Source organism: Marilutibacter chinensis (genome assembly GCF_021725675.1).
GTDB classification, from domain to species: Bacteria; Pseudomonadota; Gammaproteobacteria; order Xanthomonadales; family Xanthomonadaceae; genus Marilutibacter; species Marilutibacter chinensis.
On the sequence record NZ_JAKJPO010000020.1, the window covers coordinates 1 to 57,671 of the forward strand.

45 protein-coding genes and 1 pseudogene (1 of these 46 running past the window's edge) are annotated in these 57,671 nt (G+C 68.9%); 31 read left to right on the plus strand and 15 right to left on the minus strand.

Annotated elements, in window-relative coordinates:
* The first annotated feature begins 30 nt into the window (after positions 1-30).
* From L3V18_RS18190 to L3V18_RS18205, 4 genes are read left to right on the plus strand one after another with little or no spacing between them, the layout of a single operon-like run.
* Positions 31-660, plus strand: coding sequence for a hypothetical protein (locus L3V18_RS18190; RefSeq protein ID WP_237054175.1), 630 nt, complete (start codon positions 31-33; stop codon positions 658-660).
* Positions 660-1,166, plus strand: coding sequence for a hypothetical protein (locus tag L3V18_RS18195; protein ID WP_237054176.1), 507 nt, complete (start codon positions 660-662; stop codon positions 1,164-1,166). The genes L3V18_RS18190 and L3V18_RS18195 overlap by 1 nt, the downstream gene beginning before the upstream one ends.
* Complete coding sequence (locus L3V18_RS18200; protein WP_237054177.1) at positions 1,166-1,963, plus strand: COG1470 family protein; 798 nt, start codon at positions 1,166-1,168, stop codon at positions 1,961-1,963. The genes L3V18_RS18195 and L3V18_RS18200 overlap by 1 nt, the downstream gene beginning before the upstream one ends.
* Positions 1,960-4,050 (plus strand): carboxypeptidase-like regulatory domain-containing protein, encoded by a 2,091-nt coding sequence (locus L3V18_RS18205; protein WP_237054178.1) that lies wholly within the window; start codon positions 1,960-1,962, stop codon positions 4,048-4,050. Before L3V18_RS18200 ends, L3V18_RS18205 begins: the two co-directional genes overlap by 4 nt.
* 193 nt (positions 4,051-4,243) lie before the next feature.
* Here the strand turns inward: L3V18_RS18205 and L3V18_RS18210 are convergent, their stop codons facing one another.
* Positions 4,244-5,161, minus strand: a complete 918-nt coding sequence (locus L3V18_RS18210; protein WP_237054179.1) for a 5'-nucleotidase, lipoprotein e(P4) family — start codon at positions 5,159-5,161, stop codon at positions 4,244-4,246.
* Positions 5,162-5,328: 167 nt separating this feature from the next.
* Here L3V18_RS18210 and L3V18_RS18215 point away from each other — a divergent pair, with 167 nt between their 5' ends.
* Positions 5,329-5,802 carry a hypothetical protein gene (locus L3V18_RS18215; protein ID WP_237054180.1) on the plus strand — a complete coding sequence of 158 codons (474 nt, stop codon included), beginning with the start codon at positions 5,329-5,331 and terminating at the stop codon, positions 5,800-5,802.
* 116 nt (positions 5,803-5,918) lie between these two features.
* Here the strand turns inward: L3V18_RS18215 and L3V18_RS18220 are convergent, their stop codons facing one another.
* A complete protein-coding gene (locus L3V18_RS18220) occupies positions 5,919-7,901 on the minus strand; it encodes a UvrD-helicase domain-containing protein (RefSeq protein ID WP_237054181.1) in 1,983 nt (660 codons plus the stop codon).
* A 182-nt stretch (positions 7,902-8,083) separates the two neighbouring features.
* Between L3V18_RS18220 and L3V18_RS18225 the strand changes: the two genes are divergently transcribed.
* From L3V18_RS18225 to L3V18_RS18240, 4 genes are all read left to right on the plus strand, one after another.
* A complete protein-coding gene (locus L3V18_RS18225; protein ID WP_237054182.1) occupies positions 8,084-8,854 on the plus strand; it encodes an SEL1-like repeat protein in 771 nt (256 codons plus the stop codon).
* A 99-nt stretch (positions 8,855-8,953) separates the two neighbouring features.
* The gene (locus L3V18_RS18230; protein ID WP_237054183.1) at positions 8,954-9,847 is read left to right on the plus strand and encodes a methylglyoxal synthase; all 894 of its coding nucleotides are present in this window, start codon (positions 8,954-8,956) and stop codon (positions 9,845-9,847) included.
* A gap of 228 nt (positions 9,848-10,075) precedes the next feature.
* Complete coding sequence (locus L3V18_RS18235; protein ID WP_237054184.1) at positions 10,076-10,699, plus strand: thymidine kinase; 624 nt, start codon at positions 10,076-10,078, stop codon at positions 10,697-10,699.
* A 155-nt stretch (positions 10,700-10,854) separates the two neighbouring features.
* The gene (locus L3V18_RS18240) at positions 10,855-11,661 is read left to right on the plus strand and encodes an SEL1-like repeat protein (protein WP_237054185.1); all 807 of its coding nucleotides are present in this window, start codon (positions 10,855-10,857) and stop codon (positions 11,659-11,661) included.
* A gap of 48 nt (positions 11,662-11,709) precedes the next feature.
* Here L3V18_RS18240 and L3V18_RS18245 read toward each other — a convergent pair whose 3' ends face one another.
* The 4 genes from L3V18_RS18245 to L3V18_RS18260 all read right to left on the minus strand — a co-directional run bounded on the left by L3V18_RS18245 (position 11,710) and on the right by L3V18_RS18260 (position 16,927).
* A complete protein-coding gene (locus L3V18_RS18245) occupies positions 11,710-14,514 on the minus strand; it encodes a serine/threonine-protein kinase (RefSeq protein WP_237054186.1) in 2,805 nt (934 codons plus the stop codon).
* Between the two features lie 103 nt (positions 14,515-14,617).
* The gene (locus L3V18_RS18250; RefSeq protein ID WP_237054187.1) at positions 14,618-15,199 is read right to left on the minus strand and encodes an ECF-type sigma factor; all 582 of its coding nucleotides are present in this window, start codon (positions 15,197-15,199) and stop codon (positions 14,618-14,620) included.
* A gap of 176 nt (positions 15,200-15,375) precedes the next feature.
* Positions 15,376-16,203 (minus strand): bifunctional DNA-formamidopyrimidine glycosylase/DNA-(apurinic or apyrimidinic site) lyase, encoded by an 828-nt coding sequence (gene mutM / locus L3V18_RS18255; RefSeq protein ID WP_237054188.1) that lies wholly within the window; start codon positions 16,201-16,203, stop codon positions 15,376-15,378.
* A gap of 85 nt (positions 16,204-16,288) precedes the next feature.
* Positions 16,289-16,927 carry an NAD(P)-dependent oxidoreductase gene (locus tag L3V18_RS18260; protein ID WP_237054189.1) on the minus strand — a complete coding sequence of 213 codons (639 nt, stop codon included), beginning with the start codon at positions 16,925-16,927 and terminating at the stop codon, positions 16,289-16,291.
* A gap of 83 nt (positions 16,928-17,010) precedes the next feature.
* Between L3V18_RS18260 and L3V18_RS18265 the strand changes: the two genes are divergently transcribed.
* From L3V18_RS18265 to L3V18_RS18280, 4 genes are all read left to right on the plus strand, one after another.
* On the plus strand, positions 17,011-17,925 hold the full coding sequence (locus L3V18_RS18265; protein ID WP_237054190.1) for a LysR family transcriptional regulator: 915 nt from the start codon (positions 17,011-17,013) through the stop codon (positions 17,923-17,925).
* 101 nt (positions 17,926-18,026) lie between these two features.
* Positions 18,027-18,902 (plus strand): CHAD domain-containing protein, encoded by an 876-nt coding sequence (locus L3V18_RS18270; RefSeq protein ID WP_237054191.1) that lies wholly within the window; start codon positions 18,027-18,029, stop codon positions 18,900-18,902.
* A 223-nt stretch (positions 18,903-19,125) separates the two neighbouring features.
* On the plus strand, positions 19,126-20,334 hold the full coding sequence (locus tag L3V18_RS18275; protein ID WP_237054192.1) for a DesA family fatty acid desaturase: 1,209 nt from the start codon (positions 19,126-19,128) through the stop codon (positions 20,332-20,334).
* A 116-nt stretch (positions 20,335-20,450) separates the two neighbouring features.
* Entirely contained in the window at positions 20,451-20,828 is a 378-nt protein-coding gene (locus L3V18_RS18280; RefSeq protein ID WP_237054193.1) for a CREC-EF hand family protein, read from the plus strand.
* Positions 20,829-21,306: 478 nt separating this feature from the next.
* Here the strand turns inward: L3V18_RS18280 and L3V18_RS18285 are convergent, their stop codons facing one another.
* Genes L3V18_RS18285 through L3V18_RS18295 form a run of 3 tightly spaced genes read right to left on the minus strand, consistent with a single transcriptional unit; the run spans position 21,307 to position 24,677 of the window.
* Complete coding sequence (locus tag L3V18_RS18285) at positions 21,307-23,022, minus strand: sodium:solute symporter family protein (RefSeq protein WP_237054194.1); 1,716 nt, start codon at positions 23,020-23,022, stop codon at positions 21,307-21,309.
* 12 nt (positions 23,023-23,034) lie between these two features.
* Positions 23,035-23,301 carry a DUF4212 domain-containing protein gene (locus L3V18_RS18290; RefSeq protein WP_237054195.1) on the minus strand — a complete coding sequence of 89 codons (267 nt, stop codon included), beginning with the start codon at positions 23,299-23,301 and terminating at the stop codon, positions 23,035-23,037.
* 17 nt (positions 23,302-23,318) lie between these two features.
* Positions 23,319-24,677 (minus strand): DcaP family trimeric outer membrane transporter, encoded by a 1,359-nt coding sequence (locus tag L3V18_RS18295; protein WP_237054196.1) that lies wholly within the window; start codon positions 24,675-24,677, stop codon positions 23,319-23,321.
* A 321-nt stretch (positions 24,678-24,998) separates the two neighbouring features.
* Here L3V18_RS18295 and acs point away from each other — a divergent pair, with 321 nt between their 5' ends.
* From acs to L3V18_RS18330, 7 genes are all read left to right on the plus strand, one after another.
* The gene (gene acs / locus L3V18_RS18300; protein ID WP_237054197.1) at positions 24,999-26,951 is read left to right on the plus strand and encodes an acetate--CoA ligase; all 1,953 of its coding nucleotides are present in this window, start codon (positions 24,999-25,001) and stop codon (positions 26,949-26,951) included.
* A gap of 160 nt (positions 26,952-27,111) precedes the next feature.
* On the plus strand, positions 27,112-27,795 hold the full coding sequence (locus L3V18_RS18305; protein ID WP_237054198.1) for a response regulator transcription factor: 684 nt from the start codon (positions 27,112-27,114) through the stop codon (positions 27,793-27,795).
* Positions 27,796-27,849: 54 nt separating this feature from the next.
* Positions 27,850-29,136, plus strand: a complete 1,287-nt coding sequence (locus L3V18_RS18310; RefSeq protein ID WP_237054199.1) for a pepsin-like aspartic protease — start codon at positions 27,850-27,852, stop codon at positions 29,134-29,136.
* A gap of 7 nt (positions 29,137-29,143) precedes the next feature.
* On the plus strand, positions 29,144-29,689 hold the full coding sequence (locus L3V18_RS18315) for a GNAT family N-acetyltransferase (protein ID WP_237054200.1): 546 nt from the start codon (positions 29,144-29,146) through the stop codon (positions 29,687-29,689).
* Positions 29,690-29,765: 76 nt separating this feature from the next.
* Positions 29,766-30,620, plus strand: a complete 855-nt coding sequence (locus tag L3V18_RS18320; protein WP_255783845.1) for an SAM-dependent methyltransferase — start codon at positions 29,766-29,768, stop codon at positions 30,618-30,620.
* Complete coding sequence (locus L3V18_RS18325) at positions 30,620-30,892, plus strand: hypothetical protein (protein WP_237054202.1); 273 nt, start codon at positions 30,620-30,622, stop codon at positions 30,890-30,892. The genes L3V18_RS18320 and L3V18_RS18325 overlap by 1 nt, the downstream gene beginning before the upstream one ends.
* A gap of 57 nt (positions 30,893-30,949) precedes the next feature.
* Positions 30,950-32,746, plus strand: coding sequence for a GGDEF domain-containing protein (locus L3V18_RS18330; protein WP_237054203.1), 1,797 nt, complete (start codon positions 30,950-30,952; stop codon positions 32,744-32,746).
* Between the two features lie 27 nt (positions 32,747-32,773).
* Here L3V18_RS18330 and L3V18_RS18335 read toward each other — a convergent pair whose 3' ends face one another.
* Positions 32,774-36,277, minus strand: a complete 3,504-nt coding sequence (locus L3V18_RS18335; RefSeq protein ID WP_237054204.1) for a PAS domain-containing hybrid sensor histidine kinase/response regulator — start codon at positions 36,275-36,277, stop codon at positions 32,774-32,776.
* A 376-nt stretch (positions 36,278-36,653) separates the two neighbouring features.
* Here L3V18_RS18335 and L3V18_RS18340 point away from each other — a divergent pair, with 376 nt between their 5' ends.
* The 7 genes and pseudogenes from L3V18_RS18340 to L3V18_RS18375 all read left to right on the plus strand — a co-directional run bounded on the left by L3V18_RS18340 (position 36,654) and on the right by L3V18_RS18375 (position 49,991).
* Positions 36,654-38,519, plus strand: a complete 1,866-nt coding sequence (locus L3V18_RS18340) for a DUF294 nucleotidyltransferase-like domain-containing protein (RefSeq protein WP_237054205.1) — start codon at positions 36,654-36,656, stop codon at positions 38,517-38,519.
* Between the two features lie 2 nt (positions 38,520-38,521).
* Positions 38,522-39,157 (plus strand): exonuclease domain-containing protein, encoded by a 636-nt coding sequence (locus tag L3V18_RS18345; RefSeq protein WP_237054206.1) that lies wholly within the window; start codon positions 38,522-38,524, stop codon positions 39,155-39,157.
* A gap of 428 nt (positions 39,158-39,585) precedes the next feature.
* Positions 39,586-41,523, plus strand: coding sequence for a proprotein convertase P-domain-containing protein (locus L3V18_RS18350; RefSeq protein WP_237054207.1), 1,938 nt, complete (start codon positions 39,586-39,588; stop codon positions 41,521-41,523).
* Between the two features lie 298 nt (positions 41,524-41,821).
* Positions 41,822-44,065, plus strand: coding sequence for a M4 family metallopeptidase (locus L3V18_RS18355; RefSeq protein WP_305068989.1), 2,244 nt, complete (start codon positions 41,822-41,824; stop codon positions 44,063-44,065).
* A 200-nt stretch (positions 44,066-44,265) separates the two neighbouring features.
* Positions 44,266-46,233 (plus strand): M20/M25/M40 family metallo-hydrolase, encoded by a 1,968-nt coding sequence (locus L3V18_RS18365; RefSeq protein ID WP_237056868.1) that lies wholly within the window; start codon positions 44,266-44,268, stop codon positions 46,231-46,233.
* A gap of 139 nt (positions 46,234-46,372) precedes the next feature.
* Positions 46,373-48,703 (plus strand): proprotein convertase P-domain-containing protein, encoded by a 2,331-nt coding sequence (locus tag L3V18_RS18370; RefSeq protein WP_237056591.1) that lies wholly within the window; start codon positions 46,373-46,375, stop codon positions 48,701-48,703.
* Positions 48,704-48,874: 171 nt separating this feature from the next.
* A pseudogene (locus L3V18_RS18375) lies at positions 48,875-49,991 on the plus strand (IS3 family transposase).
* A 232-nt stretch (positions 49,992-50,223) separates the two neighbouring features.
* Here L3V18_RS18375 and L3V18_RS18380 read toward each other — a convergent pair.
* The 5 genes from L3V18_RS18380 to L3V18_RS18400 all read right to left on the minus strand — a co-directional run bounded on the left by L3V18_RS18380 (position 50,224) and on the right by L3V18_RS18400 (position 53,566).
* Entirely contained in the window at positions 50,224-50,781 is a 558-nt protein-coding gene (locus tag L3V18_RS18380; RefSeq protein WP_237056593.1) for a thioredoxin family protein, read from the minus strand.
* A 4-nt stretch (positions 50,782-50,785) separates the two neighbouring features.
* Entirely contained in the window at positions 50,786-51,490 is a 705-nt protein-coding gene (locus L3V18_RS18385) for a cytochrome c biogenesis CcdA family protein (protein ID WP_237056595.1), read from the minus strand.
* A gap of 133 nt (positions 51,491-51,623) precedes the next feature.
* Complete coding sequence (locus tag L3V18_RS18390) at positions 51,624-52,040, minus strand: organic hydroperoxide resistance protein (RefSeq protein ID WP_237056597.1); 417 nt, start codon at positions 52,038-52,040, stop codon at positions 51,624-51,626.
* Between the two features lie 40 nt (positions 52,041-52,080).
* Positions 52,081-52,590, minus strand: coding sequence for a cytochrome P460 family protein (locus tag L3V18_RS18395; RefSeq protein WP_237056599.1), 510 nt, complete (start codon positions 52,588-52,590; stop codon positions 52,081-52,083).
* 19 nt (positions 52,591-52,609) lie between these two features.
* Positions 52,610-53,566, minus strand: a complete 957-nt coding sequence (locus L3V18_RS18400; protein WP_237056601.1) for an alpha/beta fold hydrolase — start codon at positions 53,564-53,566, stop codon at positions 52,610-52,612.
* A 397-nt stretch (positions 53,567-53,963) separates the two neighbouring features.
* Here L3V18_RS18400 and L3V18_RS18405 point away from each other — a divergent pair, with 397 nt between their 5' ends.
* From L3V18_RS18405 to L3V18_RS18420, 4 genes are all read left to right on the plus strand, one after another.
* Positions 53,964-54,758, plus strand: a complete 795-nt coding sequence (locus tag L3V18_RS18405; protein ID WP_237056603.1) for an alpha/beta fold hydrolase — start codon at positions 53,964-53,966, stop codon at positions 54,756-54,758.
* Positions 54,759-54,833: 75 nt separating this feature from the next.
* Positions 54,834-55,577, plus strand: a complete 744-nt coding sequence (locus L3V18_RS18410; RefSeq protein ID WP_237056604.1) for a response regulator — start codon at positions 54,834-54,836, stop codon at positions 55,575-55,577.
* Positions 55,574-56,902 carry a HAMP domain-containing sensor histidine kinase gene (locus L3V18_RS18415; protein WP_237056606.1) on the plus strand — a complete coding sequence of 443 codons (1,329 nt, stop codon included), beginning with the start codon at positions 55,574-55,576 and terminating at the stop codon, positions 56,900-56,902. Before L3V18_RS18410 ends, L3V18_RS18415 begins: the two co-directional genes overlap by 4 nt.
* A gap of 187 nt (positions 56,903-57,089) precedes the next feature.
* On the plus strand, positions 57,090-57,671 hold the 5' end (the start) of the coding sequence (locus tag L3V18_RS18420) for an ABC-F family ATP-binding cassette domain-containing protein (RefSeq protein WP_237056608.1). The gene runs 1,041 nt beyond the window's last position; 582 of the gene's 1,623 nt are visible here — the first part of the coding sequence; it begins with the start codon at positions 57,090-57,092; its stop codon lies beyond the right edge, outside the window.

Below are 57,671 nucleotides of genomic sequence, written 5' to 3' on the forward strand. Positions count from 1 at the left end.
CGCCAGACGAATCCCGCCAGGACACCTCGCATGAACATCAGATTCCTCGCAGCCACGTCGATCCTGCTGCTGGCGACGCTGTGGTCGGCGCAGGCGGAGGCCTTCACGGTCAACATTTCCTCGGGGTCCCGTCAGCTCTACCTGCGTGTCGGCGATGGCGTGTTCACCAACGCGAACTACACCGCCGGCGGCAGTCCGGGCAGCGGCGGACCGATCAACCTGGTCTCGGTCAGCGTGCCCGCGGCCGCGGTCGGCAACGGCATTGCGCAGGCGATGACCGGCAACGCCAGCCAGTACAACAGCAACTACGACGGCTACGCGTTCTGCAACGCCGGCCAGATCTATGTCGGCGGCTACTACCGCGGCAGCTTCTTCGGTGGGGGTACGGCGACGCTCACCGTCAGCACCCCGGCCAACCTGACCAACGCGGCCGGCGACACCCTCCCATTCAACCGGATCAGCTGGACCAGCAGCGGCAACGGCGACAGCGGCGCGCAGCCGGTGCCGTCGGGCACCTTCTCCGGCGGCCAACAGGCGCTGGCGACGTTCAACCGCAACACGTGGAACGAGAGCTGCCTGAGCTTCCGCTACGCCAACACCAACTTCGTCGCCGCCGGCCAGTACAACGGCCGCGCGACCTACACCCTCTCGGCCCCCTGATGCTGCGACGTCTGCCCATCACCGCCCGGCTGGCCGCCGCCACGCTGCTGGCCACCGTCATCTATGTCGCCTGCGCCGCCCATGCGGCACAGGCGCAGGTGCGCGCGTACAAGGTCGACGACAGCGCCAGCCAGGTCCTCGACCGGCTGGTACCGATGCATTGGGACAGCCCGGTACCCGGCCCCGACCCCGCTTCGCACACGGTCAGCGGCATGGTGACCGTGCGGGTCCGGCTCGACGTCGCTCCCTGGCGCGGCCGCCAGGGCCGCATCTACATGACCCTGCCGCCGCAGCCCAGCGGCCCGATCACCGCCACCTGGACCACCCGCGGCCCGCTGCTGCCCGGCAGCCTGCGCGCCGGCGAGCGCCAGATGGTCTACGCGGGCCCGATCGACGCGGCGCTGATCGAGGACACGATGCGCCTGCAGCTGCACGCCGACGGTCGCCGCCTGGGTCGCAACGAACAACTGGACTTCTCGTTCGAAATCGAACCCGGGACCCCGTGATGATCCGAGCACTGCCCCGCCTGGCCGTGGCCCTGGCCGCCCTGCTGCTGTCCGTCGATGCGCTCGCCCAGGGTTTCGCGGTGCTGGCGTCGCCGCCGCGCATCGAAGCTTCGGCCAGGCCCGGCCAGACCTACCGCGACGTCGTCGAGCTGACCAACACCTCCAGTGGCGCCACCGCGCTGACCGTCCGCAGTGCCGACTGGACCCTCGACCCGGCCGGTTCGGCGGCGTTCGACCCGGCGCTCGCCGAGGGCAGCTGCCGGCCATGGGTCGGGATCGAGGCCCACCGCTTCGAGCTGGCACCGGGCGGCAAGCGCCGGTACCGCTTCGAGGTCGCGGTACCGGCGGACGCGCCGCAGGGCGAATGCCGGTTCGCGCTGATGTTCGAGGGCGCGCCGGAAACCGCCCCCGGCGCGATGCCGGTCCCGGTCTCGGGCCGGCTCGGGATCATCGTCTACCTCGCGATCGGCGATGCCGCGTCGCGGCTCTCGCTGACCGGCAGCCACGTCTCCAGCGTGCAGGGGCAAACGCTGCCGGTACTGGAGATCCGCAACGACGGCGATGCCCACGGCCGCCTCGATGGCTATCTCGACGGCGTCGACGCCGACGGCAGGCGCATGACCTTCGCGCCGGCGACGCTGCCGATCCTGCCGGGCGAGACCCGTGCGATCGCGCTCGCTCCGGTTCTCGACGACAGCGGCACGCCGGCGCCGGCGATCCGCTATCCGCTGGTCCTGAAGGGGCACCTGGACGCGGCCGGGCAGCGCATCGGGATCGACGCCACGGTCGCGCCATGACCGCGCGCTGGCGGCCGTCCGCGCCGGGCCCCCTGTCGGCGATGAAGCGCAGCGCGATCACCACCGCCATCGCCCTGTTGCTGGCCTCCGCGCCGGCGCTGGCGAACGGCGGGCAGACCGTCGCCGATGCCGGGAGGATGCCCGGCGCCGCAGCGGCATCCCCCCCGGCCGTCCCGGGCCGATCCGACGAGGCCGGGGCCTACCAGGACCGCCTGATCGATCCCGACGCGTTGCCTGACACCCTGGACGACGACCCGGACGATTACGACGACAGCGGCCTGCCGCGCAGCTTCCATGCCGAGCTGGCCTACAGCCATGGCGAGTTCGGCGGCGACACCTTCCGGGAGTACGGCATCTCCGCCGGCGGCTTCCGCGAGACCGCCCATCACGGCACGCTCTCGCTGCAGGCCAGCCTGTCCCGGCGCGACGACGAGCGTCGTTCCGCCGCGGACGATGACGACTGGCGCGGCGCGGCAACGCTGTGGCAGCGCAACCTGGCGATGCCTGGGCAGTGGCTTGGCGACAACGGCCTGGGCGTGCTGAACACCCCGACCCTGCCGCTGCAACGCAGCCAGTACCGGTTCTTCCTGCCCAGCGTCGCCTTCGCCGGCGCCAGCAGCGAGTGGCGCAATGACGCCTCCGGGCTGCGCCTGATCGCCGGCGGCGGCCGCATCGGCCACTACAGCGGCACCCGCCTGCAGGGCTTCGAGCTCGACGAGGGCCATGTCGGCACCCTCGGCACCGAATGGCGCTGGGCACCGGGATGGACCGGCTCGGCGACCTTGCTCAGCAGCGACGGTCGGCTGGTGCCCGGCAACGATGCCGACGACCAAGGCCAGGCAGTAATAGAACCGGTCACCTCGCACGCGTTCCATGCGGCCACGGCCTGGAGCGGTGCGCGCGACCGGCTCCAGCTGAACCTGCTCGCCAGCGGTGGCGACGCCGGCGCCGCGACCGGCGCCTGGCTGGATGCCAGCGCGGCCCGGGGCGGCTACAGCCACCACTACGGCGTCTTCCATCTCGGCGAGGATCTCGCCTGGGGCAGCTACCCGATCAACAACGACGCCCGCGGCGGCTACTACCGGATCGCCTACCAGTTCGCACGCTGGAGCTGGAACGCCGGCATCGACCGGATCGACTCGATCTCCGGCGACAGTTTCGAAGGCAGCTACGCCAACGCCTACCTCCGCTACCAGGCCAGCCGCCAGCTCGGCTACGGCGCCAGCCTGAGCCTGCGCGACGGCAGCGACGATGCGGTCGGTGCCCAGCTGTTCCTCGATCGCAACAGCGACTGGGGCAGCAGCCGACTGCAACTGGACGTCGCCAACACCGACGGCGCCGGCAGCGACAGCTGGCAGCTGAGCTTCGACCAGGCGTTCCCGGTCAAGCTCGGCCGCCGCCTGTCCGCGGCGCTCTCGCACGGCGAGCTGTCCTACGATGGCCGGCCGGCCACCCGCAGCAGCAGCCTGTCGTTCTACGGCGGCCTGGACCTGACCGACCGGCTGTCGATCGACGGCCAGACCCGCTGGGTCCGTGGCGATGGCCCGGATGCGCTGCGCGGCTTCAATGCCAACCTAGGCGTGAACTGGCGGCTGGACACGCACTGGACGCTGTCGGCGACGCTGTACCAGAACCAGGGCACCCGGCGTTCGCCGTTCCAGCTCGACCCGCTCGCCAACGACCCGCTGTTCATCGCCCTTCCGCGCGAGCGCTCCGCGTTCCTTGTCCTGCGTTACGAGCGCGGAGCCGGGCGACCTCGCAGCGTGCTCGGCGGCGCGCCCGGCACGGCGAGCGGGCGGGTCGCAGGTAGCGTGTTCCTCGACGACAACGGCGACCGCGTGCGCAACGCGGCCGAAGATCCGGCGGCGAACCTGACCGTGATCCTCGACGGACGTTACGCGGTGCGCACCGACAGCGCCGGCCGCTTCGAATTCCCGGACGTCGCGGTCGGCAGCCACACCCTGACCGTGCTGCCGGACAACCTGCCGCTGCCGTGGTATTTCGACGACGGCGAGGCCCTGCGCACGATCGAGGTCGACGTGCGCGACGACCTGCAGGTCGACATTCCCGCCGCACGGCCGCGTTGAAGGCCGCCCTGCCTGCGCGCAGGCCATGAGAAAGGAGGCCGCGGCCTCCTTCAAGTCCGGCGTGCACCGGAGGACTAGCGGGTTGTGGCATGGCTCCGGCAGCGCCGGACGGGGCTTAGCCTACCGATCCGGCAATGCTGATGCAATACTTTAAAATTCCAAGCGGATCTTGTTGATATAAAAAGATTATCTATCAAGGCGCCATGTCGAGCGCGGCACGCTTGCCGGCGCGGCGCACCTCGATCGGCTGGCTCCAGTCGTTGTTGAACGCGGCCGGCTCCCACGATCCGTAGGTCGGGTTGGGCAGCATCCACCAGCGCTCGCCGAACCAGTCGCCGTATTCCTCCATCAGCGCATCGCGACCGGCAGCGGTGTTGTCGACGACCTCGACGAAATCGCCCAGCTGGTCACCGAACTGCATCAGCACCCGGTAACGGCGACCGGCCAGCTGGCGACGGCAGGCCTTTTCGCTGCCGTTCTGCTCGCACCCTTCGACGAAGGTGCCCAGGCCGAGAAACACCTCGTCGTCGGCCACCGGCATGCCGACCGCACGCAGGTTGGCCAGGGTCGCCTCCTGCAGGTGCTCGGCGCGGTTGGACAGGTACAGGATGGTCACGCCCTTGGCGGCGGCCGCCTTCGCGAAGTCGACGACGCCCGGCACCGCCGTGGCCTTCTTCTCGGCAACCCACGCCGCCCAGCTGACCTCGTCGTAGCCCTCGCCGTCGCGGATCAGGCGCGCCTGGTAGGGCGAGTTGTCGAGCACGGTCTCGTCGACGTCCATGATCACCGCCGGCTTGAGCGAGCCGTCGAGGCCGGCGGTGGCGGCGCGCTCGTCCGGAACCAGCGCATCCCAGTTCGCCTCGGCCAGCGCCACGTCCAGATGATCGGCGGCGGCCCTGTAGGTCTGGAAGGTCAGCGCGCGGTATTCCGACGAGGTCTGCACCCACAACACCGCGTTGAGATTGTCGTCGGCGGGCACGTCGGCGGCGGCCGGCGTGGCGGAGGTCCCGGATGCCGGCGCGGAAGCGGCGGCTGGCGGCTCTGCACGCTGGCAGCCGGCGAGGACGAGGGAGCTGACGATGAGGCACGCGGCCAGGGAGCGGTAGCGCATGGCGGATCCGGAATCTTGGGAACCGCCGAGTGTAGCCGCCGCGGCCGCATCGGTCGTGACAGCCGGTGGCAGCGCTGACCTGCCATCGGTCACCCTGACCGGTCGGACAGGCATCGGCGGGCCCACGATGCGACAGTCGGCCCGCCCGCAACCAAGGAAGACCCGCCATGCCCGCGACATCCCGCCCGAGCCCATCGCTGTTCGCCCTGTCGTTCATCGCCTGCACGGCCTGTGCGCTCTTCCCCGCGCAGGCGACGCCTCCGGCGGCGGCGCAGTGCAGCCGCATCGCCGACGTCGATCTCGACTACGAGGTCGCCCACGACGGCGCGCGGCTGCTGTTCACCCGCCGCGGCGAACGCATCGAGGTCGCAGCGGGCGCCGTCGCCAATGCCGACGGCCGCTGGACGACCGCCACGGCGGCCGGCTACCACGCCGACCTGCAGCGCTTCCTCGACACCTCGACCGCGGTCGCCGAGCAGGCGCGGCCGCTGACGAAGCTGCTGCGCGGGCCGACCCCGGAACTGGCACGCGCCGCGCTCGACGTCTGCGGCGCGGTGCTGGCATTGGCGGAAAGCACACAGGCGATCGAAGCCGCCGCACCCGGGTTCCGCTCACCGGTGCGGATCCGGCTGGACGAGTAGTCGCACCGGAACCGCGACGGCCGCACGGGGGCAAGCCGCGATCGGGCCTTCCCATGCAGGCTCCATCGCGGCTTGCGTCGTTCCTGCGACCGCTCCCACAGGGCCATGTGCGCCGCTCAGCCTTCCTCCAGCAGCGCGCGGATCGCGGCCAGGCCGGCCTGGGCGCGCTCCTGCTTGCGCGCCGCGTCGGCCTGGGGGTCGGCACCGTCGCGCTGGATCTCCGCCGCCGGCAGCTCGTCGAAGAAGCGGCTCGGCTGCAGGCGGATGCGGTCGCCCCAGCGCTGGGTCTCGCGGCAGTGCGACAGCCACAGCTGTTCCTTGGCGCGGGTGATGCCGACGTACAGCAGCCGGCGCTCCTCCTCCAGGCTGCCTTCCTCGACCGCGACCTCGTGCGGCAGGGTGCCGTCGTCCATCCCGACGATGAACACGTAACGGAACTCGAGCCCCTTGGCCGCGTGCAGGCTCATCAGCCTGACCTGGTTGCCGGCCTCGCCCTTGTCGGCATGCGACAGCAGCGCAAGCTGCGCGGCGAGCTCGCCGGGACCGCTGCCTTTGCCGCCGTCGAACCAGTCGGCGAGCTCCTCCAGGTTGGCCTTGCGGCGCTGGAACGAGGCCTCGTCCTTGCACTGCGCGCGGATCGACGCCAGCAGACCGCTCTTCTCGGCCAGTACCCGCACCAGCTCGGCCGGCGCCATCCGCTGCGCGTCGGCGCGCAGCCCGCGGACGATGCCGACGAAGCCGTCCAGCGCGTTGCCGGCACGCGGCGCCAGTTGCTTGAGCACACCGACCGACTCCGCCGCTCGCGACATCGGCATCTGCGCCTTCTGGGCCATTTCGGCCAGCTTCGCCAGCGTGGTCGCGCCGACCTCGCGCTTCGGCGCCTGCACCGCGCGCAGGAACGCCGCGTCGTCGTCGGGGTTGGCGACCAGCCGCAGCCACGCCAGCGCGTCCTTGACCTCGCCGCGCTCCAGGAACGCGGTGCCGCCGGTCAGGTGGTAGGGCACTTTCAGCAGCTGCAGCGCCTTCTCCAGCGCGCGGCTCTGGTGGTTGCTGCGGAACAGGATGCAGAACTCGCCCCATTCCGCCCGCCTGGCGGTGGCGATGAAGTGGATCTCGGCGGCGACCTTCTCCGCCTCGTGGGCGCCGTCCCTGCATTCCCAGATGCGGATGCGCTCGCCGTCGGCGTTGTCGCTCCACAATGTTTTCAAATGCTCGTGCGGGTTGTGCGCGATCAGCGCGTTGGCCGCGCGCAGCACCCGGTTCGAGCAGCGGTAGTTCTGCTCGAGCTTGATCACCTTCAGTTCCGGGTAGTCGCTGCCGAGGGTCAGCAGGTTGTCCGGGTTGGCGCCGCGCCAGGCGTAGATCGACTGATCGTCGTCGCCCACGCAGGTGAACAGGCCGCGCGGGCCGGCGATCGCCTTCAGCAGGCGGTACTGGGCGTCGTTGGTGTCCTGGCACTCGTCGACCAGCAGGTAGCCGATCCGTTCGCGCCAGCCCAGGCGCGCATCCTCGTCGTTCTCCAGCAGCTCGACCGGCAGCCGGATCAGGTCGTCGAAATCGACCGCGTTGAAGGTGCCCAGCCGCGCCTGGTAGCGCGCGTAGAGCCGTGCGGCCTCGATCTCGCGCTGGCTGCGCGCGACCGCCAGCGCCTGCTCCGGCGACAGGCCGGCGTTCTTGGCCCGCGAGATCAGGTTGCGCGCGTTGTCGAGTACGTCAGGCTTGCTGCCGGCCGGCAGCAGATCCTTGATCTGGGCGGCGCTGTCGTCGGCGTCGAACACCGAGAAGCCGCGCCGCAGGCCAAGCTTGGCGTGGTCGATCTGCAGCATCTTCAGGCCAAGCGCGTGGAACGTGCAGACGGTCAGGCCCTCGGCCGCGTCGCCGCGGATGCGCTTGCCGACCCGCTCCTTCATCTCCTTCGCCGACTTGTTGGTGAAGGTGATCGCGGCGATGCGTCGCGCCGGCATGCGGCCGGACGCGATCAGGTGGGCGATCTTCTCGACGATCACGCGGGTCTTGCCGCTGCCGGCGCCGGCGAGCACGAGCAGGGGGCCGTCGGTGTGCAGGACGGCGGCGCGCTGGGGGGGGTTGAGGCCGTGCATGCAGTGATCTTTGAAGCGGGCGATCCTCGAAGCGGGCGACAGTGTAGCGGAGCCGTCCCGGGCAGGCCGCGGATGCGGAGCGTTCCGGATTGGCCCCGACCGGCTGTCGACAACCGGTGCGACGCCCGCGGCTGGCGCGACGTATCGTGGAGAAGGTCCCCCACCGAACGGAGGAGCAGGCCATGGAACGTACCCGCAGGATCACATCCGGGCTCGTGCCGGCACTGCTAGCCGGCCTGCTCGCAGGGCTTCCGGCCTTGGCGGGCGAGCCGTCCACGCGGCAACTGCCGCTGACCGACGCCAGTTTCATGGAAATCGATGCGATGCTGGTCTCCGTGCGCGGCCGGCCCAACGAGGAGGCGCGGCTGCGCGGTCTCAAGCATTACGTCGACGATCGCCCGGGGCAGGCGCTGGAGCAGTTCGAACGTGCCGCAGGCTACGCCGACAAGTTCTCCCAGCACTACCTGAGCCTGATGCACTGGCATGGCGTCGGCACACCCGTCGATCGCGTCCGCGCCTACATCTGGAGCGACCTGGCCGCCGAGCGCGGCAATCCCAGACTGCTGGCGATCCGGGAGAAGATGTGGGCGGGCCTTTCGGAGGCCGAGCAGGCGCAGGTACTGACGCACGGCCCGGACTTCTACGCCCGCTATGGCGACGACGTCGCGATGCGGCGCGCGGAGGACGAGATGCGCCGGTTCGCCCGCAACATGACCGGCAGCCGGGTCGGCTACCGCAATCAGAGGATGGAAGCCGGCGGCGGTCCGGCGAACGGCTCGTTCGCCGTCGACACCGGCAACAACGCGGCCGCCTACATGATCTCGGTGGCCGGCTCGCCCGACGAGCTCTATGGCCGCGAGGGCGGCCTGGCGCGGTTGAACGACTATTGGCGGGAACAGGACCGCCTGCTGGAGGGCGACGTCCGCGTCGGACCGGTTTCCAGGTCCGACTGACCGCCCCGCGGTCATCGCGGTCATCGCGCCGGCCCGCCAGCCGGCATAGACTGGCGTCTCCTACCGCACCGCAACATTCCGTTGCCGGAGGGGACGCCGATGCGCATCGGGCTGGCCGCCAACCGCCTGCACCACGCCAGCGAGGACGCGGCGCTGTTCCGCTGGCTGCGCGCCTGCGAGTCGGGCATACGCGAGCTGCAGCTGGAACTCCACGCGGTCGGCCGTACCCACGACGCGATCGCCGCGGCGGGGATGCTGGGTGGCCATCGCGGCCTGCGCCGGTATCCCTACGGCCGCGACGGCGGGCTGATGAAGCTGGTCGCCGAGGTGGTCGGGCTCGACGACGGCGACGGCAACCGCAACCGCACCCTCGACGGCGCGATCTACCTGATCGACCCGGTCGATCCCTCCTCGACCTTTCCCGAGGCGGTCGCGCTCAAACGCCAGTGCGTGATCCACGGCAAGCCGTTCGTGTCGACGGTGGCATCGGCCTGCGCCTGGATCGAGCAGGAGCGGGTACTGGCCGGCTTCGCGCCCGACCCCGGCGCCGACCGCCACTTCGACTATTCCAGCCAGACCCTCGCCCTGATCGCGCACGATGCGATGAAGCCGACGATGCTCGAGTTCGCCGCGACCCACTTCGACCAGCTGTCGTGCTTCGCCCAGCGCATCGGTACCGGCACCACCGGCGAACGCTTGAACGAGCTGGCCTGGAGCCGCGGCTGGCCCGCCGGCTCACCGTGGGTCCATCGTTACCAGAGCGGCCCGCTCGGCGGCGACGCCCAGATCGCCGACCGGGTACTGGAACGGCGCTGCCAGCGGGTGGTGTTCTTCGAGGACCCGCACGTCGCCCGCCAGCACGAGGCCGACATCCAGCTGCTCGAACGCGCGGTCACCACCGTCACCGACGACGCGGTCTGCGCGACCTCGCCGGCGATGGCCACGCGCTGGATGCAGGCGGTGACGAAGCGACGGGCACTACGGGCGTTGTGAGGCTGCGCCGATCGAATCCTTGGCCGCGGATCTGCGCGGATACACGCGGATAGAGCGAGAACCGAAGCGGTCTCCCAAGCGCGGCGAAGAATGGTGATCGAAAAGGCTTTGTCCGCGTTCCTCGGCGCAAATCCGCGGCAAGAAACCCATCCCGGCCGCGACGCGTCAAGAGCGTGACGGCAGATCGCGACCCGCTCCAAGAGCGTGGACAGGCTCTAAACTGCCGCGATGGCCAAGCTCTACTTCTACTACTCGGCGATGAACGCCGGGAAGACCACCACGCTGCTGCAGTCGGCGCACAACTACCGCGAGCGCGGGATGCGGGTGGCGATCCTGACTCCGCGCCTGGACGACCGCGCCGGCACCGGTCAGGTCGCATCGCGGATCGGCCTGCAGGCGACCGCGACCGCGTTCACGCAGGACGACGACCTGCAGCGGCTGGTCGAACGCGACATCGCGGCGCACGGCCCGCTGCACTGCGTCCTGGTCGACGAGGCCCAGTTCCTGGGCAAGTCGCAGGTCTGGCAACTGAGCGAGGTCGTCGATGCGCTCGGCATCCCGGTGCTGTGCTATGGCCTGCGTACCGATTTCCGCGGCGAACTGTTCCAGGGCAGCCAGCACCTGCTGGCCTGGGCCGACGAGCTGACCGAGATCAAGACCATCTGCCATACCGGCCGCAAGGCGACGATGGTGGTGCGGGTCGACGCGCAGGGCCGTGCCGTGCACGAAGGCCCGCAGGTCGAGATCGGCGGCAACGACCGCTACGTTTCGGTGTCGCGCGCCGAGTACAAGCGGGTGATGCGCGGCGAGGGCCTGATAGAGCCGGCGCAACCCTCGCTGCCGCTGGGCTGATCGCCCCCGGCGCGACCTCATCTGCCGGCGTGGGCCGGCACCGCCATCGGCGGCGCTGCGACGCTCCCGCCCACGACGCCGTATTCCCGATCGGTGGCCGCGACGACCGGCAGGTCCGTCGCCGTCGCATCTTCGAACCTGGCCGGGAGAACACGATGGACCACATGATCAGGCGTGCAACGAAACATGCGCTGCTGGCTGTGGCGCTGTGCGCGACGACGGGCATCGCCGTCGCCCAGCCGCTTCTGCCGCGGCACCCGGAGTACGAACGGGTGATCAACCTCGACACCTACGAGGCCGGGCTGCTGGAGGCCTCCGGCCACCCCAACGAGGTCGAGCGCTGGCACGGGATCTGGGCCTACGACAACGGCCGGATGGACGAGGCCCGGCGCCACTTCGAGCGGGCGGCGTACTACGGCGACAAGCTGTCGCAGCACGTCCTGTCGCTGATGTGCTGGAACGGCGACGGCGGCGCGCGCGATCCGGTGCAGGCCTACATCTGGGCCGACCTCGCCGCCGAGCGCGGCAACATTGCCGACCTGCTGCAGGTCCGCGAGCGGATCTGGTCGCAGCTGACGCCATCGCAGCAGGAGCAGGCGCTGGACGACGGGCTCGCGTTCTACAGACGCTACGGCGACGCTGCCGCAATGCCGCGCACCAACCGCGAGCTGCGCCGCTTCCTGCGCAACCGGACCGGCAGCCGGGTCGGGCTGGTGACGTCCCGGGTCAGCATCTCGCTGGGGCGCCCCGATGTGTTCCAGGCCGCCGGAGGGGGCGCCAGGCTGACGCCCGGTCCGCATGGCGCGTCCGGCGACCGGTTCTACGCCGATGCCCGCACCCGCCCGGGCGCGTACTGGGCGGCCGAGGATCTCAGCGTGCGCACGCTGCTGCGGCAGATCGAGCAGGGCCAGGTCGATGTCGGCCCGGTCACGCCGGCCAAGGACTCCCGGCCCGCTGAATGAGCCCTTCCCGCCCGGCCGGCGAGGAAGCGCGGGCCGGATCGGAAATGCCTAGCGTCCGCGGCAGTGCACCCCGATCGCGGCGACCTCTCGCCGCAGTGCGCTGCCGTCCGGCTGCTCGGTGGCCAGCGTCTGCGACAGCCGCTCGAGCGCATCCGCTCCGGCGGCGGCCTGGCCATTGTCGCAGCGGGCCCGGGCGGCGGCGGCCGCCGCCTGCCATGCGATCGCGCGCAGGGAATGGCGGCGGGCCGGATCGCCGTCGAGCGCCAGTTCGTCGAGTCGCGCCAGCGCCTGCGCGTCGCCGGCCAGCGCCCGCGGCCGCAGCGTCGCCAGTTCGCTCCGCACTGTCTCCGCATGGCCGTCGCCTAGGCGACGACGCGCCAGGACCAACCCCTGGTGCAGGCGCGCCTGGCCGGTGACCATGTCGCCGAGGGCGATCTCGACCTCGCCCAGACTGCGCTCGATCGCATCGCCATGCCCGTCGGGCAGCGACTCCCGCAACTGCAACGCCTCGATCAGCAGTGGCCGCGCTTCGCGGTCGCGCCCGGCCTGGTGCAGGACCTCGGCGAGCGCATGCAGGGCATCGGCTGTCAGTGCCGGATCGCGCACGGCGCGGGCGATCCGCAGCGCCTCGTGCAGCCGGCCCAGGGCAGTGGCCAGATCGTTGCGTTCCCACGCGACCTTGCCGAGCCGGATGTGGTCGGCAACCAGGTCGGGATGATCGGGCCCGAGCCGGCCCAGGCGCAGCCGGTGGACCTCGCGCAGCTGTTCGTCGGCGTCGGCGAAACGGCTGGTGTCCAGATCGAGCCGGGCCAGCTGTCCACGGACGGCGAGGGTCGCTTCGTGGCCGGGGCCGTGCACCTCGAGTGCGATCTGCAGCGCCTGCTGCAGGATGCCGCGGGCGTCGTCGAAGCGGCCCTGCGACGCCTCCAGCGCTGCACGCTCGCGTCCGATGTCGATGTTCAGCGCATGCCGCGCGCCGACCCGCTCCCGCAACTGGCGGGCGGCGTCTTCATAGGCGGCCAGCGCGCCGGCGCTGTCGCCTTCCTCGGCGAGCAGGCCGGCGAGGTCCATCTGACTCTCGATCACGCCGACCCGGTCGCCCTCGATGCCGCGCCGCAACGCCAGCGCGCGCTCGAACAGCTGGCGCGCACCGTGGCGCTCGCCCACCGCGCGCCGGCAGCGCCCGAGCTGGGTATAGAAATCGGCCGCCTGGGGCGGCAGCCGCGACTGCTCGCGGCGCGCCAGCGTCTGCGCCGGCTGCAACAATGCGATGCAGTCCGCCGGCTTCCCGAGCAGGCGCAGCACCCGGCCGCGCTGGTTCAGCGACTCCAGCTGCAGGCTGTTGGGAATGCCGGGCGTCACCTCGATGATCGCCGCCTGCTGCTCCAGCAGGGTCCGCGCCTGTTCGAGGTCGCCGAGGCTGGCACGCAGGCGCGCGATCACGCCGAGCAGCTCGGCCCGCGCGCGTGGCTCGCGCGCCAGCTGCAGGTTGCCACGTTCGACCGCATCGTCGAGCAGCTGGTCCAGGTTCATCGGCTCGCCGCGGCGCCGGCCGCCGACGTTCTCGAACAGGCCGACCATGAAATCCTGCATTGCCTGCGCACGTGCCGCCTCGGCGACCGCCTGGCGGGCCTGCCAGGCGATCATCGCCAGCGCGGTGGTCAGCACCGCCACGACCAGCGCCGCCGAACCCAGCGCCCAGCGATGACGGGCGACGAACTTGCGCAGCCGGTAGCCGAGGCCCTGCGGCCGCGCCTGCACCGGTCGACCGGCCTGGAAGCGGGCGACGTCCTGCGACAGCGCTTCGACCGACGGATAGCGCTGCTCCGGCCGCTTGGCCATCGTCCTGAGCGTGATGTTGTCCAGATCGCCGGCCAGCAACCGGCTGCGCCGTCGCTGCATCCGGCGGTCGGCCTGCCCTGCGGTGTCGCGCAATACGCTGGCCGATGGCCGCACCGGGTCGGCGCTGAGGATCGCCTCCTCCCACTCGGCGTCGCTGTGGCGCTTGAGCCGGTACGGCTTGTGGTCGGTCAGCAGCTCGTACAGCACCACGCCCAGCGAATAGACGTCGGTCATCGTGGTGACCGGTTCGCCGCGGATCTGTTCCGGCGCCGCATAGTGCAGGGTGAACGCGCGCATCCCGGTGCCGGTCTGCTCGGGGGCCTGGGCCTGGCTGTCGAGCAGCTTGGCGATGCCGAAGTCGAGCAGGCGCACCTCGCCGGCGGGAGTGACCAGGATGTTCGACGGTTTCAGGTCGCGGTGGACGATCAGGTTGGCGTGCGCGTGGCTGACCGCGTCGCAGACCTGGCGGAACATCCGCAGCCGGCGGTCGAGCGGCATCCGGTTCTCGCGGCAATAGTCGGTGATCGGGGTGCCGTCGACGTACTCCAGCGCGAGGTAGGGCAGGCCATCGGCGCTGATCCCGGCATCGAGCAGGCGCGCGATGTTCGGGTGCGCGAGCCGGGCGAGGATCTCGCGCTCGCGGGTGAAGCGCAGGCGCAGGTCATGGCTGGTCAGGCCGGGTCGCAGCAGCTTCAGCGCGACCCGCCGCTGGTACAGGCCGTCCGCGCGCGAGGCCAGCCAGACCTGGCCCATGCCGCCCTCGCCGAGCAGGCTCTCCAGCCGATAGGGACCGACCTCGCTGCCGACGTCCACGCCGCTGGGCGGCGGCACCAGCGGCTCGGACAGGAAGTCGCCATGCGCTTCTTCCAGCGCGATCAGCGCCTCAAGCTCGGCAGCCAGCGACGCGTCCTGTTCGCGCAGCTCCAGCAGCCGGCGATCGCGCGCATCCCGCTCCAGCTCGAGCAGGGCATCGAGCAGCGGAGACAGGCGTTGCCAGCGTTCGGCATCCATTGCAACGGTGCACCGTAGGAGCGGCGTCAGCCGCGATCGGGTCTTCGGGACAGCTTCATCGCGGCTTGCGCCGCTCCTACAACAACAGCAACACGGCGAGGAACTAGTCCTCTTTCAGCGATGCCAGCAGGAACAGCCGTGCCTTCTGCCAGTCGCGACGGATGCTGCGTTCGGAACGATCGAGCAGGCCGGCGATCTCCAGCTCGGACAAGCCGCCGAAATAGCGCAGTTCGACAACCTGGGCCAGACGCTTGTCGACGTCGGCGAGACGGGTCAACGCGGCATCCAGGCCGAGGGTGTCCTCGTCCAGGCGCAGTCCGCCCTCCAGGTCCTCAGGCAGGTCGGTGACCCGGTGCAGGTCGCCGCCGCGTTTCTGCGCGAGCCGCTGGCGGGCATAGTCGACGACCACGCTGCGCATCGCCGAGGCGGCGTAGGCGAAGAAATGCGCACGGTCGTCGAACTGGGCCTCGCGGCGGCCGACCAGCTTCAGGTAGGCCTCGTGCACCAGCGCGGTGGCGTCGAGCGTGTGCCCGTGCTGACCGGCGAGCTGGCGACGGGCCATCGTGTGGAGTTCCCGGTACAGCGTCGCCAGCACCGAATCCAGCGCACGGCGGTCGCCATCGCGCGCGGCCCCCAGCAGCTGCGTGATGTCGGCGGTCTGCACCGATGCGTCCCCGGTCTCCATGGGCGCGACTATAGCGCGTTCATTCCGCTTCGCACGCCCGAAGAGAGTCCTGCCGGCACGGACCGCCCTCGCGGCCGCAGGAGCGTGTGGACGCACAGGAACGGCCTCGGCCGCGCTTCGGGCCTTCCCATGGAAGCTTCATCGGCGCTGACGCCGCTCCTGCGGACGGGAGGAGGCTAGCGCTGGCAGTGACCGCACCAGACGGTCGCGCGCTGGCCGATGCTGGCCTGCTTCAGCGCGCGGCCGCAGCGCGGGCAGGGTTCGCCACCGCGGCCGTAGGCCGACAGTTCCTGCTCGAAGTAGCCGGGCGCGCCGTCGGGACTGATGAAGTCGCGCAGGGTGGTCCCGCCACGCGCGATCGCGTGGCCGAGGATCGCCTTCACCGCATCGGCCAGCGCCGTGTAGCGCTCGCGCGAGACCCTGCCCGCCGCGCGCAGTGGCGAGATACGGGCGGCGAACAGCGCCTCGGCGGCGTAGATGTTGCCGACCCCGACCACCACCGCCTGGTCCATCAGGAAGGTCTTGACCGGCGCCTTGCGGCCGCGGCTGAGCTCGAACAGGTAATCGCCGTCGAAGCCGTCCGACAGCGGTTCCGGCCCGAGCCCGCGCAGCAGCGCGTGGACCTCGCCGTGCGGCTGCCACAACAGGCAGCCGAACCGTCGCGGATCGTTGAAGCGCAGCACCTGCCGCGGCGAACGGGCATCTTCTTCGAGGATCAGGTCGACGTGGTCGTGCGTGCGCGGCGGCAGTTGCGCCGGCAGCACCCTCAGACTGCCGGACATGCCCAGGTGCAGCAGCGCGCTGCCGGCCGCGGTGTCGATCAGCAGATACTTGGCGCGGCGCCGGACCGCTTCGATCCGTTGCCCCGGCAACACCCGCTCGATGGCGTCGGGAATCGGCCAGCGCAGGTCCGGGCGACGCAGCACCGCGCCGGCGACGCGACGGCCTTCCAGGTGCGGCGCAAGGCCGGCGCGGGTGGTTTCGACTTCGGGCAGTTCGGGCATGCGCGTAGCTTAGGCCCTGCCCGTCCGGTCCGCGCGCACCGCGTCCGGGCGGTCCGATGCGACCGCCCCGGACTGGACAGGACCGTCAGTAGGCCACGCAGAAACGCTGCCGCGCGTGGGCCGGATGCTCCAGCTCGTCGATCATCGCGACCGCATAGTCCTGCAGCGAGATGCGGCTGTTGCCTTCGGCATCGACCAGCAGGTCGTCGCCACCGACGCGGAAGCGGCCGGTGCGCTCGCCCGGTTCGATCAGCGCCGCCGGGCTGAGCATCGTCCAGTCCAGCGCCGGTTCGCCGCGCAGGCGCTCCAGCGCATCGCGCGCGCCCAGCGCCGAACCCTTCCACTGCTCCGGGAAGTCCGGGGTGTCGACCAGTTGCACGCCGGGGGCGACGTTCAGGCTGCCGGCGCCGCCGACCATCAGCAGGCGCGGCACGCCGGCCTGCGCGACCGCGGCGATGATCGCGTCGACACCACGCATGTAATAGCCGCGCACGTCCTGCTGCGCGTGGCCGCTGAACGCGCTGATCACCGCATCGTGGCCGGCCAGCTGCGCGGCCAGGCGGCCGCTGTCGAGGACGTCGGCGGCGAGCACGGTCAGGCCATCGCCGGGTGCCAGCTTCCCGGGATTCGCGACCAGGGCGGTGACCTGGTGTCCACGCGAACGCAGTTCGGCCAGCAGACCGGAGCCGATGAAGCCGGAAGCGCCAAGGAGTGCGACTTTCATGGGAAATCCTCACAATGCGTGTTGGGGTATACAGTATTTCTGCTTGCATAACTCCCGATAAGACCGGCATTTCTGCAATTAAAATGAAGCCTGACTTCACAATCAACCGACTCAAGCGGATGGCCGTCTACGCCCGCGTGGTCGAGTTGGGGTCGATGAGCGCGGCCGCCCGCGAACTGCAGATGACCGCATCGGCGGTCAGCCAGCAGATCCGCCAGCTCGAGGCCGAGACCGGGGTGACCCTGCTGCTGCGTTCCACCCGCAGGCTCGGCCTGACCGAAGCCGGCCAGGCGTACTACGAAGACTGCGCGCGGATGCTGCACGCCGCGCAGGCCGCCGAGCGGCGCCTGTCGGACCTGCGCGACGAGCCGCGCGGCGAGCTGCGGATCGCGTTTCCGGTCGGCTTCAGCGCGACGCTGGCGGCGGCACTGGCGCCACTGCTGCGCACGTATCCAAAGCTGGCGCTGCGGCTGTTCGCCGAGGATCGCAGGATCGACCTGATCGGCGAGCGCATCGACCTGGCGATCCGGATCGGTTCGCTGGCCGACTCCTCGCTGGTCGCGCGGCGGTTGGCCGAATGGCGACACCTGCTGGTCGCCGCGCCTGCGTACGCGCAGGCGCACGGGCTGCCGCGGAACCCGGAAGAACTGACCGCCCACGCGGTGCTGAACCTGAGCGTGCTCGACCAGCCGGAATTCATCGAACTGCATCGCCCCGGTGAGCCGGCGCGGCGCATCCGGGTCTCCGGACCGGTCGCCGGCAACAGCGCCGAGGCGCTGCGACAGACGATGCTGCAGGGGCTGGGCATCATGCGCCTGCCCGGTCCCGACGCGGCGCCGCTGATCGCCGCCGGCCATGCCGTGGCGGTGCTGCCGGACTGGTCGATGGCCCCGATCGGCGTCTACGCGCTGACCGCGCAACGCGACTCCCAGCCGGCGAAGGTACGCGCGGCGATCGCCGCGCTGCGCGACCATCTGGAAGCCGGCGCCGGGGCCTGAACGGCGAGGCCGGACCGCGCCATGCCGGCGCCGCGGCGGTGACCGCCGGTTGAAAGACGGCGGCGCTATGCTTGAGCCTCCCGACGCCGCCGAGCATCGCGATGACGGATCCGGAAGGTGCGCAACCCGGTCCACGGACGACGCGGCCATTCGGCCTCGCGCTGCACCACTACGCCCGTGTCCAGCTCGATGCCGCCCTGGACTGGCTGGACGCCGGCGCGAAGCCGTCCAAGCGGCTGCACAAGGGCATCCACCAGGGCCGCAAAGCGTTGCGTCGGGTGCGTGCGACCCTGGCGCTGGGCGTGCCCGCACTGGGCCCGGGCTCGGAACTGATCGACCGCGAACTGCGCCGGATCATCCGCGGCCTCGGCGATATCCGCGACGGCCAGGCGCTGCTGGAAACGCTCGACCGCCTGCATGCGAACGGCCCCACCCCCGCGGTCGCCGCTCACCTCGAGCACGCGCGGCGGGCAGTCGTGCGCCGTCGCCGTGCCCTGGCCGACGCGACCCTGGCCGCCGATCCCGGACTGGCCCGGCGCCGCGCACTGCTCACGGCGCTGGCCGGCACCCTCGACGCGCTGCCGTGGGCCACGGTCGATGCGGAGACGGTGGACGCGGCGCTGCAGGCCAGTGCGCAGGCGGTCGACAAGGCGCGCGAACGGGTCGTCGCCGGCGGTCGCGACCGCGACTGGCACCGCTGGCGCCGGCGCATGCGACGCCGGTCGCAGCAGCGCACCGCACTGGACGCGTGTCGGCTCGTCTCCGGCGACGGACCTCCCTCCGCCGACCCGCCCGCGCCGCCAGTCGCGCTCGACAAGGATCTTGCCGTGCTGCTCGGCGTCGCCCAGGACCTGAGCCTGCTGCTCGAACACTGCGGGCGCGACGGTGGCCTCGGCAAGGCCGACCGCACCGCGCTGGCCGCGTTCGCCCGGACCGAACTGTCGACGCTGCGCGACCACATCCGCCGCTGTGCGTGATCGCCGTCACCCGGCATCCGCGCAGCAGGTGAACGTATCCCATCCCGTGAGGCCTCGAACCCGGCCATACCCGCGCGAACGGTAAGGCACAGGTGGCATGATGGCCGTCGGGGCGCGTTGCCGTCGCAGACCCGGCTTCGTGGGGTGCCGGCTCCGTGCTCCATCTGCCTGTCCGCATCGCGGGCAGGGCCGTTTTCCATGGACCCTGGCCCACGGAGTTCCAATGCCCCTCGCTTCGATCCCGACACCGCTGCTCGACTTCCTTGCCGGTGGCCTGCTGCAGGCCGGCTTCGGCGCCCTGCTGATCTGGTTCCTGGTCGCGACCCAGCTGACGATCTTCTCGGTGACGCTGTACCTGCACCGTTCGATGGCGCATCGTGCGGTCGACTTCCATCCGCTGCTCGCCCACTTCTTCCGCTTCTGGAGCTGGCTGACCACCTCGATGATCACCCGCGAGTGGGCCGCCATCCACCGCAAGCACCACGCGAAGTGCGAGACCGAGGAAGACCCGCACAGCCCGCAGATCAAGGGCATCAAGACGGTGTTCTGGCGTGGCGTGGAGCTGTACCGCGAGGCGCGCAGCGACCGCGAGTCGATCGAGAAGTACGGCAAGGGCTGCCCCGACGACTGGATCGAACGCCATCTCTATACCCCCCACGCGACGCTCGGCCCGACCCTGCTGCTGCTGATCGAGTTCGCCCTGTTCGGCTTCGCCGGCGTGGCGATCTGGGCGCTGCAGATGGCGTGGATTCCGTTCTGGGCCGCCGGTGTCGTCAATGGCCTGGGCCACTGGTGGGGCTACCGCAATTTCGAGAGCGCCGACACCTCGACCAACCTGACCCCGTGGGGCGTGTGGATCGGCGGCGAGGAGCTGCACAACAACCACCATGCGTTCCCCAGCTCGGCCAAGTTCGCGCTGCGCAGGTGGGAGTTCGACATCGGCTGGGCCGCGATCCGCGTGTTCGAGAAGCTGCGCCTGGCCCGCGTGCTGCGGGTCGCGCCAGCGCTCGACGTGCGCCCGAACATCGCGATGCCGGATGGCGAGACGCTGCGCGCCCTGCTCGCGATCCGCTTCCAGGCAATGACCGATTACTACCGCAACGTCACCCTGCCGGCATTGCGCGACCTGCGCGACCGCCGCGACCGGCTGCCGCGCGCACTGCGCAAGGGCCTGGCCGACGACGGCCGCTGGCTCGACGACGCCAAGCGCGCACGCCTGCATGCGTGGCTGGCCGAACGGCCGAAGATGGCGACGCTGGCCGAGCACCGCCAGCGCCTGGCGCAGGTGCTCGATGACCGTTCGCACGATGCGCAGGCGACCCTGCAGCGGCTGCAGGCCTGGTGCGCCGAGGCAGAGGCCAGCGGCATCGCTGCCCTGCAGGCATTCTCCAGCCGACTGAAGGGCTACGCGCTGGCGCCGGCGCGCGGCTGACGTCCAGGCCATTGGCCCGTCGGACCTGATGAAGCCCGCGCCCGCCGCGGGCTTTTTTCATGATGCGGCCCCACGCGGGCCTCTCCGCCCCGTCGGATTCGGGTAGCCTGCCCGCCATGCGCTCGAACTCGTCCCTCGCCCCGCCGTCTACCGGCATCCGCTGCGCGAGCGTCATCCTCGCCGTCGCACTGCTGACGGCGACGGCGAACGCGACCGCCCAGGTCCAGGCCACAGGCGACTACCTCTCGCGGATGGACGGCGATCAGGACGGCCTGGTTTCGCTGGCCGAATACCAGGACTGGATGAGTTACGCGTTCGTACGCATGGACCGCAATGGCGATGGCATCCTGACCGCCGACGAGCTGCCGGGCGGCCGCGGCGATCCGGTCAGCCTGATCGAGCACCGTGCGAAGCTCGCGCGCACCTTCCTGCGCCAGGACCAGAACCGGGACGGTTTCCTCGACGCCCGCGAACTCGCCGCACCGCCGCTGTAGCCGCGGCCAGGGCGGCAACCCGTCCGTCATTGGCCTTGGCCCAGTCCTCCGGCTCTTGGTTTTGGCTTTGATCTTGATCCTTGGCGACTTAAAGCCCGCCGCGCACCGGAGCCGGAAGGCGCCGTAGAGGTGCCCTTGTCTGAGCGCCGCTGGCGGCGCGGGTCTGGGCGCCGTGCGTCTTCCGGCGAGGAGCACAGGGAACCGGGGTGGCTCGCCACCACGACGGGTGTCAGGAACCGGCGGTTTTGGTTCCTTTTGACAAGACAAAAGGAACCCGCCCAGAGGGCGGAAGCCTTTGACTTCCGAAAGCAAGCCAATGCGCCTGCTGGCAACCCAACGCCCAAGGCAAGCTGTCGACGGGCTTCCACTGCAGGAAGAATCAGACTCCGACGGCAGCACGAGCCCCAAAGAAAAAGGCACGCCATCGGGGGAGATGGCGTGCCGTGGAGAGAGCACGAGGCTCCAATTGCGGGGGAGATCAGTGGGCGGAGGCCTCGCCGGCGCCACGCGGCACGCGGATCTCGTCGACCAGGTCCTGCACGTGCTGCGGTGGCGGCGCGGTGACCCGCGAGACCACGAATGCCACCACGAAGTTCAGCAACATGCCGACCACGCCGATGCCTTCCGGCGAGATGCCGAACAGCCAGTTGGCCGGCACGTTCTCCGCCATCGGCGTCATGAACACGCCCTTGAACCAGACGATGTAGCCGACCGTGAACACCAGGCCGACCAGCATGCCGGCCACCGCGCCCTGCATGTTGGTTCTCTTGTCGAAGATGCCGAGCACGATCGCCGGGAAGAACGAGGCCGCGGCCAGTCCGAATGCGAACGCCACCACCTCGGCGACGAAGCCCGGCGGGAAGATGCCGAGCAGGCCCGCCACCACGATTGCCAGTGCTGCCGCGATGCGTGCGTACATCAACTCCTGTTTCTCCGTGATGTTGGGCATCACCACCTTCTTCAGCAGGTCGTGCGATATCGCCGAGGAGATCACCAGCAACAATCCGGCCGCTGTGCTGAGCGCGGCGGCGAGGCCGCCGGCGGCAACCAACGCGATCACCCACGCCGGCAGGCGCGCGATCTCGGGATTGGCCAGCACCATGATGTCGCGATCGATGGTCATCTCATTGCGGTCGTCCTTGGCGTAGAACATCCGGCCATCGCCGTTCTTGTCCTCCCAGGCGATGAGTCCGGTCTTCTCCCAGTTCTTGACCCACGTCGGCGCGGTCGCATACTCGGTGCCCTGCATGTCGGCACCGTTGATGGTCTGGATCATGTTGACGCGGGCGAAGCTCGCCACCGCAGGCGCGGTCGTGTAGAGCAGGGCGATGAACAGCAGCGCCCAGCCGGCCGAACGACGCGCGTCACGCACCTTCGGCACGGTGAAGAAGCGCACGATCACGTGCGGCAGGCCCGCGGTGCCGACCATCAGCGCCAAAGTGATGCAGAACACATCGATCGTCGATTTGCTTCCATCCGTGTATGGCGCAAAGCCGAGTTCGGTACTGAGTCCATCGAGCTTGTCGAGCAGGTACACGCCGCTGCCGTCGGCGAGCTGGCTGCCGAAGCCGATCTGCGGGATCACGTTGCCGGTCAGCAGCATCGAGATGAAGATCGCCGGCACCAGATAGGCGAAGATCAGCACGCAGTACTGCGCGACCTGGGTGTAGGTAATGCCCTTCATGCCGCCGAGCACGGCGTAGAAGAACACGATCGCCATGCCGATGATCACACCGGTGGTGATGTCGACCTCCAGGAAGCGGCTGAACACGATGCCGACGCCACGCATCTGTCCGGCGACGTAGGTGAACGAGACGAAGATCGCGCATACCACCGCCACCAGACGCGCGGTGTCGGAGTAGTAGCGGTCGCCCACGAAGTCCGGCACGGTGAACTTGCCGAACTTGCGCAGGTACGGCGCCAGCAGCAGCGCCAGCAGCACGTAGCCGCCGGTCCAGCCCATCAGGTACACGGCGCCGTCGTAACCCATGAACGAGATCAGGCCGGCCATCGAGATGAACGACGCCGCGCTCATCCAGTCGGCCGCTGTCGCCATGCCGTTCATGACCGGGTGGACGCCGCCGCCGGCGACGTAGAACTCGCGCGTGCTCGCCACCCGCGACCAGAACGCGATGCCGATGTAGAGCGCGAAGGTGAGACCGACCAGCAGGTAGGTCCAGGCTTGTACGGACATGATCGGCCCCCGTCAGTCGTGTTCGTGCAGGTCGAGCGCGCGCTCGAGCCGGTTCATCCGCCATGCGTAGTAGAAGATCAGCACGACGAAAACGTATATCGATCCCTGCTGGGCGAAGAAGAAGCCCAGCTTGAAGCCGCCGATGCGGATCGCGTTGAGCGCGTCCGCGAACAGGATTCCCGCGCCGAACGAGACCGCGGCCCAGATCACGAGCAGGATCGTCATCAGCCTCAGGTTCGCCCGCCAGTACTGCGCGGCATTGATGTGCTTGCCGGACATGGTGCTGCCCTCCTCGCTCAGAAGCTGTACTTGACTGTGGTGTGGAAGCGCTTGAGATCGCCCTCGCGATCGTCCTCGAGCGAGCGCTGTCCGTAGCTGACCTCGGCGCCGATGTCGAGCTTCGGGAACGGCGAGTAGATCAGGTTCGCGCGCAGCGACTGCGAGCGCTCGGTCACCCCGTAGCCGGTCAGGGACGGATCGTTGTCGTAGTGCGCGGCCGAGTAGATCAGGTTGCCGCGCAGCTTCGGACCGAACACGTGCCGCCAGCCGGCGAACATGCCGTAGCCGGTGATCGCGTCGATGTCGCCGTCGGCGTCCGCGACCACGTCCGTGCCCATGCCGAAGGCCATGTAGCGGCCCAGGCCGCTGCCGGCGTTGACCATGTAGCGGATGTCGTCGTTGTCGCCGATGTTGAACCTGCCGGCCACGCTCAGCGCGCCGCCGGTGGCGGTCTCGTCGCCGTCCTTGAACTGGCGCAGCATGCCGGCGACGCTGAAGTGACCCCAGTCGCCCTTGGTCGTCCAGCGTCCGGTGACATCCGGCATCACGTTGTCGCCGGAGGTGTGGCGTCCGGTGCCCTGGTAGTCGGTGACCAGGGTCTGCGGGTTCTCGAGAGAGAACGACCACGGACCGCTGGTGTAGCGGACCTGGGCCTGACGCACGAAGATCGTGCCGTCGGTGACGCCGAGGAAGTCGACGGTGTCGGGCAGCGAGCCCAGGTCCTGGAAGTTGGTCCAGGTCTGGCCGGCCAGCCAGTTGTTCCAGGTCACGTATGCGTGGCGGATGGTGATGCCGTGGGTGTTGGTCGACAGTTCGTTGCCGAGATTGTTGCTGCCACCGCCGAACAGGTCGGCCTCGATGTAGCCGCGGAACTTGTCGCCGTCGTCGCTGGTGTAGTCGGCCGCGAACCAGAAGCGCGAGAACTGCGCGCCGAAGTCGGTATACGGGTCGACATCGGGCTCGGCGCCGTCGGCGGCCACCGGGATCGTGCTGGGCACGTAGAACATGCGACCCGCCGATCCTTCCGCGATCTGGCCGTCGCTGGTGTCGGTGACCATCGCGTCGAGCTTGATGAAGCCGCCGTAGGAGAAGGCGCCGCCGGGCGTACCGGTCAGGATCGGCGTCGACTGCGCTTTGGGCGCGGCCGCCGTTTGCGCGACCTGTTGCGCGGCCTGCTGTTGTGCGGCCTGTTCCTGGATTGCCTGCTGTTGTACACCCTGTTGCTGAACTAGCTGCTGGACCATCTTCTCGAGCTCGGCGACGCGGGCTTCGAGTTCGATCTCTTTCGCGGTCTGGGCGTGGGCGAAGCCGGGCAGCGCCAGCGCCAACGTCAACGCCGCCACCAGGGGCCGCTTGCGCGCAATGCGTGTGGACATGATTCCCTCCCAAGGAATGCCGTGGCCATGCACGGTCAGCCGGAGCCTGCGCGCAGTCCTTCTCGGGGAACCATTCGCCATTGGTCGATAGCGGGCGTCGTCGCGCGGCCGCCCGGTCCGGTTTGCGACCATGGTCTAAGCCGGCCGATACCGGATGCACGGGCCGTTGGGGCAAACTGGACGTCCGACGAGGCCCGTTCGTTGCGCTGCAGCACGCCGTTGCGATTCGCATTGCGACCGAGGTCCGCGCCTGCCATCGCCGCGGCACCGGCGCCGCGACCCAGGAAACCGCCATCAGGCCCTTTACGAGTGGAGCGCCCCATGAGCCATCCCAACGCCCTCTATCCCGTACCCGGACAGTTCGCTGCCGGGGCACGGATCGACCGTGACGCCTACGAACGCGCGTACGCCGAATCGGTATCCGGTCCGGAGGCGTTCTGGCGCCGGGTCGCCGAGCGCCTGGAGTGGTTCACCGCTCCCACGCAGATCAAGGACGTCAGCTACGGGCTCGACGACTTCCACATCCGCTGGTACGGCGACGGCGAGCTCAACGCCAGCATCAACTGCCTGGATCGCCATCTGGAAACGCGTGGCGACAAGACCGCGCTGATCTTCGAGCCCGACAACCCGGACAGTCCCGCACGCCACGTCAGCTACCGCGAACTGCACGCGCAGGTCTGCCGGCTGGCCAACGCGCTGCGCAGCCTGGGCGTGCGCAAGGGCGACCGGGTCACGATCTACCTGCCGATGATCGTCGAGGCGGTGGTCGCGATGCTGGCCTGCGCACGCATCGGCGCGATCCACTCGGTGGTGTTCGGAGGTTTCGCGCCGAACTCGATCGCCGATCGCGTCTCCGACTGCGGCAGCAAGCTGATCATCACCGCCGACGAGGGCCTGCGCGGCGGCAGGAAGGTTCCGCTGAAGGCGAACGTCGATGCCGCGCTGAAGCTGCCGGGCACGAACTCGGTCGAGACGGTGCTGGTGGTCCGCCACACCCACGGCGCGGTCGACATGCAGATGCCGCGCGACCGCTGGTACGACGCCGTCGTCGACGGCCAGCCCGACACCTGCGCGCCGGAGCGCATGAACGCCGAGGATCCGCTGTTCATCCTCTACACCTCCGGCAGCACCGGAAAGCCGAAAGGCGTGCTGCATACCACCGGCGGCTACCTCGCCTATGCCAGCTTCACCCACGAGTGCGTGTTCGACCTGCGCGAGGACGACATCTACTGGTGCACCGCCGACGTCGGCTGGGTCACCGGGCACAGCTACATCGTCTACGGCCCGCTCGCCAACGGCGCGACCGCGCTGGTGTTCGAGGGCGTGCCCAACTACCCGACCGTGTCGCGCTTCTGGGAGGTGATCGACAAGCACAAGGTCACGCTCTTCTACACCGCGCCGACCGCGATCCGCGCGCTGATGCGCGACGGCGACGAGCCGGTGGAGAAGACCTCGCGCGCGTCGCTGCGCCTGCTCGGCACGGTCGGCGAGCCGATCAACCCGGAGGCCTGGCGCTGGTACCACGAAGTGGTCGGCGACAGCCGCTGCCCGATCGTCGACACCTGGTGGCAGACCGAAACCGGCGGCATCCTGATCACCCCGCTGCCCGGCGCGACGGACCTCAAGCCCGGCTCGGCGACCAAACCGTTCTTCGGCGTGCAACCGGCCCTGGTCGATGCCGGCGGCGCCCTGCTCGAAGGCGAGGCCGAGGGCAACCTGGTCCTGCTCGACTCCTGGCCGGGACAGATGCGCACGGTCTATGGCGACCACCAGCGCTTCATCGATACCTACTTCAAGACCTACCCGGGCATGTACTTCACCGGCGACGGCTGCCGTCGCGACGCCGATGGCTATTACTGGATCACCGGCCGCGTCGACGACGTGATCAACGTCAGCGGCCACCGCATCGGCACCGCCGAGGTCGAGAGCGCGCTGGTCAGCCATCCGAAGGTCGCCGAGGCGGCGGTGGTCGGCTTCCCGCACGACGTCAAGGGCCAGGGCATCTATGCCTACGTGACCCTGATCGCCGGCGAGGCCAGCAGCGAAGAGCTGCGCAAGGAACTGATCGCGCACGTGCGCAAGGAGATCGGCCCGATCGCGACCCCGGACCACCTGCAGTGGGCGCCGGGCCTGCCGAAGACGCGTTCGGGCAAGATCATGCGACGGATCCTGCGCAAGATCGCCGAGAACGCTCCGGACCAGTTGGGCGACACCTCGACCCTCGCCGACCCGACCGTTGTCGACTCGCTGGTCAAGGAGCGGCGGGTGCCGTGAACTTCGCGGCGCGCCCTTCCCGAGGGCGGGGAGCTCGACGCCGGATGCATGCCGCCTGCTGTAGGCTCGTCGCGCAAGACGCCAACCTGTAGTACCTCTCCTCCGCCGCCCCTGTTCCGCGCAGGGCGGCGGCCCCCAAGGAATCCTTCCCGGAACCCGGATGCCACCCGCCCCCACCCATACCGTCATCGTCGCCGACGACCACCCGCTGTTCCGAGAAGCGCTGCGCGGCGCGGTCGCGCGCGTGCTCCCCGAGGCGCGACTGCGCGAGGCCGACGGCGTCGAATCACTGTACGCCCTGGTCGAAGGCGAGCCCGACGCCGACCTGCTGCTGCTCGACCTCAACATGCCCGGCGCGCAGGGCTTCAGCGCGCTGGTGCACCTGCGTGCGCTGCATCCGCAGCTGCCGATCGTCGTGGTCTCCGCACGCGAGGAACCGGCGGTGATGCGGCGCGCGCTCGACCACGGTGCGGTCGGTTTCATTCCGAAGTCCGCCGACGCCACGACCCTGGGCGAGGCGATCACCGCGGTGCTCGACGGCGACCGCTGGGCGCCGGCCGCGGCGTTGTCGGCACCGGCCGCCGACGACGCCGAGTACGACGCGGCACAGCGCGTGCGCGACCTTACCCCGCAGCAGTTCCGGGTCCTGCAGATGCTCGGCGCCGGTCTGCTCAACAAGCAGATCGCCTACGACCTCGGCGTGTCGGAGGCGACGATCAAGGCCCACGTGACCGCGATCCTGCGCAAGCTCGGCGCCAACAACCGCACCCAGGCGGTGCTGATTGCCGGCCGGCTGGCGGTCGATCCAGGCGCGATCGTGCCGCCGCCCGAGGAGCAGGACTAGCGGCAGCACGCGCGCCCCTTCCGCGACGCCCCCGCGATCTGCTCCAATCGGCGCATGAGCGCCCTTCCGGACCGCAACGACGTCCAGTACCCGGGCGGCATCCATCTGGCGATCTCGCTGGCCTGGGCCAAGGGCGCCTACACGGTGCCGATCGCATTCGGCAGCGGCCGGCGAACCGCGAACCTCGTCCTCGACACCGGCAGCAGCACCCTGGTCGTGCTGCCGCACGCCTATCTGCCCGAAGACGACGAAGCCCTGAGTGCCACCGCCTGGGCGCAGGAGGTCCGCTACGGCCAGGGCACCTGGGCCGGCCCGGTGGTGCGGACCCGGCTCGCGTTCGGCCACGGCGCACACGCATGCGGCATCGACGACGCCGAGGTCTCGGTGATCGAGGCCGCCGCGCAGGATTTCAGGGATGCCGACGGCATCTTCGGCCTGGCCTACTCCGGGCTCGACATCGCCCACGACATGGGCGGCGTGCTGAGCGCCCGCGGTGCCGATCCGGCGCTGACCTGGCCGTGGCCGTTCGAAGCGGACGACGACGACCTGGACGCCTTCGGCACCCTGTTGCGCCAACAGCCGCGGGTTGCGCTGCAGCCGTTGTTCTCGCAGCTGGCCGGGCAGGGCCGGATCCAGGACCGCTTCGGCATGCTGGTGCGACGCGCGCTGGTGCACGTGCTCGACGACGCGGTCGACGACGATGTGCTGGACGCCGATCCGCTCAACCGTGGGGTAATGGTCCTCGGCGGTGGCGAGGATGCGCCGGCACTGCACACCGGCCGGTTCCAGGACGTGCGCATCGTCCACGACCTCTACTACAACGCCAACCTGCTCGCGGTGCAGGTGGGCGACCGGCCACGCATCGCGGTGCCGCCACTGGACCCGCAGTACGCCCGGCGCGCCGCCAGCAACGCGATCCTCGACACCGGCAGCAGTTTCCTGGTGCTCGAGGCGGGCACCCACGATGCGATCATGGCCGGGCTGACCGCGATCGACCCGCGTCTGCCGGCGCTCTGCGGGAAGTTCCGGGACACCTTCAACGCCAGCGGGCACGGCGTCGCCAACGCCGAAGTCGACGCACTGGACTGGCCGGTGCTGACCTTCCACCTGGAAGGCGAGGGCGGCAGCGAGACCGCCTTGGCCTGTCCGCCGGAGCACTACTGGCCGCGCAACGCGATGTATGCCGGCGAGTCGTTCTTCCTGCTGATGCCGCAGCTGCCCGGCTGGCCGAACGAGTCGATCCTCGGCCTGCCGCTGATGGCCGGCCACTACTGCCTGTTCGACCGCTGCGCGGACGGCGGCGTCGGCCGCGTCCGGATCGCACCGGCGCATCCGTTGTAGGAACGACATGACGGATGCAGACATCCTCGACACCGGACGTTTCCGCCTGCGGCCGCTGCGCGAGGATTCGGACAAGGACAGGACGCTCTATTGCGCGCTCTACACAAGCCCGGGGGTCATGGCACGGATCATGCCGCCGCTGTCGATGGCGGCGGCCGGCCGCCTGTACGAGCGGGCGCTGCAGTGGGCGCGCAGCGACCGGCCCGGCCATCGCTTCTGGATGATCGACAGCCGCATCGACGGCGCGGCGATCGGGGTCGCGGGCTACGTCCGCAGGGGCGCCGAGGCCGAGATCGGCGTGCTGCTGGTCGAACCATGGTGGCAGCGCGGCGTGTCGAGCGAGGTGTTCGTCCCGTTGATCGCCCATGGCTTCGAGCGGATGGGTCTGACGCTGGTGACCGCCGAGCGCCCCGACGACGATCACGCCAGGGTGATCGACCGCCTGTTGGGACGGTTCGGCTTCGTCCGCACGCCAGATCGCGCCAGCGCCCCGGGGCAATGCCGCTGGGAGCTGCCCTGTTCAGCCTGGAAGGCCCGTCAACCGGCCGTCTGAATCATTTTGCAAAGTCTGGCGGTACGGGTATTGTCCTCCTGCTGCAAGGGGAACGCTGCAAGGGGAACCAGGGGAAATGACGGGACCGGTCGCGAAGCCGCCGGGCAGGCTTGCCTGTGTCGGACTGGGGATGATGCTCGGGGCCCATGTCGGCCCACGGGCGCGCAGCCATGTCGAACAGGCCGACGTCGTGTTCGCCGCCGTCTCCGATCCGCTGGTCGAGGAATGGCTGCGGCAGATGAACCCCGATGTGCGCAGCCTGCAGCCGTTCTATGCCGAGGGCAAACCGCGCCACGACACCTACCGGCAGATGGTCGAGGCGATGCTCGTCGAGGTCCGCGCAGGCAAGCATGTCTGCGGCGCGTTCTACGGCCACCCCGGCGTATTCGCCAAGGCGCCGCACGACGCCGTCGCCCTGGCACGCGCGGAAGGTTTCCATGCGCACATGGAACCGGGCATATCCGCCGAGGACTGCCTGTACGCCGATCTTGGCATCGACCCGGGACGCATCGGCTGCCAGCACTACGAAGCCAGCCAGCTGCTGTTCTACCGTCGCCGACTGGATCCCAGCGCCTACCTGGTGCTGTGGCAGGTCGGGATCGTCGGCGACCGCAGCTACCGCCGCTTCGCCACCGGCCCGGCGCATCGCCGGTTGCTGGTCGAACGCCTGCTCCAGGACTACCCCGCCGACCACGGAGTCATCGCCTACGAGGCGGCGACCCTGCCGATCGCCCGACCCCGGATCGAGCGCGCGAAGCTGCACGAGCTGCCCGGCCTGCCGCTGCAGATGCACACCACCCTCGTCGTGCCGCCCGCGTGCCCGATGGAACCCGATGTCGTCATGCAGGCGCGCATCGCCGCGCTTGAACGCTCGGGGCAGGTCGAACCGCCGCCGTCGTACACACCACCACTGGAAGAAGGAGTCGCCTGATGTCGAATGTCGTGAAGTTCCTGGAAACCCTGGGACAGAACCTGGAGATCGTCAGCGATGCCGATTTCATGGATGCGGTGGCTGCGGCGCCGGTGGACGGTGACGTCCGGCAGGCGCTCGCGACCCGCGATCCGGCTCGACTGAACATGGCCGTTGGCCACACCTGCACGGTGCTCTCCCTGCTGGTTCCGGCCGAGGAAGAGCCGCAGCAGGAAGAGGAGACCGAACGGGACGCTCCGGACGAGGGCGAAACCGAAGCGCGCGCCGCCTGACGCGAACGCGGCGGCAGGGTGCTCGCACGCCCTGCCGCCCTTGCTCCTTCCGGAACGATGAAGCCCGCACTTCACAAGCTTGCCCTGGCCGTCGTGCTCGCCGCGGCGGCCGCCGCGTCTGCGCAAGCGCAGGATTCCGTGGATGCGGATCGTCTGCTGGAGCAGGCCGACGCCGTCCGCAGCACCGATCCGATCCGGTTCGGTGCCGTGCTGGACGAGGTGAACGAGCGGGCGTCCGAACTCAGCGGACCGCAGCTGCAGCACCTGCGCCTGCTCCAGGCCTATCGGCTCGGCTACGGTGGCCAGTACCAGGGTGCGATCGAACTCGCCCGGGACGTATTCGATAGCGCATCCGCAGGGGCCATCAAGTTCCGCGCCGGCCTGCTGCTCGCCAACAGCGCGGCCACCACCCGCGACTTCTCGCTGGCGCTGAAATCACTCGAGGAAACCATCGCGCTTCCCGACGACGGCATACCGTCGGAACTGGTCGAACAGGCGCAATTGGTCGCCGGCGTCATCTACAACCAGCTGGGACAGCACGAGAAGACCCTGCAGTTCGCCTCCTCGGTACAGCAGATGGAAGCCGCGTCGGAGCGCAGCCGCTGCTTTGCCAGCCAGCTCCGGCATGAGGCGCTGGCCAACCTGCAGCCGGAGAGGTCCGGCGAACGCATCCCGCAGATCCGCGAGGCGATCGCGGCTTGCGACGGCATCGGCGAGGCGGTCGCCTCCAACCTGATGCGCATCAACCTCGCCCGCAGCATGGCCGCGCAAGGCGACAGAACCGGCGCGATCGCCATGCTGCAGGCACATGCCGACGAGGTCGGAAGGACCCGCTATCCGCGCCTGGTGGCCGAGTTCCATTCGACGCTGGCGGACTACCTGCTGATCGAGAGCAGGCTCGACGCGGCATCGATGCATGCGCACGCGGCGCTGGAGGCCAGTCACAACAATGCGCACTCGCTGCCCCGTGTCACCGCGTACCGGGTCCTGTACGAGATCGCGCTGGTCCGCAACGACATCCTGCAGGCGCTCGACAACTACCGGCGCCATGCCGAGGCCGACAAGGCCTATCTCGACGACGTCAAGATCCGCGAGCTGGCCGTGCAACAGATCCGCAACGAAGTCCAGCAGAAGGACCAGGCGATCGCGCTGCTGAGCAAGCAGAACGAGGTGCTCAAGCTCGAGCAGCAGGTCGCGAAGGCTTCGGCGCAGAACACCCGGCTGCTGTTGCTGCTGTTCGCCGTGGTGCTCGCCGGCATCGGCTACTGGGCCTACAAGATCAAGCGCGTGCAGATGGCGTTCCGGCGCCAGGCGCAGACCGACGGCCTGACCGGCATCAGCAACCGCCGCCACTTCCGCGACGAGGCCGACGCACTGCTCAAGCGCTGCAGCGCATCCGGCAAGGATGCCGCGCTGGTGCTGCTGGACCTGGACAACTTCAAGCACGTCAACGACCGCCACGGCCACGCCGCCGGCGACTGGGTGCTCATGCAGGTCGCGGAGGCCTGCACGGCCGCCTGCCGCGACGGCGACCTGTGCGGCCGTCTCGGTGGCGAGGAGTTCGGCATCCTGTCCTGCGGCGGCGACATCGACGCCGCCCGGCGGATCGCCGAGCGCTGCCGTACGCTGCTGGCGGCGATCGACACCGCGACGATCGGTCACGCCCACCGGGTCACCGCCAGCTTCGGCTGCACCACCGCATCGCGCTCGGGCAACGCGTTCGAGTCGATGTTCACCGACGCCGACACCGCGATGTACCGCGCCAAGGGCAGTGGCCGCGATCGCATCGTGGTGCACGGCGACGTGGCGACGCCGGCCAGCCCGGTAGCGCCGTTCGAACCCAGCCACGGCTGAGCCCCGCGCGGCGATCCGGACGCGCTGTCAGGCGCGGTGCGGCTGCCGCTGCGCGGCCAGGAACGCGCGCATCGACGCCGGCCGGACCGGTTTTGTCAGCACCCGGCAGCCGTGCTCGCGCGCGGCATGCTTGAGCGCATCGGACCCGTCGCCGGTCAACAGCGCGGCGGGAAAGCCGACGCCAAGGCGCTCGCGCAGCGCATCGATCACGCCCAGGCCGTCGAGGCGATCGTGCAGGTGGTAGTCGACCAGGGCGACATCCGGCGGCAGCTCGCCCTCGGCGGCGGCCAGCGCTTCCTCGGTGTCGGTGGCGGTCAGCACGACCGCGCCCCAGCGCTGCAGCAGGGTCCGCATGCCGTCGAGGATCTCGCGGTCGTTGTCCACGCACAGCACGCGAAGGCCGGCGAGGGTATCGGTATCGGTGATCGACAGCGGCGCGACGCTCGCCGCCGAGGCCTCCAGTTCGCGTGCGACGGACGCCGAGGCACCGGCGTCGGCGCCGAACGGCACGGTGATCGAGAACACGCTGCCGGCACCCACCCGGGAGCGCACCCGCAACGGATGATTGAGCGTGCGTGCGATACGCTGGCAGATCGACAGACCGAGACCGAGACCTCGCTCGCCGCCGGTGGTCGGGCCCTCGAAGCGACGGAATTCGTCGAAGATCTGCGTGAGGTGATGGTCCGAGATGCCGGGCCCGGTGTCCCAGACCTGCAGCTCCACCGCGCCGTCGCGCAGCCGCGCGGCGATCAGCACGCCACCATTGCGGGTGTAGCGCAACGCGTTGGCGAGGAAGTTCTGCAGCGCGCGCCGCAACAGGCGGCGATCGCTGCGCACCCGGCGCGGACGCTCCGGTGCGCGCACGCGCAGCTGCAGGCGACGCTCGGCCGCGATCGGCGCGTACTGTGCGACCAGTTCGCGCAGCAGCTCGTTGACGTCGAAATCGACGATCTCCGGCCGCAACGCGCCGGCGTCCAGCCGCGAGATGTCGAGCAGGCCGTCGAGCAGATCCTCGGCCGCACGCAGCGCGGCGTCGACGCGTTCGGCCAGGCGGGTCTGCTCGCCGCTGTCGCGGCTGTCCCGCAGCGCGGTGGTGAACAGACGCGCGGCATTCAGCGGCTGCAGCACGTCGTGGCTGACCGCGGCGAGGAACCGCGTCCGCGACTGCTGCGCGGCCTCGGCCTCGCGGGTGCGCTGCTCGACGCGCTGCTCGAGCGTCTCGTTGACCTCGCGCAGCGCCTGCTCGGCGCGCTTGTAGTCGGTGACGTCGCTGTAGCTGGTGACGTAGCCGCCGCCGGGCAGCGGACGGCCGCGCATCTCGACGACCTGGCCGCTGGCGCGTACCCGCTCGAACACGTACGGCGTGCCGGCGCGCAGATGGGCGATGCGGCGGCGGACCTGGTCGTTGACGTCGCCCGGCCCCATCTCGCCGCGCTCCGCGTTCCATCGGATCAGGTCGCTGACCGGCCGGCCGACGTAGAGCATGCCGTCGGGGTAGTCGAACAGCTCCTGGTAGCGGCGGTTCCATGCGACCAGGCGCAGGTCGGCATCGACCACGCTGACGCCCTGGCTGATGTTCTCCAGCGTGGTCGACAGGATCTGGCGATTGAAGCGCAGTTCCTGGTTGGCCTCGTCGAGCAGGGCCACCACCTCGCCCAGTTCCATGCCCGAACCGCGCAGCGCGCTGGTCAGGGTCAGGCGCGCGGAAGCGGCACCGATCGCCGAAGCGAGCAGGCGTTCGGTGAACTGGGCCAGCGCGCGGTCGGCAGGCTGCGCCGGCTGCCACGGCTGTCCATGCTGCGCGGCATGCGCTTCGAACGCGCGCCGCGCGTGACGCTCGCCGACGATGCGCTCGGCCAGGGTCAGCAGCTCGCCGGCGCGGACGTTGCCGGCCCAGCCGCCCGGCCCCAGCGCCGGACGCTGGGCATAGGGATCCAGGAACGGCGTCGCCAGCAGCTGTTCCTGCAGCCGCGGACGCTGCCGCATCGACATGAACACGAACACGCCGACGTTGAACAGCAGCGACCAGAACACCCCGTGGGTCAGCGAATCCCAGCCCTGCAGCCCGAACAGTTGTTGCGGACGCAGCCAGCCCAGTCCGAGCAGACCGTGCTCGACCCAGCGATCGTCGAACCAGCCTCCGCCGGCCAGCGCCGGCAACAACAGCGTGTAGGTCCAGACCAGCGCGCCGGCGACCAGCCCGCTGAACGCGCCCATCCGGCTCGCACCGCGCCAGTAGAGTCCGCCGATCAGCGCCGGCGCGAACTGCGCGACCGCGGCGAACGCGAGCAGGCCGTGCTGGGCTAGGCCGCCATCGCCCTCGCCGCGCAGCAGGTCGCCGCGATGGTAGGCGTAGGCGAGCATCGCCAGCAGCACGATGGTGATGCGGCGCACCCAGACCACCTGGCGGTCGATCGCCGGCGTCTGCTGCAGGGTGCCCGCACGCAGCAGCAGCGGCATCACGAGGTCGTTGCTGACCATCGTCGCCAGCGCGACGCTGGTGACGATCACCATGCCGGTCGCGGCGGAGAATCCACCGACATAGACCATCAGCGCGAGCATGTCCTGGTCCAGCGCCAGCGGCAACGCCAGCACGTAGCTGTCCGGCGATACCGCGTCGCCGGCGAGCACCGCCTGCCCGGCCAGGGTGATCGGCACCACCAGCACGCTGATCAGCATCAGGTAACCGCCGAACATCCAGCGTGCGGTGCGCACGTCGGCCGGGTTCTGGCACTCGACCACCGCGACGTGGAACTGCCGCGGCAGGCACAGGATCGCGGTGAACGCGAGCAGGGTCTGGGCGATGAAACCGGTCGGCAGCCCCGGCGCGAGCACGATGTCGGCCGCCTGCACCATGCGCTGGCCGAGGTGGCCGCTGCCCGGCAGGTGGGCAAGCGCGAACACGCCGATCGCGACGAACGCGACGAGCTTGACCACCGACTCCAGCGCGACCGCCAGCACCATGCCGCGGTGATGCTCGGTCGCGTCGATCTGGCGGGTGCCGAACAGGATCGCGAACACAGCCAGCAACAGCGCGGTATAGAACGCCGGGTCCGACAGCGGTGGCGCATTGGCCGGCAGCCCGGCGAGCACGTCCACGCTCATCGCGACCGCCTTGAACTGCAGCGCCACGTACGGCACCGCCGCGATCAGCGCCAGCAGCGCGACCAGTGCCGCCAGCCCCGGCGCGCGGCCGTAGCGCGAGGACAGGAAGTCGGCGATCGAGACGATCCGGTTCTCGCCGGAGATCAGCACCAGCCGTTCGAGGATGCGCCAGCCGAAGAACAGCAGCAGCAGCGGTCCCAGGTAGATCGGCAGGAACCCCATGCCGGTGCGCGCCGCGGTGCCGACCGCACCGTAGAACGTCCACGACGAGCAGTACACCGCCAGCGCCAGCGAATAGACCGCCGGCCGCAGCCAGCGGTGGCGCGACATCATCGCGTCGCTGCGCTGGTCGCCGGCGTAGGCGACGGCGAACAGCAGGGCCACGTAGCCCAGCGAAACCAGCAGCAGCACCCAGCCCGGGATCACGCCTGCGTTGTTCTCCTACACGACAGCAGGGGGAGTGTAGCCGGGCCGGGGGCAGGAGGTCGTTCGTAGCGGCCCAAGCCGCGATGAAGCTTTCATGGGAAGGCCCATCGCGGCTCACGCCGCTCCTACGACATGGAGGCATGCTCCAGCCCCCTGAGTCAGGGGGGCGATTCGTGCCGCAGGCACGAATGGGGGTGTGGCAGCGCAACGGCGGGGCCCAAGGTTTGCGCAGCAACCTTTGGGGATTCCCGGGCGCAGCCCGGGAATCGCGGCTTACGCCACTCCTACGAGGGCGGTAGGCGGGCGCCTGCCGGTTCCAGCCCCCTCAGCCCAAAGTCTCATGCGTCCGCGGCGACGGCGTGGCAGGCTGCACGGCATGGAACCGGTGCCCGGCCTCGACCTCGACGCTCCGCCCTTCGATCTGCTCGGCGCGGCCGAGAAGGCGCGCGTGCAGCGCGCGGTCGACCTTGGCTTCCATCCGGCCGGACGCGTGTTGTTGGCTGCCGGCGCGGCCTCCGAGCACGTGCACGTGATCCTCAAGGGCGTGGTACGCGCCTGGGACGAGCCGGCCGACGGCAACGACGCCGAGGGCCATCGCCTGTTCGCCGACTTCGGGCCCGGCGACGTGTTCGGCGCCTGGGCGGTGATCGCCGGCCGCGCACGGCATCGCTACGAGGCGGCCGAGGACGTGCTGAGTTTCCTGATTCCGGCCGCACTGTTCCGCGAACTGCTGGCGGCCAATCCGGCCTTTGCCGCCTGGTTCCACGAGGGGCTGTCGCTGAAGCGGCGGCTGGCCGCCAGCGTGCAGCAGCCGTCGGAGCTGTCGGAGCTGATGCTGACCCGGGTCGGCGACGCGCAGCTCGCGCCCGCGATACGGATACCTGCGTCCACCAGTATCTCGGCGGCCGCGCGCAGGCTGCGCGAGGCGCGGGTCGATTGCCTGCTGGTCGACGAGGGCGACGCCGTGTCCGGCGACGGCCACCGCGGCCTCGGCATGCTGACCCGTACCGACCTGCTCGAGGCGGTCACCCTCGACGGATTGTCGAACGACGCCCCGGTCGGCCCGCTCGCGCAGCGGCCGGTTATCGGCGTGCGCGATCACGACGTGCTGTTCCAGGCGCTGGTCACGATGACCGAACACCACATCGAGCGCGTGCTGGTCAGCGAGGGCGACGCCTCGGCGCACGGCCGCGTGCTTGGCACCCTCGGCATGGCCGAGGTGCTCGCCCACTACTCCAGCCACTCGCACCTGATCAGTCTGCGCCTGGAGCGCGCCGCGGACCTGTCCGGAATCGCCGACGCCGCCCGCAGCATGACCGCGCTGGTCCGCCAGCTGCATGCGCAGGGCGCGCGCATGAGCTACCTGATGGAACTGGTATCGGCGCTCAACAGCCGCATCCTCGGCCGCGTGTTCGCCGAGGTCGTGCCGCCGGAGCACCGCGCGCGGATGTGCCTGCTGGTGCTCGGCAGCGAGGGTCGGCGCGAGCAGATCCTCAAGACCGACCAGGACAATGCGCTGGTGCTGGAGGATGGCCTGGAGTGGGACGGGCTCGATGCGGCGATGAGCCGCTTTGGCGAGGCGCTCGCCGACATCGGCTATCCGCCGTGCCCGGGTGGGGTGATGGTGCGCAATCCGCATTGGCGGATGAGCGTGGACGGCTGGTGCGAGCGTATCGAGCACTGGCGTCGCGAACGCGACGGGACCAGCGCACTGGATCTGGCGATCACGCTGGATGCCCGGCCGGTGGCCGGCAACGCCGCGTTGTTCGAGCCCGTCGCCGAGGCGCTCGCCGCGCTCGGCCGCGATGAGCTGCTGATGCGCGAGCTGGCCCGCGCCTCGCTGGAATTCTCCACGCCGCTGAACCTGTTCGGACGCGTGCGTGGCGACGCCGGAGGCGTCGACATCAAGAAGGGCGGCGTGTTTCCGCTTGTCAACGGCATCCGGGTGCTGGCGCAGCGTCATGGCATCCGCCGCCAGAACAGCTTCGACCGCTGCGCCGCATTGATGGACGCCGGCGTGCTCTCGCAGGAGCTCGGCCGCGACGTGCCGCAGGCGCTTGCCGTGTTCATGCGCCTGCGGCTGGGCGCGCAGCTGCAGGCGCTGGCGGACGGACGCAGCGCCGACAACCGGCTCGACACCGCGTCGCTGCGCCGCCTGGACCGCGAACTGCTGCGCGACGCGCTGCGGGTCGTCAACGCGTTCAAGGATCACCTGCGCCTCGTCTTCCACCTGCGCGACTGACGATGCCGCGACCGACGATACCGCTGCCGCTGCGCCGCTGGCTGGACCGTCGCCGCCATCGCGATGGCCCATGGAGCGGCTTGCTGGCGCCCGCACCGACCGGCGAATGGGTGTCGCTGGACCTGGAGACCAGCGGCCTGGATCCTGCCCGCGACCGCATCCTGACCATCGCTGCGGTACCGGTCGCGGACGGCCGCGTCCACCTCGCCCGGCGCTTCGAAGCCACAGTGCGACCGCCATCCGACAGCGAACCGCCGCCGGACATCGACGCGATCCGCCACCACCGCCTGCGACCGCAGGACCTCGCGCACGGGCTGGAGGAACACGAAGCGGTCGCGAGCCTGCTCGACTGGCTGGGATCGCGGGCCCTGATCGGCTACCGGATCGGCTTCGATGTGGCGATGCTCGATCGCGTGGTGCCGGAGGTCACCGGCTTCCGCCTGCCGAACCCGCGCACCGACCTCGCCGCACGCTTTCGTGCCCGGCTGCATCGGCGCAATCCGCATGCGGTGGCCGGGGACGCGGACTTCGAGGCCATCGCCGGTGCGCTCGGCATCCCCATGCTCGGCCGCCACAGCGCGCTGGGCGATGCGACCACCGCTGCGGCCTGCTGGCTGGCGCTGCAGGAGCTGGACTAGACGTTCACCGACCACGCTGTCGCCATGGCAGGCGCACTGCAATGCAACACGCCGCGGTCGCCGCCCCGCGAACCGCCGCCTCCGGTCGGGCATTTAAGCGAATGCGGTCACGCTTGCAGACATGCCGGTTTCGCATATTCGCGCTTAGTGAAATATTTGATTTGACCGCCTCCGGCCCGCGTGGGTAACTCGGAGCGCGGTCGCGCCGCAATCCGCGTCCGCGGCGCATCGCCGGCACCACACGGCCTGCGCACGACCCTGTTGCCTGGTCGCCGGCAAGGACATGCGGCGGCACGGCTGCTCCGCGTCACCAGGGTCGCCCCAGGGGGAGGTCTTCGACAGCGGCGGTCCGGCATCCCGGCTCCGACGCGGAGACGGCCTGGCGCCGTGGTGCCACTGCACTTTCATTATGAATATGGAGAGCCATGATGAAGTCCGTCGTTTTCCGGTCCCATCCGCTTGCCTTCGCCCTGATCGTCTCGCTGGGCCTCGCCTCGCCCGGCTTCGCCGCCGAGCCCGCCGCAGGCAAGCCCGTTCCGGTCCGCATCGCCGCGCAACGTGACGCTCAGATCAGCCTGCATGGCCGCATCGGCGCGGCGGCGGCGGGCACGCAGCGCGCAACTGTCATCCGTACCCCGGATGCCGCCTTCATCAAGGTGCACTTCGATCACTTCTCGCTGCCCGACGGCGTCACCCTCGAGGTCGCCAGTCCCGACGGCAGCGAGGTCTATCGCTACAGCGCCGATCACCGCGACGCCCACACCGTCGACGAGACGCTCGGCCAGAATGGAGTGAACAGCTTCTCGGCGATGTCGATCGGCGGACCTGTGGCGGTGCTGCGCCTGGTCGGCAGCGCGAACGAGCCATGGACCGCACGGCACGGCGTGGTGGTTTCCCGCTATCTGGAAGGCTATCCGGAGGAAATGCTTCCCGAGCTGCAGGACAGCGGTCTGCTCACGCCGTCGACCGACGTTGGCACGACCTCGATCTGCGGCAGCGACGACAAGCGCCCGGTCGCCTGCTACGTCAGCAGCGACCCGGACGCCTACGATCGTTCGCGCCCGGTCGGCCGCATGCTCAGCAGCAGCGGCAGCCTGTGCACGGTATGGCGCGTCGGACCCGACAATCGCCTGTTCACCAACAATCACTGCATATCGACCAGTTCCGGCGTGTCCGGCGCCGAGTTCTGGTTCAACTACCAGCAGGCCAGCTGCAGCGGCAGCACCGGTGCGCCGGTCACCAAGGTCACCGGCAGCCAGATGCTGAAGACCGACGCCGCGCTCGACTACACGCTGTTCACCGTCAACAACTTCGCCACGCTGGAGCCGTTCGGCTATCTCGGCCTCGACATCGATCCGGTCTCCGTCGGCGACGGGATGTACATCGCCCAGCATCCGGGCGGCCGCATGAAGGAGCTGGGCGTGATGGACGGCAGCGCCGCCTGTGCGGTCAAGTCGACCACCGCCGACGGCACCAGCGGCGACCCCGGCAGCGACATCGGCTACACCTGCGACACCGAAGGCGGCAGCTCGGGATCGCCGGTGATCTCGCGCGACAGCCACAAGGTGATCGCGTTGCATCATCTGGGCGGCTGCAACAACGAAGGCGCGAAGATCTCGCGGATATGGCCGCAGGTCGCGACCTATTTCAACAACCAGGTGCCCGACGGCGACGACGGCGGCACGACCCCTCCACCGCCCGACGACGAACTGACGCCGGGCGTCCCGGTGACCGGGCTGGCCGCCAGCACCGGCAACGACATCACCTACACGATGGAAGTGCCGGCCGGCGCCTCCAATCTCGCCTTCGACATCTCCGGCGGCACGGGTGATGCCGACCTCTATGTCCGGTTCGGCAGCGCACCGACCGACGGCAGCTACGATTGCCGGCCCTACCTCAACGGCAACATCGAGACCTGCAGCTTCGCCAGCCCGCAGGCCGGCACATGGCATGTCCGGATCAAGGCCTACTCCAGCTTCTCCGGCGTCAGCCTGGTCGGCGACTACGGCACCGGCGGCGGCGGTACCCAGACCTACAGCAACACCAGCGACTACACGATCAGCGACAACGCCACCGTCGAGAGCCCGATCACGGTGTCCGGCCGCAGCGGCAACGCGCCCGGCAACGCCTCGGTCGACGTCGACATCCGCCACACCTACAAGGGTGACCTGCGGGTCGACGTGGTCGCGCCGGACGGCAGCGTCTACAACCTCCACAACCGCAGCGGCGGCAGCACCGACAACGTGATCGGCACCTACACGCTGGACTTGTCCAGCGAACCGCTCAACGGCACCTGGAAGCTGCGGGTCAACGACAACGCCAACCAGGACACCGGCTACATCAACAGCTGGAGCCTGACCTTCTGAGCACGACGCTCGGGGCACGACGTTCCGGGCATGCAGCTGCGGACGTCGCGTCTCGAGCGTGACTTCATGACGCGCGCAATGCGCGTTCCCCGCTGGCTCCGGAAGGCCGTGGCCGGCGGGATTGGGACGGGCGCCCGGCCGGCCGTTCATCAGGGAATCTTTTCGCGAGCGGGGGGACAGGGTCCGGGAGTCATCGGACCCGCCACCGGCGCGATTGCAACGCGTGCAGCAGTTCGCCGGACTAGGAAGTCGCGCAGATGCGCGATCCGATCTTTCACACTTGAAGGGAAACAAGCACATGAAAGACGCAAATCATCGGCACGGCCAGTGGGTCGCGGTCTCGGCCCTCGCACTCGGGCTTTCGATGGCCAGCGCGGACGCGGCCGAGAAGGTCGACCTCCAACGCCTCGATACGGTGCAGCTGAACCGGCAGTACCAGTCCGCGAGCGCAACGATCGGCACGCCCGCTCGCGCCATCGACCGCCATGCGGAGATGATCGGACTGGAGTCCGAGTCCGGTCTCGAGCTGATCAGGTCCTATCAGGACCGTGACGGAACCCGACACTATCGTTACCGTCAGACCCACCGCGGCGTGCCGGTGTTCGGCGAGCATGTGGTGGTCAGCGAGCGCAGCGACGGCAGCGTGCACCGGCTGTTCGGCCAATCGGTGACAGGCCTGGCCAGCGAGTTGCCCGCAGTCCCGCCGAAGCTGGGCAAGGCCCGCGCGGCGGCGCTGGGCAAACGTGCCGCACTCGGCGCCGATCTCAGCCGCCGGATCATAGAGAACGAGACCTCGCAGCAGATGGTCTACGTCGACGACAACGGACGCGCGCACATGGTTTTCGTGGTGTCGTTCTTCGCCGATGCCCCGACCGGCGGCGAGCCGACCCGCCCGGTCGTGATCCTGGACGCCGACAGCGGCCGGGTCATCAAGCAGTGGGATGCGCTTGCGCACGCCGACGGCACCGGACCCGGCGGCAACAGCAAGACCGGCCAGTACGAGTACGGCACCGACTTCGGCTACATGGACGTCAGCCAGAGCGGCAGCACCTGCACGATGAGCAATTCCGTCGTGAAGACGGTCAACCTGAATCACGGCACCAGCGGCAGCACCGCGTTCTCCTACACCTGTCCGCGCAACACCGTGAAGACGATCAACGGCGCGTACTCGCCGCTCAACGACGCGCACTACTTCGGCAAGGTCGTCTACGACATGTACGACGACTACGTCGGCGCACCGCCTCTGACCTTCCAGCTGACCATGCGCGTGCACTACAGCAGCAACTACGAGAACGCGTTCTGGAACGGCTCGTCGATGACCTTCGGCGACGGCGCCTCGACCTTCTACCCGCTGGTCAGCCTGGACGTGTCCGCGCACGAGGTCTCGCACGGCTTCACCGAGCAGAACTCGGGACTCATCTATTCCGGACAGTCCGGCGGTATCAATGAGGCCTATTCGGACATCGCCGGCGAGGCCGCCGAGTACTTCATGCGCGGCAGCAACGACTTCCTGGTCGGCGCGGACATCTTCAAGAGCAGCGGCGCGCTGCGCTACATGGACGATCCGACCCGCGACGGCAGGTCGATCGGCCATGCCGACGACTATTACAGTGGCATGGACGTGCACTATTCGTCCGGCGTCTACAACAAGGCGTTCTACCTGCTGGCGAACAAGACCGGCTGGGATACCCGCAATGCGTTCCGGGTGTTCGCCCGCGCCAACCAGCTGTACTGGACCTCCAGCACCGACTTCGATCAGGGTGCCTGCGGCGTCGAGTCGGCCGCCTCCGATCTTGGATTGACGGTCGCCGACGTGACCGCGGCCTTCGCGTCCGTGGGCGTGAGCTGCGACGGCGGCGGCGATCCGCCGGGTGGCGGCGAGCTGGAGAAGGGCGTGCCGGAGACCGGGCTGGCGGCAAGCCAGGGCAACTGGATCCACTACACGATGGAAGTGCCCTCCGGCGCGTCGAACCTGAGCTTCACGATCTCCGGCGGCACCGGCGATGCCGACCTGTACGTGAAGCACGGCAGCCAGCCGACCACGTCCAGCTACGACTGCCGACCCTACCTCGGCGGCAACAGCGAGACCTGCAGCTTCGCCTCGCCGGCGGCCGGGACCTGGCACGTGTCGCTGCGCGCGTACAGCAGCTTCTCCGGCGTCAGCCTGGTCGGCGATTACAGCACCGGCGGCGGTGGCGGCGCACAGACCTACAGCAACACCACCGACTACACGATCAACGACAACGCCACCGTCGAGAGCCCGATCACGGTGTCCGGCCGCAGCGGCAACGCACCGAGCAACGCCTCGGTCGATGTCGATATCCGCCACACCTACAAGGGTGATCTGAAGGTCGATCTGGTCGCACCGGACGGCAGCACCTACAACATCCACAACCGCAGCGGCGGCAGCGCCGACAACGTGATCGGCACCTACACGCTGAACCTGTCCAGCGAACCGCTCAACGGCACCTGGAAGCTGCGCGTGAACGACAACGCCAACTACGACACCGGCTACATCAACAGCTGGAGCATCACGTTCTAAGCGTGGCGTCATGACCTGATCGGAACAGCGAAACCGCCGCCACGACAGCTATCGGCGGCGGGTTGCACCGGGGCCCGGCTTCGGCCGGGCTCCACTACTCCGGATCGCACAGGGAGATCCGACCCGGGCCATCGCGCCCGTCCCTTCCCGGATGCGGGGCACACCAGAAGACCCCGCATCCGCATCCCAGGAGCTCCGCAATGCAAGGACATATTTCATCGCTTGCCCTGGTGGCCGCACTGGCCGCCAGCGGCGCCGGCCACGCGCGGACCACCGACGCCCACCACGACCACATCAGTCCGGCGCTGGCCGAACGCATCGACAGCGACCCGTTCGCACCGGTCTATGTCGTCACCTCGCAGGACAGCTACCGCACCAGCCTGGCGGCGATCGCCCGCGACCCGGCCGGACGCCGCGACAGCACCGGCAATCCGCTGGTGATATCGCGCATCCAGGCCCATCAGCTGGGCGACGCCAGCCATCGCATCCACGCCGACGAGCATCGCTGCGGCGGCTTCTTTGCGTTCGCCAGCCAGGCCGAGGCGGAAGCCTTCCTCGCCAACGAGCGCAGCGCGCAGGCGCAGCAGACCGTGTTCGCGAGCTATACCATCGACAATCAGGACACCGTCGGCCCGTGGCTGCCGCAGGTCAGCGAGAGCCACATCCGCGCCACCATCGATCATCTTTCCACCGGCTATCCGAACCGCTACTACGCCAGCAGCCACGGCAAGGCGGCTGCCGAATGGATCCACGACACCTGGCTCTCGTACGGAGGCGGCCGGTCCGACGTCAGCGCCGAGCTGTTCTCCTGTTCCAGCTGCTCGACCCAGCCCTCGGTGATCCTGACCATCGAAGGCAGCGACCTCGCCAACGAAGTCGTCGTGCTCGGCGGGCACCTGGATTCGATCTCCAACAGCGGAAGCGGCGAGAACATGGCCGCGCCGGGCGCCGACGACGATGCCTCCGGCATCGCGACCCTGACCGAAGTACTGCGCGTCGCCCTTGCCGACGGATGGAAGCCGCGACGCACGGTCAAGTTCATGGGCTACGCCGCCGAGGAAGTCGGCCTGCGCGGTTCCAACGCGATCGCGCAGTCGTTCTCGAGCCAGGGCGTGAACGTGGTCGGCGTACTGCAGTTGGACATGACCAACTATGCCAGCGGTTCCGGCGTCGACATGCAGTTGATCACCGACTACAGCAACAGCGCGCTGCAGCAGTTCGTACGCGACGTGTTCGACGAGTACCTGGCACCGCTCGGGCTGACCCGCGGCACTTATACCTGCGGATATGGCTGCTCCGATCATGCGTCCTGGACCAGCGCCGGCTATCCGGCGGCAATGATGTTCGAGGCAAGCTTCAACAACCGCCTCCACACCACCTCCGACACCCTTCCCGGCATGGGCGGCACGGCCCAGCCAAGCGTACCGCTGGCGAAGCTGGCGCTGGGCTTTCTCGGCGAGCTGGCCAAGACCGACGGCGATACCGAACCGCCCCCGACCGGCAACACCCTGACCAAGGGCGTGCCGGTGACCGGGCTGGCGGCAAGCCAGGGCAACTGGGTCCATTACACGATGGAAGTGCCCTCCGGCGCGTCGAACCTGAGCTTCACGATCTCCGGCGGCACCGGCGATGCCGACCTGTACGTGAAGCACGGCAGCCAGCCGACCACGTCGAGCTACGACTGCCGTCCGTACAAGAGCGGCAACAGCGAGACCTGCAGCTTCGCCTCGCCGGCGGCCGGGACCTGGCACGTGTCGCTGCGCGCGTACAGCAGCTTCTCCGGCGTCAGCCTGGTCGGCGATTACAGCACCGGCGGCGGTGGCGGCGCACAGACCTACAGCAACACCACCGACTACACGATCAACGACAACGCCACCGTCGAGAGCCCGATCAGCGTGTCAGGTCGCAGCGGCAACGCGCCGAGCAGCGCTTCGGTCGACGTCGATATCCGCCACACCTACAAGGGTGATCTGAAGGTCGATCTGGTCGCACCGGACGGCAGCACCTACAACATCCACAACCGCAGCGGCGGCAGCGCCGACAACGTGATCGGCACCTACACGCTGAACCTGTCCAGCGAGCCGCTCAACGGCACCTGGAAGCTGCGCGTGAACGACAACGCCAGCCAGGACACCGGCTACATCAACAGCTGGAGCGTCACCTTCTGACCATGCCGCAACGAAGGACGAGGCATTCCGCTTTGCGGGGGCGTGATCCCCGGCCCCGCGTTCCGCGCCGCCCGTCAATGGACGACGCGGATTACCTGCAGCACCACACCCACGCAGCACTTACCCATGGAGAGGTCCAATGAAAGGCGTATGTGGTCTTCTGACATTGTTGTCCCTGTCGATCGGCACGGCCCTTGCCGCCCCTGACGGCGCGCGTCCGGCCGCGTTCGATCATGACATCGCCCGGCTCGACAGGGTCGAGATCCGCAGCATGCCGGCAGTCGACGTACCGCGCCTGCGCGCGCAGGATCCGCAGCGCGAAGCGCGCGGGTTGCCGCCACGCTTTGCCCAGCCGCTGCGCGTCGACCTGACCCCGCACAACGCCGGCGCCTGGGAGGAGCTCGACGCCGACCATCTGGTCTGGCGGCTGCGGGTGGAGTCGCGCGAGGCGCTGTCGCTGAACTTCGGTTTCAGCGACTACCGCATGCCCGCGGGCGGCCGCCTGCTGGTCTATCCCGAGGGCCTGACCCGGGACGCGGATCCGCGTCTGGTGCGAACCTTCACCGATGCCGACAACGAGGCGCACGGTCAGTTGTGGACGCCGATCGTGCCTGGCGACCGGGTGGTGATCGAGGTGGTCGTGCCACGTGACCGCGTCGGCGAGCTCGGACTGCGCCTGGTCCAGGTCGGCCACGACTATCGCGGCTTCAGCCGGATGGCGCGCGAATCCGCACTGATCCAGCCGCTGGGCACCTCCGGCGCCTGCAATGTCGATGTCGAATGTCCCGACGCCGACCCGTACTACGACAACATCGTCCGCTCCTCGGCGGCGATCTCGACCGGCGGCAGCCTGTTCTGCAGCGGCAGCCTGCTGAACAACACCGCGAACGACCGGCGGATGTTCTTCCTCACCGCCAACCACTGCGGCATCAACGGCAGCAACGCCGCCTCGCTGGTCACCTACTGGAACTACCAGAACTCGACCTGCCGCACCCCCGGCAGCAGCTCCAGCGGCCAGGACGGCGACGGCACCCTGGACCAGTACCTGACCGGCTCGACGTTCCGCGCCGGCAACAGCGCGTCGGACTTCACCCTCGTCGAGCTCGACGACCCGGCGCCTGCCGCCTACAACCTGTACTGGAGCGGTTGGGACCGGCGCGACATGAACTTCCCCGGCGCGATCGGTATCCACCACCCCAACGTCGCCGAGAAGCGCATCAGCATCTCCACCAGCCCGACCCAGATCAGCGGCTATGGCGGCGGCAGCGGCACCACCCACCTGCACATCTTCTGGCAGCCCTCCGGCGGCGTGACCGAGCCAGGTTCGTCCGGCTCGCCGATCTACAGCCCCGACAAGCGCGTGATCGGCCAGTTGCACGGCGGCCCCGCCACCTGCAGCGCGACCGGCAGCAACCGCAGCGACTACTACGGCCGCCTGTTTGCCTCCTGGACCGGCGGCGGCAGCGACAGCACCCGTCTGAGCAGCTGGCTCGACGCCGGCGGCACCGGCGCGCAGTACATCGACGGCATCGCCGCGGACGGTGGCGGCGGCAACCTGCCTCCGAGCGCCGACTTCAGCTTCACCGTCGACGGACTCGATGTCAGCTTCAGCGACGGCTCCAGCGACAGCGACGGTTCGATCGCCTCGCGCAGCTGGAACTTCGGCGACGGCGGCAGTTCGACCGCGACCAACCCCAGCCACAGCTACGCCGCGGCCGGCAGCTACGACGTCACCCTGACGGTGACCGATGACGACGGCGCCAGCAACAGCCGCACCCGCACGGTCACGGTCGGCTCGGGCGGCGGCAACCAGCTGCAGAACGGCGTGCCGGTCACCGGCGTGTCCGGCGCCCAGGGCAGCGAGCAGTTCTGGACGATGGAAGTCCCGTCGGGCGCCAGCAACCTGCAGTTCGTCACCAGCGGCGGCACCGGCGATGCCGACCTGTACGTCAAGTTCGGCAGCGCACCGACCTCCAGCAACTACGACTGCCGGCCCTACACCGGCGGCAACAACGAGACCTGCAGCTTCGCCAGCCCGCAGGCCGGCACCTGGCACGTGATGGTGCGCGGCTACTCGGCGTTCTCGGGGCTCAGCCTGACCGGCAGCTACGGCACCGGCGGTGGCGGCACCCAGACCTACAGCAACACCACCGACTACACGATCAACGACAACGCCACGGTCGAAAGCCCGATCACCGTATCCGGCCGCAGCGGCAATGCCCCCAGCAACGCCAGCGTCGACGTCGACATCCGCCACACCTACAAGGGCGACCTGCGGGTCGACGTGATCGCACCCGACGGCAGCGTCTACAACCTCCACAACCGCAGCGGCGGCAGCACCGACAACGTGATCGGCACCTACACCCTGGACCTGTCCAGCGAACCGTTGAACGGCACCTGGAAGCTGCGCGTGAACGACAACGCCAACCAGGACACCGGCTACATCAACAGCTGGAGTGTGACCTTCTGAGCACGACGTTCGGGGCCTCGCGTCCGGAACGCGGCGTTCCCACCGCCTCTCTCCCCTGCTCCCGTTGAGCGGACCCCGGCTTCGGCCGGGGTTTTTTTGTGGGCGACGTCCCCCCGGCTTTGAGTAGCACGGCGATTTGAAGTCCAATCCCCAACGAGAAGGAGATTGGACATGAAGAAGCGCTTTACCGAAGAACGGATCACCGGTTTCCTGCGTGAGGCCGAGGCCGGGCTGCCGGTCAAGGAGCTGTGCCGCAGGCACGGCTTCAACGAGGCCTCGTACTACCTGTGGCGCAACAAGTTCGGCGGCATGAGCGTGCCGGACGCGAAGCGGCTGCGCGAGCTGGAGACGGAGAACGCCCGGCTCAAGAAGCTGCTGGCCGAGCAGGTGCTGGAGAGCAAGGTGATCAAGGACGTCCTGCGAAAAAGTGGTGAGCGCACCGGCCCGACGCGAGCAGGTGCGCTACATGGTGGACAGGGGATTGAGCGAGCGGCGGGCACTGGCGGTGGTACGGATGAGTGCCAGCACATTGCGCTATGAGCCCCGGCCGGATCGGAGCGTCGATCTGCGGGAACGCATTCTGGCGCTGGCACATCGGCATCGGCACTACGGCGTCGGGATGATCCACCTCAAGCTTCGTCAGGAAGGACACCTCTTGAACTACAAGCACGTGGAGCGGTTGTATCGGGAAGAACGGCTGCAGGCGCGCCATCGCAAGCGCAAGAAGGTGCCCGTGGGCGAGCGACAGCCCTTGCTGCGGCCGACCCGCGCCAACGAAGTCTGGTCGATGGACTGCGTGCTCGATTGGACGGCCGATGGCCGGGTTATCAAGTGCCTGGTGATCGTGGACGATGCCACGCATGAGCCGGTGGCGATCGAGGTGGAACGGGCGATCTCGGGTTACGGTGTCAGCCGGGTGCTGGACTGGCTGGCACTCAGTCGGGGCCTGTCCAAGGTGATCCGGACCGGCAACGGCAAGGAGTTCTGCGGCAAGGCAATGGTCACGTGGGCACACGAGCGTGGCGTCCAACTCCGGTTGAGCGAGCCAGGCAAGCCGAACCAGAACACCTAAGTCGAGTCGTTCAACGGCTGCCTGCGCGACGAATGCCTCAACGAACACTGGTTCACCGGCCTGCTCCAGGCCCGCACGATCATCGAGACCTGGCGCCGTGAATACAACGAGGAGCGACCCAAGAAGGCGCTTGTCGGCATGACGCCGGCCGCCTATGCCGAACAACTGGCCGAGTCGGCTACAGTGAACCCGGACTCTAGATCAGACCGCTACTGAAAGCGGGGGGACGTCGCAACCATCGTGATGTCATGGCGTAGTCCCCATGGTGTTGGCGCTTTCATCAAGCGCTGGTTGCAGGCAAGTGGTATCGGAAAGATCCAGGAGGGCGTTGCTGGCAGCCATCGCGCGCGGCCCTGGGCAGGACGGAAGGCGTCCATGGATGGAGTGCCCGCCGTCCTGTCCAAGCCATCACCGCAGAGGTGGCTCAGCATGGCGGCCGATTCCCCTCTCAGCCCTTCGCGGCATCAAGGTTGAGCAGGGCGCGAATCTTCGCCTCCGTCTCCTCGTACTGCCCTTCGCCAAAGTGCTGGTAGACGATGCGTCCTTGCTGATCGATCAGGTACATCGCAGGCCAATAGCGATTGCCATAGGCATTCCAGGTTTCATATCCATTGTCCTGGGCAACCGGATAGGTGATACCGAATCGCTGCACGGCCGCACGGACATTGCCCAGCTTCTTTTCGTAGCCGTATTCGGGCGTATGCACGCCGATCACCACCAGCCCCTGGTCCCGGTACCTGGAATGCCACTGTTTGACGTGAGGCATCACGCGTACACAGTTGATGCAGGAATATGTCCAGAATTCGACCAGCACTACCTTGCCGCGCAGATCACGCAGGCGCTGCGGTGGGCCGTTCAGCCAGTTGTCGATGCCCCTGAACTCGGGCGCCACCGGTGCGGGAGCGGCATGCGTGGGCTGGACCGGGTCGGCCTGCACGTTGGGTGAGCAGGCAGCAGCGAATACGCTGGCGGCCAGGAGGGTCGTCAGGGATGCGAGCTTTTTCATGGGATCAGAGTCCTTGTGAGAGAGGGGGGAGCCACCGGGTGGCCCAGGCGGACACGAAGACGTCGTACTGCAGCAACTGCAGCACGGCGAATGCGACGGCAACTGCACCAAAGCATTTGCGGAACAGGTCGGCGTGGCGCTGCATGAAGGGCAGCCGTGCATTGACCCAGTGGCCGCCATAGGCGATCAGCAGCATGGGCAGGCCCGCTCCCAGGGCGTACAAGCCGAGCAATGCGCTTGCCTTGGCCGGCTCCTGGGCCGTGGCGGCAAGGGCTAACACGGAAGCCAGCACAGGTCCGGCGCATGGCGTCCAGGCCAGTCCAAGTGAAGCGCCAACGATCAGCGCACCCGCGCGACCACCTGGGCCCGGAAGCGCCACCCGCTGCGGACGGTGGCGGGTCCATTGCTGCCGGATCCAGGACACCGCCGCTTCAAAGGGCGCCGGCCAGAAGCAAGCCAGGCCTGCCAGCATCAGCACGGCAATGGACACAGAGCGAATGCCGGCCTGCAACTCGCCAGAGGAGGCTGCAAGCACGCCCAGCAGGATGCCGCCGGCCGCGAACGTAGTGACGAATCCGCCGATGATCCACAGCGGCGTGGCGCGATCCCGGCCTGCTCCTGTCGCCAGCACGATCGGCAAGACCGGCAGGATGCAAGGCGAGAGAATGGTGGCCATGCCCGCAAGGGCTGCCAGGGCATATTCGATCATGGGAGGAATCCGGGCGCGCGGGTGCGGGAGGTCATTCCATCGCAGGCATGTGGCTGCACTGTGTTCAGGGATCCGGACTTTTGTATCCGGATCGTCCTGGCGCGCCGGTCGGCACGTTTTGTTACCAGGAGGCTCAGGTCAACCGGATCTGCACGTCGATGTTGCCGCGCGTGGCCTTGGAGTACGGGCAGGTGTGGTGCGCTTCGTCGACGATGGCCTGCGCCTGTTGCGGATCCAGTCCGGGCAGCGAGATGTCCAGTCGTGCCTGGAGCTGGTAGCCCTCGCCGACCATGCCAAGGTCGACTTCGGCATCGATCGCGGTTCCGGCAGGCAGCACGATGCGCAGCTTGCCAGCGGCGATGCCCATGGCGCCTTCGAAGCAGGCGGACCAACCGGCGGCGAACAGCTGCTCGGGATTGGTGCCGGGACGACGGCTGCCGGGCGGCGACAGGACGACGTCGAGCTGGCCGTCGTCGCTGCGCGCATAGCCTTCGCGGCCGCCAACGGTGTGGGTCTTGCCGGTGTAGAGGACGGTGTCGAGCGCATTCATGGGTATCTCCTGGTGGGTGGGGTGGAGTCGGTCGTGTCGCTCACGGCGCGTATCGGGTGAACACGTAGTCGCGTTGCTTGACGCGGGAGGCGTGGCAGGCATGGCAGGTGCGGTGTTGCGCCTCATCGACCGGACGGCCGTCGATGAATCGCCCATAGCCCCAGCCGCCCGTCGCCGCGTAACGGCGGAAGTCCTTGACCATCACCTGCACCGTGGTGGCCGCGCCTGGAACGGAGGCCGGGGCGAAGTCCGGCGACGGCTCGTGCTTCCACGCGAGCTTGACCAGCACGGTGCCATCCGGGAACGGCTGGACTTTCCCGCGATATGCGCGCATCGCTTTCGGATTGCCGACGACGACACGCAATTCGTCCAGCGGCGCCGCTTCCTGTGCCGGCGCCACCAGTGGCCAATCGCGATAGCCCTCAGGCAACCGGACGCCATAGATCGGTGCGACAGGGCCGCGGTTGTCGAAGGCCTGCACGGCGCCGACCAGACCCAACACGGTCCCGGCAGCAGCGGCCAGCAATCCGATGATGTGCACAGCTTTCATGGCGAGCTCCCGGGAAGGCTTAAAGGTGGGTGGCGTCGACAACCGCCTGAACGAACTCGGCGGGCGCTTCCTGCGGCGGGTTGTGGCCGATGCCGCCGGTGAAAGTGCGGTGCTCGTACTTGCCGACGAACTTGGCCGCGTATGCCTCCGGCTTGGGATGCGGCGCGCCGTTGGCGTCGCCTTCGATGGTGATCGTCGGCACGGTGATGGCCGGCGCCTGCGCCAGACGTTGCTCCAGTGCGGCGTACTTGGCTTCGCCTTCGGCCAGACCCAGGCGCCAGCGATAGTTGTGGATCACGATGGCGACCTGGTCCGGGTTGTCCAGGGCAGCGGCGCTCCGGTTGAAGGTGGCGTCGTCGAACTTCCACTGCGGCGAAGCCAGTTCCCAGATCTTCCTGGCGAAGTCGTGGGTGTACTGCGTGTAGCCGGCCTGGCCGCGTTCCGTGGCGAAGTAGTACTGGTACCACCACTGGAGTTCGGCCGAAGGCGGCAACGGCTTGCGACCGGCTTCCTGGCTGCCGATCAGGTAACCGCTGACGGACACCAACGCCTTGACGCGCTCAGGCCACAGGGCGGCCACGATGTCTGCCGAGCGCGCACCCCAGTCGTAACCTGCCAAGGTGGCGCGACGAATCTTCAACGCATCCATCAAGGCCACTACGTCCGACGCCAGTGCGGCGGGCTGGCCGTTGCGTGGTGTGTCGGCGGAAAGGAACCGCGTGGTGCCATAGCCGCGCAAGTGCGGAACGATCACCCGGTAGCCTTGCGCGGCCAGCTGCGGTGCCACCTGGGCATAGCTGTTGATGTCATAGGGCCAGCCATGCAGCAGGATGACGGCTTCGCCGTCGGCCGGGCCGAGTTCGGCGTAGCCGATGCGCAGATCGCCCGCGTCCACGTGCTTGTTCGCCACCAGTGCGGGGGGCAGCGCAGTATCGAAAGCAGCATCGGGTGTGGCAGCGGAGGCGGCGGCGCCCAACAGCAGGCTCGTAACGAGCAGCCATAGCGCCAGGCGCAGGCCGCGACGGGCGGTAGAAGGGACCAACGTGGTGGTAGCGGACATGGTGGATCCTCCGGCAGGTGGATTGAAGGGAAGTCGGGACAACAGAGACGCGCCGGCAGGCGCCGCACAGGCGTCAGATCGAGAAGCCGCCATCCAGCGTCACGCTGGCGCCGGTCATGCAGCTGGCATCTGCGCTCGCCGGGAATTTCACGCCCATCCGGTGTCGGCCACATGTCCTGCCAACCCCGGATTTGTCAGTCAATGGCCGCAAGTGGCCCGTGGATACATTCCGGTACAAACACGGCCCGCGCCGACACCCGGCCGATACAGTGGGGTACTGGAATGGCACTCCCCGACCATGAGGAGACCTGCCATGTTCCGTTCGATCCCGTTGTTGCTGTTTCTAGCGCTGGGCACCACGCTCACCCCCGCCGCCGCGCGCCCTGCCGTCGATCCAGACGCCCCCACCGTCATCCTTGTGCACGGTGCCTTCGCCGACGCCTCCAGTTGGGACCAGGTGGCCAAGCGTCTCCGGCGTCGCGGCGTTCCCGTCGTGGCCGTGGACAATCCGCTCAGTTCGCTCGAAGCAGATGTGGACGTTACCCGCGCCGCAATCGCCGCGGCACCGGGCAAGGTGGTGCTGGTCGGTCACTCCTGGGGAGGCACCGTGATCACCCAGGCGGGCGTCGATCCCAAGGTGACCGCGTTGGTCTATGTGGCGGCGTTCGCTCCCGATGTGGGACAGACCTCGGCCCAGCAGGGCGAACATTTCCCCGTCGCGCCCGGCCTGCAGCAGTTGCTGGAGCGGGACGGCTGGCTCTCATTGTCGCCGCAGACGATCGCGCGCGACTTCGCCCAGGACCTGACGCCGCGCGCACTGGCACGCGTGCAGGCCAGCCAGCTGCCGCTCAAGGCCAGCGCGCTTGCCGAGCCGGTGACCGCGGCGGCGTGGCGCTCACGTCCGAGCTGGTACGTGGTGTCGCGCAAGGACCGGATGCTGGCGCCGCAACTCCAGGTAGCCACAGCGCAACGTATCGGCGCCACGCTGTACTCCGTCGGTGCCAGCCACGTCGCGCCCGTATCGGAGCCAGGCGAAGTCAGCAACGTCATCCTGGAGGCCAGCGGCCTGCGACCGGCCGATGCCCCCACCAGCGCCGCCGGCGGTTAACGTGCGGCGCACTGGCGCTAACATCCGTCGCAGGGGCCTTGTTTTCCCTGCGAGCGAACTTGGGAGTACCCGCGCATGTCATCCCGCACCGATCATGTCCTTGTCGTCGATGACGATCGCGACATCCGCCAAATGGTCGGCGACTACCTGCGGCGCAACGGCCTGCGCGTCAGCCTGGCTGCGGATGGCCGGGAGATGCGGGCCACGCTGGATACCAGCGACATCGACCTGATCGTGCTCGACGTGATGATGCCGGGCGAGGATGGCCTGTCGCTTTGCCGCAACCTGCGCGCAGGCAAGCACAAGACGGTTCCGGTCGTCCTGCTGACCGCGCGCGATGATGAGACCGACCGCATCATCGGGTTGGAGATGGGCGCCGACGACTACGTGAGCAAGCCGTTTTCTTCGCGGGAACTGCTGGCGCGCATCAGCGCGGTGATCCGCCGCACCCGCATGCTTCCTCCCAACCTGCAGGTCAGCGAGGCCAGCCGCCTGCTCGGGTTCGGCGACTGGCGCCTGGACACCACGGCACGGCACCTGCTGGATGCCGATGGCACGGTCTATCCCCTGAGCGGGGCCGAGTTCCGGCTCCTTCGCGTGTTCATCGATCATCCGCAACGGGTGCTGAGCCGCGATCAGCTGCTCAACCTCACGCAGGGGCGCGATGCGGAGATGTTCGACCGGTCCATCGATCTGCTGGTCAGCCGGCTGCGCCAGCGACTTGGAGACGGCGCGCGCGAGCAGATGTACATCAAGACCGTGCGCAGTGAAGGCTACGTGTTCAGCCAGCCTGTCGTGCTGATCGACGAAGACGCATGAGCAGCGTTCCGCCAAAGTGGCCTTCGCGCCTTCTGCCGCGCACTCTGCGGGCCCGGCTGCTGCTGATCCTGGGCGCAGGCCTGTTGCTGGCGCATGCACTTTCGTTCTCCGTACTGTCGTATGAGCGCATGGATGCCACCCGCTCGATGATGTTGAGGAACCTGTTCGAGGACATTCCCGTCAGTGTGGCGTTGCTGGAGCGCCTTTCGCCGGCGCAGCGGGTCGAATGGATCCCGCGCCTGGAGCGGCGCACCTATCGTTACCTGTTGCGTCCGGCGCAGACCGGAAAGCCGCTGGCGAGCGAGCGCGCACGGCAGGTAGCCGGCTTGATCGACGATGCGCTGGCTCACCGGTACGCATTGCGGCCGCGCGCGGTTTCGTCCCTCCCGGAGCGCTACGAGGTGGAACTGACCTTGCGGGATGGGCGGCCATTGACCATCGAAGTCACGCCGGCCCCCATGCCAGTCGCGCGATGGTTGCCCTGGATACTGATTGCGCAGGTCGTGCTGCTGCTGGCGTGCGTCGGCGCGGCGGTGCGCCTGGCCACGCGGCCGCTGGCGCAGTTGGCGCTGGCGGCCGAGCGCATGGATCCTGCGGGAAAAGGCGCGCCGCTTCCCCAGGACGGAGGCGCGGAGATCGCCAAGGCGGCGCAGGCGCTCAATACCCTGCAATCGCGGGTCGCGGCCCATGTGTCGGAACGTACGCAGATACTGGCGGCCATCTCGCACGATCTGCAGACACCGATCACCCGCATGCGGCTACGGGTGGAAGCTTTGGATGAGAGTACAGAGCAAGCGCGGCTGCTCAATGACGTTGACCAGATCAGCCAGTTGATCCGGGAAGGCCTGAACTATGCCCGCAGCGCCAGGGTGACGATGGACCCGTCGGTGCGGCTTGACCTGCACGCGTTCCTGGACAGTGTGGTGGGCGACTACCAGGACACTGGCAAGGCCGTGCAGCACACAGGAGGCGATAATGCATCGCTGCAGACGCATCCGCAGGTGTTGCGCCGCGTCCTGCAGAACCTCATCGACAACGCGCTGGCATATGCCGGGAGCGCCGAGACAAGGTTGCGGGTGGACGGCAAGGGACAGGTATGCATCGATGTCCTGGACCGTGGCCCCGGTGTACCGGAGGCGCAGCTGGATGCGATCAAGCAGCCCTTCCATCGCCTGGAGCCATCGCGCAGCCGGTCCACCGGCGGCACCGGCCTGGGCCTGGCCATTGCGCACCAGCTCACGAATGCACTGGGCGGGCAGCTGGCATTGATCAATCGCGATGGCGGCGGACTGCAGGCCACCCTAACCTTGGGTACGAAGGCATAGCGTCGGTTCATTCCCGCAGCCACGCTGCCATGCCACAATGCGTGCTCCGCACGTTCTGCTGGAGTTGCCCCAGACATGTGATCCAAGCGTTCCCCCTAGCGAATCGGAGCCGTCCAAGACCACACCGGACGCTCCCACCGGCGATCTGCGCGCGCATCGCGTTCGCGTCGCACCCCAGGAGGAACCCATGTCCGAGGCACGCGTCAGCGTTTCCCATCTTTCTTTTGCTTGGCCGGACGGTACACCCGTTCTGACCGATGTGTCCTGCGTGATCGGTCCGTCCAGGACCGGATTGGTGGCGCCCAACGGCGGCGGCAAGAGCACCTTGCTGCGCCTGATCGCAGGCGAACTCTCGCCTGGTGCCGGCACCATCACGGTATCCGGCGACCTGGGCTATCTTCCCCAGGATCCGACGCTGGACCCCGACGCGCGGGTGGCCGACGCCTTGGGCGTCGCCAGCACCGTACATGCACTGGAGGCGATCGCGTGCGGTGATACGGATCCGGCCCTGTTCGAACGCGCCGAAGGGCACTGGGACATCCGCGAGCGGATCGCTGCGACCTTGGCGCGCCTGGGCTTGGACAACGTATCCCTGGAGCGCCGAATCTCCACCTTCAGTGGCGGCCAGGCCATGTCCCTCGCTCTGGCGGGACAACTGCTGCGACGCCCCGCCGTGCTGTTGCTGGACGAACCCACCAACCACCTGGACCTTGCGTCCCGCAAACGGCTGCTGGATGCGCTGTCTGACTATCGTGGCAGCATCATCGTG

Coding starts and splice junctions, on each gene's coding strand:
- L3V18_RS18190 (WP_237054175.1), top strand. CDS start 31: ATGAACATCAGATTCCTCGCAGCCACGTCGATCCTGCTGCTGGCGACG.
- L3V18_RS18195 (WP_237054176.1), top strand. CDS start 660: ATGCTGCGACGTCTGCCCATCACCGCCCGGCTGGCCGCCGCCACGCTG.
- L3V18_RS18200 (WP_237054177.1), top strand. CDS start 1,166: ATGATCCGAGCACTGCCCCGCCTGGCCGTGGCCCTGGCCGCCCTGCTG.
- L3V18_RS18205 (WP_237054178.1), top strand. CDS start 1,960: ATGACCGCGCGCTGGCGGCCGTCCGCGCCGGGCCCCCTGTCGGCGATG.
- L3V18_RS18210 (WP_237054179.1), bottom strand. CDS start 5,161: ATGCGCTACCGCTCCCTGGCCGCGTGCCTCATCGTCAGCTCCCTCGTC.
- L3V18_RS18215 (WP_237054180.1), top strand. CDS start 5,329: ATGCCCGCGACATCCCGCCCGAGCCCATCGCTGTTCGCCCTGTCGTTC.
- L3V18_RS18220 (WP_237054181.1), bottom strand. CDS start 7,901: ATGCACGGCCTCAACCCCCCCCAGCGCGCCGCCGTCCTGCACACCGAC.
- L3V18_RS18225 (WP_237054182.1), top strand. CDS start 8,084: ATGGAACGTACCCGCAGGATCACATCCGGGCTCGTGCCGGCACTGCTA.
- L3V18_RS18230 (WP_237054183.1), top strand. CDS start 8,954: ATGCGCATCGGGCTGGCCGCCAACCGCCTGCACCACGCCAGCGAGGAC.
- L3V18_RS18235 (WP_237054184.1), top strand. CDS start 10,076: ATGGCCAAGCTCTACTTCTACTACTCGGCGATGAACGCCGGGAAGACC.
- L3V18_RS18240 (WP_237054185.1), top strand. CDS start 10,855: ATGGACCACATGATCAGGCGTGCAACGAAACATGCGCTGCTGGCTGTG.
- L3V18_RS18245 (WP_237054186.1), bottom strand. CDS start 14,514: ATGGATGCCGAACGCTGGCAACGCCTGTCTCCGCTGCTCGATGCCCTG.
- L3V18_RS18250 (WP_237054187.1), bottom strand. CDS start 15,199: ATGGAGACCGGGGACGCATCGGTGCAGACCGCCGACATCACGCAGCTG.
- mutM (WP_237054188.1), bottom strand. CDS start 16,203: ATGCCCGAACTGCCCGAAGTCGAAACCACCCGCGCCGGCCTTGCGCCG.
- L3V18_RS18260 (WP_237054189.1), bottom strand. CDS start 16,927: ATGAAAGTCGCACTCCTTGGCGCTTCCGGCTTCATCGGCTCCGGTCTG.
- L3V18_RS18265 (WP_237054190.1), top strand. CDS start 17,011: ATGAAGCCTGACTTCACAATCAACCGACTCAAGCGGATGGCCGTCTAC.
- L3V18_RS18270 (WP_237054191.1), top strand. CDS start 18,027: ATGACGGATCCGGAAGGTGCGCAACCCGGTCCACGGACGACGCGGCCA.
- L3V18_RS18275 (WP_237054192.1), top strand. CDS start 19,126: ATGCCCCTCGCTTCGATCCCGACACCGCTGCTCGACTTCCTTGCCGGT.
- L3V18_RS18280 (WP_237054193.1), top strand. CDS start 20,451: ATGCGCTCGAACTCGTCCCTCGCCCCGCCGTCTACCGGCATCCGCTGC.
- L3V18_RS18285 (WP_237054194.1), bottom strand. CDS start 23,022: ATGTCCGTACAAGCCTGGACCTACCTGCTGGTCGGTCTCACCTTCGCG.
- L3V18_RS18290 (WP_237054195.1), bottom strand. CDS start 23,301: ATGTCCGGCAAGCACATCAATGCCGCGCAGTACTGGCGGGCGAACCTG.
- L3V18_RS18295 (WP_237054196.1), bottom strand. CDS start 24,677: ATGTCCACACGCATTGCGCGCAAGCGGCCCCTGGTGGCGGCGTTGACG.
- acs (WP_237054197.1), top strand. CDS start 24,999: ATGAGCCATCCCAACGCCCTCTATCCCGTACCCGGACAGTTCGCTGCC.
- L3V18_RS18305 (WP_237054198.1), top strand. CDS start 27,112: ATGCCACCCGCCCCCACCCATACCGTCATCGTCGCCGACGACCACCCG.
- L3V18_RS18310 (WP_237054199.1), top strand. CDS start 27,850: ATGAGCGCCCTTCCGGACCGCAACGACGTCCAGTACCCGGGCGGCATC.
- L3V18_RS18315 (WP_237054200.1), top strand. CDS start 29,144: ATGACGGATGCAGACATCCTCGACACCGGACGTTTCCGCCTGCGGCCG.
- L3V18_RS18320 (WP_255783845.1), top strand. CDS start 29,766: ATGACGGGACCGGTCGCGAAGCCGCCGGGCAGGCTTGCCTGTGTCGGA.
- L3V18_RS18325 (WP_237054202.1), top strand. CDS start 30,620: ATGTCGAATGTCGTGAAGTTCCTGGAAACCCTGGGACAGAACCTGGAG.
- L3V18_RS18330 (WP_237054203.1), top strand. CDS start 30,950: ATGAAGCCCGCACTTCACAAGCTTGCCCTGGCCGTCGTGCTCGCCGCG.
- L3V18_RS18340 (WP_237054205.1), top strand. CDS start 36,654: ATGGAACCGGTGCCCGGCCTCGACCTCGACGCTCCGCCCTTCGATCTG.
- L3V18_RS18345 (WP_237054206.1), top strand. CDS start 38,522: ATGCCGCGACCGACGATACCGCTGCCGCTGCGCCGCTGGCTGGACCGT.
- L3V18_RS18350 (WP_237054207.1), top strand. CDS start 39,586: ATGAAGTCCGTCGTTTTCCGGTCCCATCCGCTTGCCTTCGCCCTGATC.
- L3V18_RS18355 (WP_305068989.1), top strand. CDS start 41,822: ATGAAAGACGCAAATCATCGGCACGGCCAGTGGGTCGCGGTCTCGGCC.
- L3V18_RS18365 (WP_237056868.1), top strand. CDS start 44,266: ATGCAAGGACATATTTCATCGCTTGCCCTGGTGGCCGCACTGGCCGCC.
- L3V18_RS18370 (WP_237056591.1), top strand. CDS start 46,373: ATGAAAGGCGTATGTGGTCTTCTGACATTGTTGTCCCTGTCGATCGGC.
- L3V18_RS18380 (WP_237056593.1), bottom strand. CDS start 50,781: ATGAAAAAGCTCGCATCCCTGACGACCCTCCTGGCCGCCAGCGTATTC.
- L3V18_RS18385 (WP_237056595.1), bottom strand. CDS start 51,490: ATGATCGAATATGCCCTGGCAGCCCTTGCGGGCATGGCCACCATTCTC.
- L3V18_RS18390 (WP_237056597.1), bottom strand. CDS start 52,040: ATGAATGCGCTCGACACCGTCCTCTACACCGGCAAGACCCACACCGTT.
- L3V18_RS18395 (WP_237056599.1), bottom strand. CDS start 52,590: ATGAAAGCTGTGCACATCATCGGATTGCTGGCCGCTGCTGCCGGGACC.
- L3V18_RS18405 (WP_237056603.1), top strand. CDS start 53,964: ATGTTCCGTTCGATCCCGTTGTTGCTGTTTCTAGCGCTGGGCACCACG.
- L3V18_RS18410 (WP_237056604.1), top strand. CDS start 54,834: ATGTCATCCCGCACCGATCATGTCCTTGTCGTCGATGACGATCGCGAC.
- L3V18_RS18415 (WP_237056606.1), top strand. CDS start 55,574: ATGAGCAGCGTTCCGCCAAAGTGGCCTTCGCGCCTTCTGCCGCGCACT.